Source organism: Bradyrhizobium sp. 76, from assembly GCF_023073025.1.
Taxonomy (GTDB): domain Bacteria; phylum Pseudomonadota; class Alphaproteobacteria; order Rhizobiales; family Xanthobacteraceae; genus Bradyrhizobium.
Map to the genome: position 1 here is coordinate 625,561 of NZ_JADPIS010000035.1, position 56,772 is coordinate 682,332.

The window sequence follows — 56,772 nt, forward strand, 5'->3', positions numbered from 1 at the left end:
CCGGTCGGCGGACACGACGCCGCTCGATCCGCTCAGCTCGCGGTCCTCACGGCCGTTTGCGGAAACGGGCCGAGGGCCTTCTCGGTCAGCACCGAGTCGCAATATTCCCGGATCTCCTTGATCTTGCCGTCCTCGAGCCGAAACACGAGACAGTAGTCGTTGTCGTAGCGTACGCCTTCGGGCGTGACGTTGTCGCCCTTGGCTTCGACGACGACGACATCGTCGTCGGCGGTGAAGCGGTGGGCGACCGTCCGCGTCCGGTCGACAAGACGGGTCCGCACATAGGCGTGCAGGTCGTTGAGGATCGCTTCTTTGCCCGAAAAGGTGCGCGACCAGGAGTACTGGCCGGTCACGATCCATTTGGCGTCGTCGGCAAGGCTTTCGGTGAACAAGGCGCGGTCGCGCGCAGCCGGATCGCGGCTGGCGGCGGCGGCAAAGATATCCTGCATCAGCTTCTTGTTGGCGCTCGCGCTCATGGCGGCATCTCCCTTTGTGAGAACATCGAGATCATCGCCGCCGCTTCTAAATTCTTCAAATCGATAGTGGATATGATATCTATTCGCCTCATGAATTTGAATTCGCTCGACCTCAATCTCCTGACCACGCTCGACGCGCTGCTGCGCGAGGCCAACGTCAGCCGCGCCGCCTTGCGGATCGGGCTGTCGCAGCCGGCGGCCAGTCATGCGCTCCAGCGTCTGCGCGACATCTTTCGCGATCCGCTCCTGGTCCGCACAGGCGCGCGCATGGAGCTGACGCCGCGGGCGCAAGCCTTGCGCGCGCCGCTGGCGCAGGCGCTCGACCAGGTGCGCGGGCTGTTCCTATCGGACGAATTCGACGCGGCGCGCAGCGAGCGGCAATTCCGACTGATGATGCCGGATCTCGCGGTAGAGCTGTTGATGCCGCCCTTGATGGAAAAGGTGACGCAGGCCGCCCCCAATGTCCGAATCGACGTGGTGCCGTGGCGGGGACCGGCGATTTTCCACGCCGAGTTCGCCCGCACCATCGATCTCGTGATCTCGATCGGCAACGCCTTCAAGGGCTTTCACCGCCAGCTGCTCTACACCGACAGCGACGCGCTGGCGGTGCGGCGCGGCCATCCCGTGGCTGCGAAGCTGAAACGGCGCGAGATGTTCCTGGCCGCGCGCCATGTCGGAGTAATTATCCGCGGCCAGCCGGAGGACCTGATCGACACCTGGCTGCGCACCAAGGGCATCGACCGGCACATTTCATTGGTCGTCCCGGGCTATCTCGAAGCGCTGCACGTCGCTGCCCGCACCGACCTCGTCGCCTTCGTGCCGCGCCGGCTGATCGGGGCGCTGTCCAAGAAGCTCGGCCTCGTCACGGTGACGCCGCCGCTCGACCCCGGCATCGACGAGCAGTTCATGTTCTACCCGACCCGCGCACAGATGGATCCCGGCTCGATCTGGCTCAGGCGGCTGATGTTGGAGACGGGACGCGAATTGGAGAAGAAAGGGCGCGCTGGGTAAGACGTAACTTCAAAGCAAATGGTGTCGTCCCGGGTCTGCGCTTACGCTGGCCCGGGACGACAAGGAAATATGTTCCCGCGCTGCTACGCCTTCTGCGCGTCCATCACCTTGCGCACGGCGGGGCGGTCGGACATGCGCTTGAAATGATCGGCGATCTTCGGCGTCGCGTTGATGTCGACGCTATCGCCTTCGAGCCAGGTCGACAGGGTGTAGAGATAAGGATCGCAGATCGTGAACTGCTCGCCCATCACCCAGGGCCCCTTGTACATCTTCTGCTCGATCAGGGCGAAGCAGGCGCCCATGGTCTTCGGAATCATCGCCTTCATATCGGCGAACGAGCTCTCTTCGCTCGCCCAGCGCGCGCCGCGCATCTTGTGGGCATGGTTGATGTGCACGGTCGAGCAGAGGTAGGAGTTGAACGACTGCACCTGCGCGAAGTCGAAGGGATCGTCGAGCGGCGCGAGCTTCGCCTTGGGGAAGGTCTGCGCGAGATAGGCCAGCATCGCCGGGGTCTCGGTCAGGACGCCGCGATCGGTCACCAGCGCGGGCACGCGGCCTTTCGGGTTGATCGCGAGATACTCCGCGCTGTTCTGCTGGTTGGTCTTGAAGCTCAGCCGCTCGGCCGCGTAGTCGGCGCCGGCTTCTTCCAGGGTGATGTAGGTGGCGAGCGCGCAGGTGCCGGTGGCGTAGTAGAGCTTGAGCATGTCGGACCTCATTGGAAAGCCGGAAGGTAACGGCTGCGGGCCCCGAGGTCCATAGCACGAACTTCTCTTCGCAGTTGCCCACCGGCGCCCGGCTGTGCCAAGACGCCCCGAGTTGGAGGGGCTTTCCCATGACCGTACTCATCGCCGGTGGCGGCATCGGCGGGTTGACGCTTGCGCTCAGCCTGCACGGAATCGGCATTCCCGTAAAAGTGTTCGAGAGCGTCGCCGAACTGCGGCCGCTCGGCGTCGGCATCAACGTGCTGCCGCATGCGGTGCGCGAGCTGATCGAGCTCGGCCTGATGGACAAGCTCGATGCCAGCGGCGTGCGCACCCGCGAGCTTGCCTATTTCTCCAAGCACGGCAAGCCGATCTGGAGCGAGCCGCGCGGGCTGGAGGCCGGCTATAAATGGCCGCAGTTTTCGATCCATCGCGGCACGCTCCAGCAATTGCTGCTCGACACCGCGATCGAGCGCCTCGGCCGCGACAACATCCTCACCAGCCATCATCTGACCGGCTGGAGCGAAACCGCCGACGGCGTGCGCGCCGATTTTATCGACAAGGCCACCGGCAAGGCCGCGGGGACTTACGACGGCACGATCCTGATCGCCGCCGACGGCATCCATTCCGCCGCGCGAGAAAAACTCTATCCCGACGAAGGCCCGCCGATCTGGAACGGCCGCATCCTCTGGCGCGGCGTCACACCTGCAAAGGCCTTCCTCAGCGGCCGCACCATGATCATGGCCGGCCACGAGATCCTGAAATTCGTCTGCTATCCGATCTCGAAGGAACCTGACGCCGCGGGCAACCATCTGATCAACTGGGTTGCCGAGCGCCACATGCCGCCGACCTATCAATGGCGGCGCGAGGACTATAACCGCACCGCGCGCCTGGAAGAGTTCTTGCCCTGGTTCGAGAGCTGGCAGTTCGACTGGCTCGACGTGCCGGGCCTGATCAAGAACTGCCCGCACGCCTATGAATATCCGCTGGTCGATCGCGATCCGGTGTCACAATGGACCTTCGGCCGCGTCACGCTGATGGGCGACGCCGCACATCCGATGTACCCGATCGGCTCCAACGGTGCCTCGCAGGCGATCCTCGATGCCCGCACCATCACCCGCGAGATCCTGGCGCACGGCCCGACGCAAGCGGCCCTGCTCGCCTATGAGGCGGAGCGGCGGCCTGCAACCACCAGTCTCGTCCTGCTCAACCGCAAGAATGGCCCGGAGCAGGTGATGCAGCTCGTCGAGGAGCGCGCGCCGGATGGCTACAAGGTCGTCACTGACGTGCTGTCGCAACAGGAGCTGGAGGATGTTGCCGCCAACTACAAGCGCGTCGCGGGCTTCCAGGTCGAAGCGCTGAATGCGAAGCCGCCGATCGTGAGCGCGGGTGCGCGCGCGACGAAATGAGTATTCGCACCAAGCGAGACGCACGTTGATGCGCCCTCGCCCCTTGCGGGAGAGGGCAGTGACGCCGGCAGACGCAAGCTCACTTGGGTGAGGGGTCTGTCTCCGCGAGTCTAACTCTCATTTGAACTCGCCGAGACAAACCCCTCATCCGGCGCTTCGCGCCACCTTCTCCCGTAAGGGGAGAAGGAAAAAAAGAGTGCGCGGCAGCTATTTGCTCACCACCCTCGCCGCCTCCAGCAACCGCTCGCTCGCGCTTGCCGTCGCCAGCAGCGTGCCGTCTTCCGCCGTCAGCTTTGCCTCGACGAACGCAATCGTCCTGCCGAGCTGCGTCACCTTGGCTTCACCGATGATCGGTCCGGGCTTTGCGGGCGCCAGGAAATTCACGGTCATGCTGATGGTGGTGGTGTAGAGCCGGCCCTCGCTCATCACCAGCACGGCGGGGCCCATCGTGTCGTCGAGCATGGCCGAGAGCATGCCGCCCTGGATGAAGCCGGCCGGATTACAGAACTCCGGCTTGCCGTCGAAGGCGAGCTTGATCCAGCCTTCCCCGGGACGGGCATCGAGCAGGCGCCACCCCAATAGCTCGGCACAGGGCGGCCTGGGAAAGTTGTCGAGCGCGGTCTTGATCATGCGAGCCTCCGTTGCCGACCACAGCTAACGCAGGCCTGCTGCCAGCATGTTGTCAGCAGGATGGGCTGCTAGGGGTCCAATCCATGCGCAATCACCTTACGCATGACGTTGGGCAATGCTTCGTCGGCGAGCGTGGCGATGGGCACCCAGCGCATGCCTGCCGGTGCCCGCGTGCGCATTACCACCTTCGCCGTGTAGACCACCAGTTCCAGCGGGAAATGCGTGAAGACGTGGGTGACCACGCCGATCTTGCGCTGCCAGCGCGAGAGCCCCTTCAGCTCGGGTGCCTGCTGTTTTGCCTTGGCATCTTCTTGCCCGGCCAGCCAATGCGATCCCGGTACCTCGGTCATGCCGCCGAGCAGACCCTTCTCGGGACGGCTGCGGACGAGAAGCTCGTCGCCGCGCGTGACAACGAAGGCGGCGCCGCGCCGTAGCGCGCCGCTCTTCTTCGGCGCCTTGCGCGGGAACGTGTCTTGCGTTCCGAGCGCGCGCGCCGTGCAGTCCTCGTTCAGCGGGCATAACGAGCAGGCCGGCTTTTTCGGCGTGCAGATCGAGGCCCCCAGATCCATCAGCGCCTGGGCGCTATCACCGGCGCGAGAATCGGCAAGCAGCGTCGCAGCCAACTCCTGAATCAGCGGCTTGGCCTGCGGGAGCTCTTCTTCAACTGCAAAGAGCCGCGAGACCACGCGTTCGATATTGCCGTCGACCGGCATGGTGCGGCGGTCGAACGCGATCGCCGCGATCGCTGCCGCCGTATAGGGCCCGATGCCCGGCAGCGCACGCAGGCCCACTTCGGTGTCGGGAAAGGCGCCGCCGTGCTCGCGCGTCACCGCGACCGCGCAGGCATGGAGATTACGGGCGCGAGAATAATAGCCGAGCCCGGCCCACATCCGCAGCACGTCGTCTTGCGAGGCCCGTCCGAGCGCGGTGACATCAGGCCAGCGCGCGACGAATTTTTCGAAATAGGGCCCGACCGCCTTCACCGTGGTCTGCTGCAGCATGATCTCGGACAGCCAGACGCGGTAAGGGTCGGATGCCTCGCCGGGCGCAGCGCGCCAGGGCAAGCGGCGGCGGTGGCGGTCGTACCATTGGAGCAGCGCGAGCGCGCGCGACGAGGTCTCCGGCGGAACTGGTTCCGATTTCGCCTTGAGGACGGATTTGGGGCTCATGTTCACACTGTAGCGGCAATGCACCGATCTCTCCACGTCGTGCCCACGCTTTTCGCGGGCATCCACGTTTTTCTTCGCGGCGAAGAGCCTGTGGCCGACGCGCCGGAGTGCTATAAGGTCCCATGTCCAAGCTTCGCCCCATGAAACCCGGTCCTATCAGCGCCAAGCCGTTGTCGCTCCTGCTCAACGACGTCTTCGCCGAGGCCTATGCCAAGCAGGGTTTTGCCGCGCGCGAGTTGGTGACGCGGTGGGCGCAGATTGCCGGACCGGAGATCGCGGCCCATGCTGAGCCGCTCAAGATGCAATGGCCGCGGCCGGTCGAGGGTCAGCCGCAGGAGCCGGCCACGCTGGTGCTGCGGGTCGAGGGGCCGATGGCGCTGGAGATCCAGCACTCCGCCGATGTGATCCTGCAGCGGGTCAACCGCTTCTTCGGCTGGAGCGCGGTCGGCAAGCTGGCCTTCCGCCAGGCTCCGCTGTCGCGCGCCCGCCGGCAGACCCGGCCCGCCCCGCCGGACGCCAAATCGGTGGCCGCGGTGGCTGAGCGCCTGGGCGACATCGAAGATGAACAATTGAAGTCGGCGCTGGCGCGCCTCGGGGCCGCCATCAAGCGAAATTGAGCCTTATTCTGCGGCCAAACTGGACCTCTCCTTGCCGCTCGCCATTGCCTCAAGCGACGTTTCAAGCTAGCGACAGGCCGTCTGAATGGGAATTTCGGGCGAGACCACGCCAATCCGGGAGCCGACCTTGATCATCACCCGCCGCGCCTTCACCTCGATGCTGTCGCTGACCGGGCTTGCCGCGCTCGCTGGGTTCTCGCCGCTGCGGTTCATCTCCGATGCCATGATCCCTGAAGCCATGGCGCAGGCGGCGGCCGGCGACGTCGCCAAGCCGGTGTCGCTGCCCGACATGGCGCTGGGCCCGAAGGACGCCGCCGTCACCATCACCGAATACGCCTCGATGACCTGTCCGCATTGCGCGGCCTTCAACGAGCAGGTGTTTCCCAAGATCAAGTCGGAATACATCGACACCGGCAAGGTGCGTTACGTCTTCCGCGAGTTCCCGCTCGACATCAAAGCCGCCGCTGGCTCGATGCTGTCACGCTGCATCGCCAATGGCGATGCGCCGAAATACTTTGCCGTCACCGACATGCTGTTCCGCCAGCAGAACGACTGGGTGGTGAAGAACACCACGGAGACCCTGACCCGGATCGGCAAGCAGGCCGGTCTGACCCAGCAGCAGGTCGAGGCCTGCCTGAAGGACCAGGCGCTGCTCGACAAGATCGCCGCCGACCAGAAATATGCCAGCGACGTTCTGAAGGTCGATTCGACGCCAACGTTCTTCGTCAACGGCGAGAAGATCAAGGGCGAGACCTCATTCGAGGAATTCGCCAAGAAGATCAATCCGCTGCTCAAGAGCTGATTCGCTCGTCAAGATTCTGATTCGCATCTCGATAGCCGTATCTTTCCCGGCATAAATCCCTTGGGAAAAGCGGCTTTCGCCGGTTGCCCTCGCGGCGGACCGCGGCCATTGTCCGACCGCATGAGGCGCCTCGCGCGACTCGCCCGGATAGCGACATTGCCTTCCATGGTATTGTCCCGGCAGGGGGATTCGCGCCTGCCAACAGAGATGCGTGCTTATGAAAATCACCCGCCTGCGCCTTCACGGCTTCAAGTCCTTCGTTGAGGCCACCGACTTCGTCATCGAGCCCGGCCTGACCGGCGTGGTCGGCCCGAACGGCTGCGGCAAGTCGAATCTCGTCGAGGCGCTGCGCTGGGCGATGGGCGAGACCTCCTACAAGTCGCTACGCGCCGCCGACATGGACGCGGTGATCTTCGCCGGCTCCGGCAATCGTCCGGCACGCAACCACGCCGAAGTGACGATGACGATCGACAATTCCGATCGCACCGCGCCGGCGGCGATGAACGACAGCCAGCTGCTGGAAATTTCCCGCCGCATCGAGCGCGAGGCCGGTTCGGTCTACCGCATCAACGGCCGCGACGTGCGCGCCCGCGACGTGCAGATTCTGTTCGCCGACGCCGCCACCGGCGCGCGCTCGCCGGCCCTGGTCCACCAGGGCAAGATCGGCGAGATCATTCAGGCCAAGCCCGAGCAGCGCCGCCGCGTGCTGGAAGACGCCGCCGGCGTCGCCGGCCTGCACGCCCGCCGCCACGAAGCCGAGCTGCGGCTCAAGGCGGCCGAAACCAATCTCACCCGCGTCGAGGACGTGATCGGCCAGCTCGCCGGGCAAATGGAAGGCCTCAAGAAGCAGGCCCGCCAGGCCGTGCGCTATCGCGAGGTCGCGGCCAAGGTCCGCAAGGCGGAAGCCACCCTGTTCCACCTGCGCTGGATCGGCGCCCATGCCGACGTCGACGAGTCCGGCCACACCCACGATCTCGCGGTCCGCGAGATGGCCGAGCGGACCCAGCACCAGGCCGAGGCCGCCCGCATCCAGGCGATTCGCGCTGCCGAAATGCCGGCGCTGCGCGATGCCGAAGCCCGCGCCGCAGCGGGGCTGCAGCGCCTCACCAACGCCCGCGAGCTGCTCGATCGCGAGGAAGAGCGCGCCAAGGAGCGCGTCGCTGAGCTCGAGCGGCGCCTCGCACAGTTCGAAGGCGACATCTCGCGTGCCCAGCAGCAGACCATGGACGCCGATGTCGCGCTGCAGCGCCTCGACGCCGAAGATGCCGAGCTGAAGGAAGAGATCAAGTCGCGCGTCGAGAAGCGCTCCGGCGTCGATGAGCGTGTTGCCGAAGCCGAGGCGGTGCTGACCGAGACCGAGCAGCAGTTCGCCGAGCTCACCACCGCGCTCGCCGATCTCACAGCCAAGCGCAATCAACTCGAAGCCAACGTTCGAACCCACCGCGACAAGCTCGCCCGGCTCGACCAGGAGATTTCGAACGTCGCGGCGGAAGAGCAGAAGCTCACCGAGGCGACCGGCGGCTTCGGCGATCTCGACGAGCTGACCGCGACGGTCGAGAACGCCGAGCAGACACTGGCGGCCTCGGAAGCCGCGGCTCAAGCCAGCGAAGCCGCGCACGTCGCGGCGCGGCAGACGCTGGAATCCTCGCGCTCGCCGCTGGTCGAAGCCGACAAGCGCGTGCAACGGCTCGATACCGAGGCGCGCACGATCTCCAAGATCCTCAACGGCGAGACCAAGAATCTGTGGCCGCCGATCATCGACGGCATCACCGTCGACAAGGGATTTGAAAAGGCGATCGGCGCGGCGCTTGGCGACGATCTCGACGCGCCGGTCGATCCGTCCGCGCCGATGCGCTGGACCAATGCCGGCGTCACCGGCGGCGATCCGGCACTGCCCGACGGCGTGGTGCCGCTCGCCAGCCACGTGCAGGCCCCGGCCGAGCTGACCCGCCGCCTGGCGCAGATCGGCGTGGTGCCGCGCGAGCGCGGCGCCGAGCTGGTCTCGCAGCTCAAGACCGGCCAGCGGCTGGTGTCGCCCGAAGGTGACGTCTGGCGCTGGGACGGTTTTGTCGCAGCCGCCCACGCGCCGACCGGCGCAGCACGGCGGCTTGCCGAGCGCGCCCGCCTGATCGACATCGAGAACGAGCTGGAGCAGGCCCGCATCGACGCGCAGATCAAGCGTCAGGCGCTGGAGAACGCCGAGGCCGAGCTGCAGATGGCCGCCAGCACCGAAGGTGCGAGTCGCGAAGCCTGGCGCGCCGCGCAGCGCGAGCTCAACGTCGCGCGCGAGCGCCATGCCACGGTCGAGCGCGAAATCAGCCGCCACGCCGCGCGCAAGGCGACGCTGTCGGAAGCGCACAGCCGCCTGGCCGCCGACCGCGCCGAGGCCGAAGCCGCCTACGAATACGCCGAAGCCGGGATCTCCGAGCTGCCGTCGAGCGAGGACACCGAAACCCGTCTCGCCGCGGTCCGCAGCGACATCGAAGGTCATCGCCGCATGGCCGCTCAGGTCCGCGCCGAGGCACAGGCGCTGGCGCGCGAAGCCGAGCTGGCCGACCGCCGCGTGCAGGCGATCCTCGCCGAACGCACCGAGTGGCAGAACCGCAAGGAGAGCGCCGCCTCCCACATCGACACTATCCAAGCGCGCATCGCCGAAGTCTCGATCGAGCGAAGCGACCTGGAGAACGCGCCGGCCGTGTTCGCGGAGAAGCGCAGCGCGCTAATCACCGAGATCGAATACGCCGAAAACGACCGCCGCAGGGCTGCCGATGCGCTCGCCAGCGCGGAAACCGCGATGGCCGAAACCGATCGCGTCGCCAAGCTGACGCTGGAGGCGCTGTCGAGCTCGCGCGAGGCCACCGCCCGCGCCGAGGAGCGCATGGAAGGCGCACGGCGCCGGCTCGAGGACATCGAGCGCGAGATCCGCGACATGCTGGAAGTCGAGCCGCAGGCCGTTGCCGGCCTCGCCGAGATCGAACCCGGCGCCGAGCTGCCGCCGCTGCACGACATCGAGGAAGACCTCGAAAAAATGCGCCGCGACCGCGAGCGCCTGGGGGCGGTCAATTTGCGCGCCGAGGAAGAGCTGCGCGAGGTCGAGACCCAGCACAACGGTCTGGTCACCGAGCGCGACGACCTCGTCGAGGCCATCAAGCGGTTGCGCCAGGGCATCCAGAGCCTCAACAAGGAGGCGCGCGAGCGGCTCCTGACCTCGTTCGAGGTCGTCAACAACCACTTCAAGCGCCTGTTCGTCGAGCTGTTCGGCGGCGGCGAAGCCGCGCTGCATTTGATCGAGAGCGATGACCCTCTTGAAGCCGGTCTCGAAATCATCGCCAAGCCGCCGGGCAAGAAGCCGCAGACGCTGTCGCTGCTCTCCGGCGGTGAGCAGGCGTTGACCGCGATGGCGCTGATCTTCGCGGTGTTCCTCACCAATCCTTCGCCGATCTGCGTGCTGGACGAAGTCGACGCGCCGCTCGACGACCACAACGTCGAGCGCTATTGCAACCTGTTGCACGAGATGACCGCCTCGACCGACACGCGCTTCATCATCATCACCCACAACCCGATCACGATGGCGCGGATGAACCGCCTGTTCGGCGTCACCATGGCCGAACGCGGGGTCTCGCAGCTGGTGTCGGTGAACCTGCAAGAGGCGGTGGATATTCTCGACCAGAACGTGGCGTGAGCTTCCGGTCGTTCCACACCCATTGACGTCGTCATCCGCGAAAGCGGATGATCAAACATGATCTCTCCGACTCTCCCCGCCGAACTGAAAGCGGCGCTCGACGGCAAGCTGCAGGGCTTTTCCCGCACCGACGCTGCGCAGCGATCGCAGAAGATCTCCACCACCTACCGCGCAGGCGGTGGCTCCGGCACGATCAAGTCGGAGGCCGATGCGCTCGCCTATGCGCTCGCGCGCATGCCGGCGACTTACGCGGCGGTGGCGGCCAGTCTGAATGCGCTGACCGAGATCGTACCGGACCTCGCTCCGGAAACACTGCTCGACGTCGGCGCAGGTCCGGGCACCGCGAGCTGGGCCGCGGCGGAGGCTTTCTCCTCGCTGCAGGATTTCACCCTGCTCGACGCCAACGCCACGCTCAGCCGTCTCGCGCTCGAACTGGCGCGCGACAGCACGCGTTTGGCGGATTGCCGCTATCTGCCGGGCGATGCCGGCGCGAACCTCGCCGAGATCTCGCAAGCCGATCTCGTCGTCGCGAGTTATGTCATCGGCGAGCTCAGCGAGAGCGATCAACGCAAGCTCGCGGAAGCGATGTGGGCGAAAGCGCGCCACGCGCTGGTCGTGATCGAGCCCGGCACGCCCGCCGGCTACGCGCGCATCCTCGCTTTGCGCCAGCAACTGATCGCGGCGGGCGCCTACGTCGCCGCACCCTGTCCACATGAAAAGCCGTGTCCGCTGGCGGCGCCGGACTGGTGCCATTTCTCCCAGCGCTTGCCGCGCTCGCAGGCTCACCGCCAGATCAAGGGCGCCGAGGTGCCGTTCGAGGACGAGCGATTCATCTACGTGGCGCTGACCCGCACGCCGCCCGCAACCCGCGCCGCACGCGTGCTGGCGCCGCCGGATATCGGCAAGGCCGAGATCACGGCAAAGCTCTGCACCGGGAAAGGCCTCGCGATCACGAAAGCGCCGCGCCGTGACAAGGCCGCCTATGCGAGCGCTCGGCGCTGGCGCTGGGGCGATGGCGACCTGTCCGAAAGTTAACCTCCTCCGGCTCTTTCACCTTGAACTCGGATAGCCTCTCATCCGACCAAATCCTACCTTCCCTCTGCGCCGGGCTCTCGCTCCGCGCCAATTTGGTCTACCCTAGCGCCCGCCTTCTTCCCCCTTCAGGAGTTCTCCATGTCGACCGGCTGGATCGTCCTCGGCGTTATCGTCGTCCTCGTGTTCTTTGCCTTCGCCGCCTACAACCGGCTGGTGGCGCTGGGCCAACGCGTCGGCCAGGCCTTTGCCGACGTCGACGTGCAGCTCAAGCAGCGTCACGATCTGATCCCGAACCTGGTCGAGACGGTGAAGGGGTATGCCTCGCATGAGCGCGGCACGCTCGACGACGTCATCAAGGCGCGCAATTCGGCGATGTCGGCGCAGGGACCGGCGCAGGTGTCCGCGGCCGAGACCCAGCTCTCCGGCGCGCTCGGCCGGCTGATCGCGCTGTCGGAGGCCTATCCCGACCTCAAGGCCAATGCCAATTTCCAGCAGCTCGCCAGCGAGCTGTCCGACCTCGAGAACAAGATCGCGGCCAGCCGCCGCTTCTTCAACAACGCGGTCCAGGAATACAACACCGGCATCCAGCAGATGCCCGCCGCTCTGTTCGCCGGCATGTTCGGCTTCACCAAAAAGGACTTCTTCGATCTCGGCGCCAGCCGCACCGAGGTCGAGGCCACGCCGCAGGTGAAGTTCTGAGTTGAGCCGATAGGCCGGCAGGGCATCGCGTCATGGCCGCGTATGGTCTCTACACGCACATCGCCTCGAACAAGTTTCGTTCGATGCTGCTGCTCGCCGGCCTGTTCGCGCTGGTCTATGTGCTGGTCTATGCCGGCGCGCTGATCGCCGAAGTCGCCATCAACGGCGACGAGACCGTCGTCCATTATCTGAGACGCGCCTTCTATGATCTGAAAGTCGCCGCACCGGTTGCGACCGTCGTGGCAGCGGCCTGGATCGTGATCGCCTATTTTTTCCACCAGTCGATGATCGATGCGGTGACCGGCGGCCACGACGTCACTCGGCAGCAAGAGCCTCGGCTCTATAATCTGCTCGAAAATCTCTGCATCTCGCGCGGCATCACGATGCCGAAGCTGAAGATCATGGAGAGCCCGGCGCTTAACGCGTTCGCGACCGGCCTCAATCCACGGCAATATTCGGTCACCGTCACCACCGGTCTTCTCAATGCGCTTGATGACAAGGAGATCGAGGCGGTGCTGGGCCATGAGCTGACCCACATCAAGAACGGCGACGTGCAGCTCATGGTGGTCGCCGTCATCATCGCGGGTGTGGTCGGGTTCTTCGGCGAACTGTTCTTCCGCCTGTTCACGAATTTCAGCTGGGGCTCCGGCGGCTCGTGGTCGTCGGGCTCCTCCTCGTCGTCACGATCGTCCTCGTCGTCGAGCGACAGCAAGAGTTCGGGGGGCGGCGCGGTGATCGTCATCATCATCGCGGTCGTGCTGATCGTGGTGGCCTGGCTGTTGTCGCAGGTGGTGAAGCTCGCGCTGTCGCGCTCGCGGGAATATCTCGCGGACGCGGGCTCAGTCGAGCTGACGAAAAACCCGGACGCCATGATCTCGGCACTGCGCAAGATCGAGAACCGCGGCGAACTACCGGGCGCAACCTCGGCAGTGATGGAGCTCTGCGTCGACAATCCGCGCGAGGGTTTTGCCGATTTGTTCGCGACCCACCCTTCAGTGCAGTCCCGGGTCGATGCGCTGGTCAAGTTCGCCGGCGGCCATGATCCCGGCCCGCTGCCGCCTCCCGCCGACGAGGCCGAGGAGCCAGACGCGCAAGCCGACCGGCAGGACGCCCCACCGCCGCTGCGGCAGGGTCCCTGGAATGACGCTGGCGGCGCGGCCAATCCGCCGCCGGTGCCCGCACCCAGCTCAGCCGGAACCGCCAGCAGCAACCCAAGAGGCAATCCCGTGGGCAATTCCTTGGGCAATCCCTTGGGTCCTTGGGGCCGCCATTGAGCGTGATTTGACGCCATGCGCGGCGGGTTTCGTCGCGATTGGGAAAAACCTCGGGAATTGCCGTAACCGGGGCCTGCGGAATTGAATTCTCCCTTGTTTCTGCCATGTTCGCGCCCAACAGCAGACTTGGGACATCTTTGCGACATCGATTTGGGGCCCGGCCGATTGCGACTTCGCGATCGGGGGGCGCGTTAGGGGACAGCAATGGCAAAGCCGGCAGTGGTTGTGGTGGGCGCAGACAAGGGCGGGGTCGGCAAGACCACCGTGTCGCGCACCCTGCTCGATTATTTTTCCGCCAACAACGTGCCGACGCGCGCCTTCGACACCGAGTCGCCGCGCGGAACCCTGAAGCGCTTCCACCCTGACATCACCGAGATCGTCGACATGACGACGACGTCGGACCAGATGAAGATCTTCGATACGCTCAACGCGACGAGCCCGTCGGTTACCGTGATCGACGTCCGCGCCGGCCTGCTCTCGCCGGCGCTCGCCTCCTTGCGCGACATCGGTTTCCTCGACGCCGCCAAGGCCGGCCAGATCACCTTTGCCGTGTTCCACATCCTCGGACCCTCGATCGCCTCTCTGGACGAAATCGCCGAGACCGCAGGCTTCATGGGGGGCGCGAAATATTTCCTAGTCAAGAACTTCATCAACGATACCCAGTTCTTCCAGTGGGACCAGGCGACTTACCAGTCGTATTTCAACCGCATCAAGGACGCGACCGAGCTGACCATCCCCAAGCTCAACGAAATGGCCTATGAGCAGGTCGAGGTGTCCTCCGTCCCGTTCCTGAAATTCGTCGCCAACAAGGGCATCAACGACGAGGCAGCGAACTATTCGTTCGTGCTGCGCGGCTATGTCCGGCATTGGCTTGCGAACGTCTGGAGCGAATTCGACCGGATCCGGCTGACCGATATCGTCGGCTCGACGAAATCCGGGAGCCGCAACAGCGAAAAATAGTTGCGCAAGCCGGGCGGATACGGCTGGATTGGTCGCCAAGTTCGACTGATATAGCTATCGATGCCCGCGACGCCCCTCTACATCATTTGTTCGCCCCGCCCGCAGGTCGGCAAGACCCTGCTGGCGCGGCTTTTGAGCGAATTTTTGCTGCTCAAGAACGGCAACGTCGTGGCCTTCGACGTCAACCTGAAGGAGCCGTCGCTGCTCGACTATCTGCCGAAGATCACGGAGACCGCCGACGTGATCGACACCTATGGCAAGATGCAGCTGATGGATCGCGTCATCGTCGATGACGGGGTTGCCAAGGTGATCGACCTCGGCTTCCACGCCTTTGACGAGTTCTTCAAGATGACGGAGGAGATCGGCCTGTTGAAAGAGGCGGCGCGCCGCCACGTCGCGCCGATGATCCTGTTCGTCGCCGACACCGACCGCGTCTCGGCCCGCGCCCACGAGATGCTGCGCGAACAGATTCCGCGGATCAATCTGATCACGGTGGACAACGAGCACATCGTGCGCGGCGAGCTGCCGGAAGCGATGGCCGGCGGCCGGCTGCTGCGCCTGCCGGCGTTGCCCGGCTTCCTGAAGACCTATATCGGCCGCCTGAACTTCTCCTTCACCGGCTACCTGCGCCAGGAGAAGGATGCTTCGACCGAGCTGCACCAGTGGACCAGGCGCAATTATCTCGCCTTCCGCGAGCTCGAGCTCAGCCTGATTCTGCAACGATCCTGAATATTTTACCCGGATAATATTGACGCGAGCGGCCCTTCGGTTACTGGAGTTTACGCACCAGCGCTCCTCAGCAAGGCCTCTTCACGTGACCATCGACCGGAAAGCAGCGATCGCCGCCTACAAGGACCGGAAGACCGTCGCGGGCATCTACGTCGTCCGCTGCGCGGCCTCGGGCGAGGCTTGGGTCGGTCAGGCCCCGAACCTCGAGACCATCCAGAACCGCATCTGGTTCTCGCTGCGCCAGGGTAGCCACACCTGTCGTCGCCTCCAGGCTGCGTGGAACGCCCATGGCGAGACAGGCCTGACGTTTGGTGAATGTGAGCGTCTGGAGGATGAGGAGACTGCCTATGTCAGGAATGCGCTGCTCAAAGAGCGCATGCTGCATTGGCTGTCGGAGCTAAAGGCCGAGCCGATCTGAACGTCACCAGCGGCGCGGTTGCCGCTCAGTGCCCCTCGAACGTCATCAGCGTGCGCACCGGCACGTCCATCGCTCGGAGCTTGGCGGCGCCGCCGAGATCCGGCAGGTCGATGATGAAGCAGGCGGCGACCACATTGGCGCCGATCTGGCGCAGCAATTTCACCGCGCCTTCCGCGGTGCCGCCGGTGGCGATGAGGTCGTCGACCAGGATCACGCGCTCGCCGGGCTGGATGGCGTCGACATGCATCTCCATCTCGTCGATGCCGTATTCGAGAGAGTAAGCGATCCGCACGGTGGTGTGCGGCAGCTTGCCCTTTTTCCGGATCGGCACGAAGCCGGCCGAAACCTGGTGCGCCACCGCGCCGCCGATGATGAAGCCGCGCGCTTCCATGCCGGCGACCTTGTCGATCTTGTTGCCGGCCCAGGGATTGACGAGTTCGTCGACCGCGCGGCGGAACGCACGCGCATCCGCGAGCAGCGTGGTGATGTCGCGGAACAAGATCCCGGGTTTCGGGTAGTCCGGGATGGTGCGGACGCTCGCCTTCAGATCGTGGTCAAAAGTCATGATGCCTCTCAATCAGCGCGCGCATCCAAACGGAACGCGTTCTCGACAATTCGTAAGCCCACCTCGCCGCTGAGCGACATCAGCGATTCCGGATGGAATTGCACACCGGCGACCGGCAGGGTCTTGTGCTCGAGCGCCATCGCGACGCCGTCCTCGGTGCTGGCGGTGACGGATAGCACCTCCGGCATGCTGTCGCGCTCGACATAGAGCGAGTGATAGCGGCCGATCACGATCTCGTTCGGCAGATTGCGCATCAGCCGCCCGCCGCGCACCTGCACCCGCGAGGGCCGGCCGTGGGCGGGATGCGTGAGCTGCCCGAGCTCGCCGCCGAAATACTCGCCGATCGCCTGGACGCCGAGGCAGACGCCGAACACCGGCAGCTTGTTCTCCAGTGCCGCGTCGATGGTCTTCTTGATGCCGAAATCCTCAGGCCTGCCGGGCCCGGGCGACAGCACCAGCAAATCCCACCGCTTCTGCTTGAGCATGTCGAGCGCATGCACATGGCGAACTACGGTGACATCGGCGCCGACCTGGCGAAAATAATCGGCCAGCATATGCACGAAGCTGTCGTCATGGTCGATCAGCAGTACCCGCTTGCCGCTTCCGGTGGCATCGGGCGCGAAGGCCGACAGCGGCTTTGGCGGATCGCCGCGCAGCGCCTGGAACAGGGCCGCGGCCTTGACCTGGCACTCGCGGTCCTCGGCGGCGGGATCGGAGTCGAACAAACAGGTGGCGCCGACGCGCACTTCCGCGAGGCCCTCCTTCATCCGGATGGTGCGGATGGTGAGGCCGGTGTTGATGCTGCCGTCGAAATTCACCGCTCCGATCGCGCCGGCATACCAGCGGCGCGGCGAGCGCTCGTGATCCTCGACGAACTGCATCGCCCAGAGTTTTGGTGCGCCGGTGACGGTGACGGCCCAGGCATGGGTGAGGAACGCATCAAGCGCATCGAACCCTGGACGCAGCATGCCTTCGACATGGTCGACGGTGTGGAAGAGTTTTGAATAGGTCTCGATCTGCCGGCGCGCCAGCACCTTGATGGTGCCGGGGACGCAGACGCGTGCCTTGTCGTTGCGGTCGACGTCGGTGCACATGTTGAGCTCGAACTCGTCCTTCTCGGAGTTCAGGAGCTGGCGGATCTGCTCGGCATCGCCGATCGCATCGGTACCGCGCGCGATCGTCCCCGAGATCGGGCAGGTCTCGACCCGGCGTCCGTCCGAGCGCACGAACATTTCCGGAGAGGCCGAAACGAGAAATTCGCCCTCGCCAAGATTCATCAACGCGCCGTAGGGCGACGGATTGATGACGCAGAGCCGCTGGAACACTTCGGCCGGCGAGCGGTCGCTGGGCTCGGCGAACAGCTGCCCCGGCACCGCCTCGAACAGATCGCCACGCGCAAAGGCGGCGCGCGCGGTCTCGACCGTGGTCTGATATTCGCCGGGGGCGTGATCGGCAAAGCCCTGGCGCGGTGTGTTGAGGTAGGGGCTTTCGGCGGTCTCATGCGGCAAGCCCGCGGTGGACTTGCCCTTCCAGACGAAATCGTAAGTGAGCACGACGCCGCGGCCGGTGGCGCGGTCATAGGCGAGCAGGCGGTCGGGCACGTAGAGCACGATGTCGCGCTGGTCGCTCTCGCGCGCGCGCTTCTGCACGAGATCCTCGATCTGGAACACGAGGTCGTAGGCGAAGGCGCCGAACAGGCCGAGCACCCCGTCGTCATTGGCGGAGAACGCGGCGACGAGATCGCGCACCAGCGACATCACGCTGGCGCGCCGCGTGCGCTGGTCTTCGTCGATCGGGGCTTCGCCGCGAATGATATGACCAGCAAGGCGCGTGGGCGTCGTCTCTGAGATCACGACGCAGGGTTCGCGCAAGACGTCAGCGAGGAAGGCGATCAGCACCTCCCCGCGCGCGTTCAGTGCTTCCAGCTTGAAATTGACGCCGGTGGTCTCGAGCTTGAGCGGCGGGTCGGAGAAGCCGAGGTCAAAACTCTCGTAGCGGCCGGGCACGGTCGTGCCCGACGACAGCACCACGCCGCGGCGGCGGTCGAGCAGGCTGACGAGATCGTCGAGCCGGTTGGCGCCGCCGTAAAACTGTTCCGCCACGCGCGTGATCGCAAGCCCTGCGCGGGTCACGTAGTCGCTTCGAGCCGGAAGGGCAAAGACGGTCCTGTTCATGGGGTCCTCTTACGAAACTTGTCGAGGGAACGCCACACAGGACAAACGATCAGGCCGCCGCACTGCGTGGGCGACCTCAGACGATTTTGGGAGAATAAATCGCACCGGCCACCTCTTAGGAGGTGCGCCACCAAAGACGGGATGGGCGGACGGCGGTGCTCATAGGGCGGATACTCACCATGGCGCGGGGACGGCGTCAAGGGTGGCTGGGGTCGGCTCGACCGCAAAATGGCGCAAATCGCAACGAGGGTTATGGCCGGTCTTGCAGGCTGTTGCGCCCCACGGCCGCGTCTGCGGCATGACGCTCGATTTCGTCTCGCATGACCCTGAGCACGAGCTCGCCACCAGATCCGATGACCTGGGCGCGGTCGCCCAAGGTTTCGATCAAAACGCTGGTCTCTCCTGTGACCGCCAAATGGCTCGATCGTCGCTCACGCTCAAGGCCGTGATCGCCGCGGTGGGACCCAGACTTAACTTCCGCAACAGCAGGTCGATCGCTTCGGCCGCAAAGTTTTGCTCGGCAATTCTCAAGAAATTCTGGATCGTGTCAGTCCCCACAGTCGACAGCCGCGCGCCCACTATCGTAGGGGGCGTCGCAAGTTGATAAAGTCGTCCACCCGCCTCATCAAAGACGCATAGCCGCGAGCCCTTGTTGGTCCTTACGCCGAACGCCGTGCATTGCTGCCCCTCCACATCGGTGTCGAATCCTGGAAGCACCATAACCTTGAGCTCTGGGTCAGGCCTTACCGCCCCGCAGGCCGCCGCGACCGTGATCTGCAAATCGTCAGTCATCTGGAAGCTGATGTGGCGAACGCTTTGCCAGATCCGGCGGTGGGACCGATGTGGGTTAAGCTGCGCAAGCCGCTCGATTTCAGAAGAATACTGCTCCTGCGCGATGGCGCGCAATTCGGGCCAGCTTGCGATCCATCGGGCCGCGAGTGGTGTCATTGGTTGCTCTCGTTCTACCGCATAGAAGCGCTTATCAAGCGCGCTGAGCGCCGCGGCGCGGTTTTCGAATCCGGTCTGCAGCGCAGCCTCGCCGGGATGTGCCTCTACCCAGGCGATCATCTCCTGCAAGATCTGGTGTTGCGAGCTCGCTCCCATCGCCTCCAATCCAGCGAGTGCATCGCCGGACGTCGTTGGGAGCATCGCGAGCCCTGTGTTGCCGATGAACTGGCTGTGACCGCCGTTGCAGACCTGAGCGAGATAGTAGTCGGCATGATAGGCCTGTATGGCCACGGCCGGGAGCTCACCTCTCGTGTAGACGCCGACGTGCTGAATTTGGCTGACATAGTCGACCACAGCGCCGGTTAGATAACCGGCCTTCTCGGGGTCCCGAGCCGCTTCCAGCGCTTTGCTCGGCACCACAATCTTGGTCAAGCGGCCATCCACAATCACCGTGCTCTCCAGCAGTCGCATGGTGGAAACCCCTGCGACTGCACTCTGTGATTGCGGTGATTGATTTTCAATCGCGGCGCGGCAGTAGTGCTGATCGCGCTCCGTCGGCGACCAGCCTACCCCAGATGCTTCCTAAAAAACTCCGTTGCCCTGCCCCAGGCGAGCTCGGCGGCTTCGCGGTCGTGGACGGCTTGGCGTTGCTCGTTGACGAAGGCGTGCTCGGCGTCATAGCGGAACAGCTCCAGCGACTTGCCGGCGGCCTTCATAGCGTTTTCGAAGCCGTTGACCAGCTCCGGCGTGCACCAATCGTCCTTGTTCGCGAAATGGGCCTGGAGCGGGATCTTGACGTCGGCGGGCTTGGCGGCCTGCTCCGGTGGAATGCCGTAGAACACGACGCCGGCCGCGAGCTCCGGCACGTGCACCGCGCCAATGATGGTGACGGCACCGCCGAGGCAGAAGCCTGTCAGCCCGACCTTGGCGCCGTTGCGCGACAGATATTGCGTGGCGCCGCGCACGGTCTGCGTGGTGGCGTCCATGAAATCGAGCGAGTTCATTTCTTTGCCGGCGGCGTCCGTGTCGTGATACGGCACCACCTTGCCCTTGTAGAGATCGGGCGCCAGCGCATCGAAACCGGCCAGCGCGAAGCGATCGCACAGGCCCTTGATCTGGTCCGACAGCCCCCACCATTCCTGGATGACCACCACGCCCGGCGCGTTGCCGCGCGCGGCATTGGCGAGATAGCCCGATGCGTCCTTGCCGTCCGGGCGCTTGAAGGTGATGGCGGTTCCCATGGTGTCCTCCGACGAGTTTCTGGGGAAGCGATTGCTGGTATTTTGGCGGCTGCGCGGGCGATAGGCAATCGCGCCTGACAACACACTCTCGTGCCCAACAAAAAAGCCCCCTTGCGGGGGCCTCTTCATTCTCGCCTCGGGCCGCTCAGTGCGAGTCGGCCCAGACCTTCTTCTTGGTGAAGTACATCAGGCCGGCGAAGATGATCAGGAAGATGAACACCTGGAAACCGAGGCGCTTGCGCGCTTCCATGTGCGGTTCGGCGGTCCACATCAGGAACGTGGTGACGTCCTTGGAATATTGCGCGATCGTGGTCGGCGAGCCGTCGTCGTAGGTGACCTGGCCATCGCTGAGCGGCTTCGGCATCTTGATGGCGTGGCCCGGGAAATACTTGTTGTAGTAGGACCCCTCCGGGATGGTCACGCCTTCGGGCGCCTTGTCCTCAAAGCCCTGGAGCAGCGCCGAGACGTAGTCCGGGCCCTGCTCCTGATACTGGGTGAAGAAGTCGACGATGAACATCGGGAAGCCACGGCCGTAGGAGCGCGCCTTGGTGATCAGCGACAGATCCGGCGGCGCCGCGCCGCCGTTCGCCGCACGCGCGGCCTGCTCGTTCGGGAATGGCGAGGGGAAATAATCCGCCGGCCGGCCCGCGCGCTCGAACATGTCACCCGCGTCGTTCGGGCCGTCCTTGACCTTGTAGTCGGAGGCGAAGGCTGCAGCCTGCGCGACCGAATAGCCGGGACCACCGGCTTCCGCGAGGTTGCGGAAGGCGACGTAGGACAGGCCGTGGCAGTTGGCGCAGACTTCCTTGTAGACCTTCAGGCCGCGCTGGAGCGCACCGCGGTCGTACTTGCCGAACGGACCGGCGAACGACCATTTGTTGCCCGGCGGTTTGTCGCTGCCTTCGGAGGCACGCGCGCTGTCGGCTGAGCCCGCAAACAACGCGCCCGCCAGCGCAAGCACGATCGCGCTCGACACCATCGGCGTCGACCTGCTCCCGGTTTTGGCCAGGACGGCATCCGAGATCGAGTTCGGCACCGGCCGCGGCTTCTCGATGCGCGAGAGCAGCGGCAGCACGATCAGGAAGTAGGCGAAGTAGCAGAACGTCAGGACCCGGCCGGCGATCACGTAGATACCTTCCGGCGGCTGCGCGCCGAGATAGCCGAGCAGGATGCAGACCGCGACGAAGATCCAGAAGAACTGCTTGGCCAGCGGACGGTACTTCGACGATTTGGTCTTGGCAGCATCAAGCCAGGGCAGGAAGCACAGGATGATGATCGCCGAGAACATCCCGATCACGCCCGCGAGCTTGTTCGGGATCGAACGCAGGATTGCGTAGAACGGCAAATAATACCATTCCGGCACGATGTGCGGCGGCGTCACGCCCGGATTCGCCGGAATGTAATTGTCGGCGTCACCGAGGTAGTTCGGCATGTAGAAGATGAACCAGGCGTAGAGCAGCATGAAGCAAGACACGCCAAACATGTCCTTGATGGTCGCATGCGGCGTGAACGGAACCGTGTCCTTCTCCGTCTTGGGCTCGACGCCATCAGGGTTGTTCTGGCCGGAGACATGCAGCGCCCAGACGTGGAGCACGACGACGCCCGCGATCAGGAACGGCAGCAGATAGTGCAGCGAGAAGAAGCGGTTCAGCGTCGGGTTGCCGACCGAATAGCCGCCCCACAAGAGCGTCACGATGCTCTCGCCGACATAGGGAATGGCGGAGAACAGATTGGTGATGACGGTGGCGCCCCAGAAGCTCATCTGGCCCCAGGGGAGCACGTAGCCCATGAAGCCCGTCGCCATCATCAGCAGGTAGATGATGACGCCGAGGATCCATAGCACCTCGCGCGGCTCCTTGTAGGAGCCGTAATAGAGGCCGCGCAGCATGTGGACATAGACGGCGACGAAGAACATCGAGGCGCCGACGGCATGCATGTTGCGCAGCAGCCAGCCGTAATTGACGTCACGGACGAGCAGCTCGACCGATTTGAAGGCGAGGTCGGCATGGGGCGTGTAGTGCATCGCCAGGATCACGCCGGTCAGGATCTGGATCCCCAGCATGAACGAGAGGATGGCGCCGAAGGTCCACCAATAGTTCAGGTTGCGCGGGGTGGGATAGACCACGAAGGAGGAGTGCATGAGGCCGAGGATCGGCAGACGTCGCTCGATCCATTGCAGGGCCGGATTGCTCGGCTGGTAGTCGGATGGTCCGCTCATGATGCGATCCTGAGGAAATAGTACGACGAGACGGCGCGAAGCTTCGGACGAGGGCCCGAGGCTCAGCCGATCTGGATTTTGGTGTCGGAAACGAACTGGTACGGCGGCACCGGCAGGTTCGCGGGCGCGGGCCCCTGGCGGATGCGGCCGGACGAATCGTACTGCGAACCATGGCAGGGGCAGAAGAACCCGTCGTAATTGCCTTCATGGGCGATCGGGATGCAGCCGAGATGGGTGCAGATGCCGATCACGACCAGCCACTGCTCGTGGCCGGACTTGACCCGGGCCTCGTCGGACTGCGGATCGGGCAGGCTCGCCACGTTGACGGCGCGCGCCTCGTCGATCTGCTTCTTGGTGCGGTGGCTGATATAGATCGGCTTGCCGCGCCAGAACACCTTGATGTCCTGCCCCTCGGCGACCGGGCTGAGATCGACCTCGATCGGCGCACCGGCGGCGATGGTCGACGCATCAGGATTCATTTGGGAAATGAAGGGCCAGAGCGCGGCTGCGCCCCCTACTGCTGCAGCTGCCCCCGTTGCAACGAATAAGAAATCACGGCGTGTCGGATGGTCCGCCGAAGACGCTGTCGTCACGATTCCAACCCTTTCTTCTTATGCAGCCGGCGGAACCGCTCCAGGAGCCCCCAAGGTCCCCAGAACAGCCTGCCGGCGCCCGCGGCCCCCCGCGGCGGCAGAACTTCACGTGCCCCCACCAAAACAAGGCGAAAACAGCAGTCCAGAATCGTTCTATTGGCACCCTTGCCGGGCGAGCGCAAGCCCGCTATCGGCGCGGGAGCGTGCAATGCACGAATTCCGCGGCCAGCGATGTTTTATTGAGACATTTCCGGCCCGCACCGAACCCGGCACAGCCCATGCAGATAGCGCTTTTCCAACCCGACATCCCCCAGAACACCGGCACGATTCTCAGGCTCTGCGCCTGTCTGGGCGTGGCCGCCCATATCATTGAACCGGCGGGCTTCCCGGTCTCCGACCGGCATTTCCGCCGGGCGGGAATGGACTACCTCGATCAGGTCAGCATCGTCAGGCACGACTCCTGGTCGAAATTCGAGCAATGGCGCGCGGCGCAGGGCGCCCGCCTGCTGCTGTTCACCACCAAGGGGGCGACCGACTACCGCGATTTCCGTTACCAGACGGCGGACATCCTGCTATTCGGGCGCGAGAGCGCCGGCGTCACCGAGGCGGTGGTCGAGGCGGCGGACGCCCGGCTGGTGATCCCGATCGCTCCGGGGCTGCGGTCGCTCAATGTCGCCATGACCGCGGCGATGGCCGCAGGCGAAGCGCTGCGGCAGCTCCGGAACCCGCAAGTTTGATATGTTGAGGAGAGACGGTTGAGTTACGCGGTCAAGGAAATCTTCCTGACACTGCAAGGCGAAGGCGCCCACGCCGGGCGCGCGTCCGTGTTTTGCCGTTTTGCCGGCTGCAATCTCTGGAGCGGGCGCGAGGCGGACCGCAGCGAGGCCACCTGCAAATTCTGCGACACCGATTTCGTCGGCACCGACGGCACGCTCGGCGGGCGCTATGCTTCGGCTGCGGAACTCGCCGGCACCATCGCGGCGCAATGGACGGCCTCCACCGACAACCGTTACGTGGTGCTCACCGGCGGCGAGCCGCTGCTTCAGGTCGATGCCGCGCTGGTCGACGCGCTCCATGCCCGCGGCTTCGAGATCGGGGTCGAGACCAACGGCACGATCGCCCCGCCCGAGGGTCTCGACTGGATCTGCGTCAGCCCGAAGGGCGGCAGCGATCTTGTGATCCGGCGCGGCCACGAGCTGAAGCTGGTCTATCCGCAGCCGCTCGCCATGCCGGAGGCCTTCGCGGATCTCGCCTTCGAGCGCTTCTCGCTGCAGCCGATGGACGGGCCCGAGGTCGCCCAAAACACCGCGGGCGCCATCGACTATTGCCTCAATCATCCGCAATGGCGGCTCAGCGTGCAGACGCATAAGTCGCTCGGTATCAGATAGGATTGGTTTTCGAACAGATGTGGGAATTGACGAAATCGTTTCGCTTCGAGGCGGCGCACTCATTGTCGGGAACGACGTTCGGCGCGGATAGCGAAGAGATCCACGGCCACTCCTTTCGCGCCGAGGTGACGCTGCGCGGCACGCCCGATCCCAAAACCGGCATGGTGGTCGATCTCGGCCTGGTCCAGCGCGCCATCGAGGACGTGCGCATGACGCTGGACCACAAGTACCTCAACAAGATCGAAGCGCTGGGCACGCCGACGCTGGAAAACCTCTCGCGCTTCGTCTGGGAGCGGCTAGCCCCTATCGGCAAGCTCACCCGCGTCAGCATCCACCGCGACAGTTGCAACGAGAGCTGCACCTATTACGGTCCGCAAGGGTTGAGAGAATGACATCCACATTGGACCCGAGCTTGATCGAAGACCGCAAGACGCGCGCACGCGCCTGGTTCGAAGCCCTGCGCGATGACATCTGCGCGAGCTTCGAGCGGCTGGAGGACGATGCCCCGCAAAGCCTTTATTCGGGCGAGCCGGGCCGCTTCAAACGCACGCCGTGGCAGCGCACCGATCATACCGGCGCGGCCGGCGGCGGCGGCGTGATGTCGATGATGTCCGGCCGCCTGTTCGAGAAGGTCGGCGTGCACTGCTCCACCGTGCACGGCGAATTCGCGCCCGAGTTTCGCGCGCAGATTCCCGGTGCGGCGGACGACCCGAAATTCTGGGCCTCCGGCATCTCGCTGATCGCGCATCTGCGCAACCCGCACGTGCCGGCGGTGCACATGAACACGCGCTTCGTCGTCACCACGAAAGCCTGGTTCGGCGGCGGCGCCGATCTCACGCCGGTGCTCGACCGCCGGCGCACGCAGGACGATGCCGACAGCATCGCCTTCCACGCCGCAATGAAACAGGCCTGCACGCAGCCGAACGGCATCGCCGATTACGACAAGTACAAGAAGTGGTGCGACGAGTATTTCCACCTGCCGCATCGCAAAGAGGCGCGCGGCATCGGCGGCATCTTCTACGACTGGCATGACAGCGGCGACTGGGACGCCGACCTCGCCTTCACGCAAAATGTCGGCCGCGCCTTCCTGAAGATCTATCCCGACATCGTGCGGCGCAATTTCGCGACAAGCTGGACCGCGGAGGATCGCGAGGAGCAATTGATCCGGCGCGGCCGCTATGTCGAGTTCAACCTGCTCTACGACCGCGGCACCATCTTCGGTCTCAAGACCGGCGGCAATGTGGATTCGATCCTGTCGTCGCTGCCGCCGGAGGTGAAATGGCCATGACGACGATGAATCCCGCAATGAGGCCGCTGCCGCGCGCCATGCTGATCGACATGGACGACACCATCCTGTCGGCCTATGCGCGGCCCGAGATCGCCTGGAACGCGATCACAGCGGAGTTCGCGGAGGAACTCGCGCCGCTGCCGCCGCAACTGGTCGCAAGCACCGTCCTGGCGTTCGCGAAAAACTTCTGGGCCAATGCGGACGCCTCCTGGCGGATGAAGCTCGCCGAGGCCCGGCATCTCACCGTCAAGGGCGGCTTCGCCGCGCTCGCGGCCGCCGGTCATCGCGCCCTGCCCGACGACCTCGCCATTCGTCTCGCCGACCGTTTCACCGCCTATCGCGAGGAGGAGATGTTCGTCTTCCCCGGCGCGCATGACGCCATCGACAGGCTCAAGGCGCTCGGCATCAAGCTCGCGCTGGTGACCAACGGCGCCGCCGACACCCAGCGCGCCAAGGTCGAGCGCTTCGAGCTGGCGCATCGCTTTCACCACATCCAGATCGAGGGCGAGCACGGCTTCGGCAAGCCCGAGGAGCGCGCCTATCTGCACGCGATGGACGCGCTCGGCGTCACCGCAAGAGACACATGGATGATCGGCGACAATCTGGAATGGGAAGTCGTGACGCCGCAGCGTCTCGGCATCTACGCGATCTGGATCGACGTGCATGGCGACGGCCTGCCCGAAGGCTCGGCGGTGAAGCCCGACCGCATCATCCGCTCGCTGACAGAACTGCTGCCGGGCTGACTGCAATCAGGGTGCGCAAACAAAAACATTGAAAACAACCCCATGCACAGTAGACGGCCGCAGCAGAATCAAGGACTTGCGGTAAACGCAAACTGCGGATCTGACAAAATCATTTGCTCCGTCGGGCAAAACAGGCGCATGGTGTCATGGTCGCGACGCACGGGACGGAAGAGCCCTTGCGCCACCCATCGAACAGGCGCCATTGCCTCTCGTGATGGGATCGCTCCGGCCTAAAGCTCTCTGATCGATTTCAGCAGCCCGGCCGGCGCATGCGCGCTACCGCAACACATCCACTGACCAAGTAGCCCGTGATCGGCATGTCATGCCGGTTTGCTAGCTTCTCCGTCAATCAACCGAAAGGACCATCCATGGAACTAAAAGCCGGCGATATCGTCATGCTGAAATCAGGCGGGCAGCCGCTCACCGTCGCTGACGTGAAGGGCGACGACGTGATCTGTCTCTGGATGGGCGCAGAAGGCGATCTGTTTCGCGAGACGCTGCCGCTCGCGGTGCTCGATCGACTGGAAGAGCTCGACGACGAAGACGAGGATGATGACGAAGACGAGGAGTAAGCGCGGCTGAGGCCGCGTCCTAGTTTGATCGGAGCGCACAGCTCCGGCGCGCGTGATGTCCGCTTCTCCGCCAAAAAGGCGCGATAGCGGACATCGCTGCATGGCGCAGAACGGCCGACGAGGCGCTGTCCGGATTCATCTTCTTGTCAGAACCGAAAAGGCGGAGGCGACAATGGAGCAGGACATTCCGAAAGACGCAGCGCGCTCGCAACCGACGGCTCGCAGGCGTCTGGCAGGGAATTCAATCATGGGACAGCCGCCTGTCGGTCACCAAGGGACTGACGGCCGTTACACTTTGCTGGCCGAGTCCCTCGGGGATACTTTCAGCATCTGAATTCCTGGAAGCAGAAGGCCATCCTCGGAACGCCCTGCCTGTAATTATCGTATCTCGCTTAAGTGGTGCAGCCAGCACTGTCACGGCAACTCCCATTTGTCCCGTCGGCCGTAGGCCGAGATCAGCTTGTGTAAGCGTGAAGGCCCGCGCCAATATTCAACGATCGGCTACACGGTTCGATGGCTTCTTCGTATTGGCGGAGCTGCAGGTGCGCAACACAGAGGAGCCGCACCGTGATATTCTTCTGCAAGATGGCTAGATTTGTCCGATCGCCGTCGAACCGGTCGGACCATACGTCGTGCGCAGTCTGAAGATCAGTCAGCGATACGCTGATCCGCACCAGATCTCCGCTGCGCTTCACCGCGCCGCGCACCGCCCAGCGGCTGCCGATATCCGTTCCAAGCTGCTTCAGATCGATCGACTTATTCTTGTAGGTGCGGGCGGCCTCGCGTCCGATGACGAAAGTGGCGGGCGCTCGCGCAAGATCGGTCGTCAAATCTGTCGTGATGGCATCGGCAAGGTGATCCTGCTCTGGATCGTTGTTGAGGTTGGCGAAGGGCAACACGATGAGAGAGAGACGATGCGCGATCTCGGGCCTGACTATCGGCTGTCCGTGAAGCTCTCGAGCTTCCTGAACCGCGTCGGTACGGAGCGTCTTCCAGACATTCCAATAACCGACAAGGCCGCCGGCAATTGCACCGATGGCAGCAACCGACGCCAGCGTACCGCCGACGAACTTCAGAGGGCCTCTGATGCGACGCACCCAGTTCTTGGACCGCCATTTGAAAGCTACTTTTTCGGAGAACTCCGGGACCAAAACCGCTGCCTCCGCGGCTGCGCGCGCAAGATTCGCCGGTTCTGCGAGGGCGCCTGATGTCACCGCAGTTTCGGGACATCGCTCGTCATCGTGGACAGCGCCCACGAAACGAAAGCCCTTTCGTGGAAATGTCTTGATAAGACGTTGTTGCACGCCTGAGTCGCCGATCGCGCGTCGGACCGCGTTCAATCGGGTCGTCAGCGCCGCGTCGGACACGATCCGACCATTCCAAATCGCGTTTATGAGATCATCCTTGCTGACGACCCGATCCCTGCTGCGGATCAAATAGCCGAGCAGATCAAGTACCTGTGGCGTCGTAGGCACGGCATCGGCCCCGCGCCGCAACTCGCGCCGGTCGGTATCCAGCACACAGTCCTCGAAGAAATAGCGCATGGCACCATTCCCCAGGCTTGCCCTCTACTTCCGAGAGCGCCGCAGCGATTGTCCGGCGAGGATAGGCCTTCGAACGGAAAAATGTAAGCCGAATATCGAGTGTGCCTTGCCCAGCGTCGCGGGATCGGCCGACGTCAGCCTCACGGAAACGCCCCCGCACCGGCTGGACACAAAGAATAAGCCGCCGGTAAGAAAAATGTAAGCCCCTCGTCAAGCGTGCCGGACCGAGCATTGGCACCTTAGCCCTCGGTGAGAAGCAAGCCAAAGGAGATTGCGATGAGCGCGATCTATGACGCCGCATGGATGCGACGGCCCTTCGGATCAACGCAGCGCGTTGTCAGCCTCGTCCAGCAATTCTTGAGCACATGGCGGGAGCGCCGTAGACGCCGGCGTGCACAAGCGACCCTGCGCGGCCTCAGCGACAGGGAGCTCATGGACATCGGCACGACGCGCGGCGAGATCGATTACATCGCCTCGCACCGAGACATCGCGAGGCCGAATCGTTCGACAGAACGCGACGTCGGCGTTATTGCCCTGCTGCTCTGTGGCGCGCTTATCCTCGCTTTCGCTAGCGAGGCCAAAGCTCAATGCACCGCGCAGGACGTTCTGCGCAATCACCTGGACCTCAAGACTGCTCCTCCGGTGCAGCGATCGCAGACTCCCGTCAGTTCGGCCGCCGATGTTCGGCTGTGGAAGACGATTGCGATAGGGACATTCAGGGACATGCGCGCCCTTCGCAAGGCGATGAGTGCAATGGGCTGCGACGTCGGAAGCGCCGCTGCTGAAGTCCTTGCGCGGCCGGCTTTTACTCTGAGTGGCAAGAAAACGGACGTGCAGCTCGTCCCTGTCTCGGCCGCGGAGCTCGGCTTCAAGGGCGAGACAGCGTCGTTGACCGAAATCTATGCGCGCGCGCAACGGCTGGGTTTCGGACTTGCGCCCGCAGAAATCGCTCCGCAGCTGAGACTTCAGTACTTGGACCAGCCAATCGGTGAGTTTCTCATCATCGGGATGGAGCCGATCAGGACATGGGCGGGTGAACCGGTCATCCTGACGGTGGCCAATGGTGGAGCAGGCCTCATTCTCATCGGTCAGGGCACCCGCGAGAACGCGGAAATTCCAGTGAACTCCACCATTGTATTCGTGCGGCCAAGTACACCCGCCCCGGCGGAGACCGCGGCATTCAAGTAGCTCGGGTGATGCGTAAGTCCGCTTTACGCCGAGAAGCGGCATTTATGATTACTCGCCCTGGTCGCGTCGAGCCACGTTGAGAGTTTCAGCTTGGCGCTGTCGAAGGGATTGTCCGGCCTGCTCCTGCGGCTAGAGCTTGCGAGGCCAAGTTGGGTCTGGGCTTCCGGTTCAAACCATCCGGAACGTCAATCCAACGGGACGTTCAAACTGGTACCTTTGGTGATGATGCCGCCGCGGTTGCCAATCTCAATCGAGCCATAGCGCTGTTTGAAACAATCGGGCAGCGGCCGGTCGCCTTCCATGCTGAGCCAAAGGCGCAACAGATGACGCTTCTGGCCTGCATCGGGCCAATCGCGGAATCCGGTCCGGTCATGCAACAAGGCATGATTGTAAACGAACTGCATGTCACCCGGCTGAAGCCGCATGCCGAAATGCAGCCCGGGATCATTTGCGAGCGTGTCGAAGAGATCGAGCGCCTCGACGTGAGCCGGAGTCAGTCTCGGCGCATCGGGGAAGCGCTGCGCACTATCGATATACTGGCGCTGATAGAACCCGGTCAGGAACCCCGCATGCCAATTCAGCACCGGGATTTCAAGATATGGCTTTTCGTTCTCCGGCACCTCGCCTCGCCGGTCTGTCGCGATCGGATCAAACAAGAGGGTGGCAAGGTCGGGACGCCTGTCAAACATCTCGTTGTAGATTGTCGTCGTACTGACAAGGAGAGAATCCCCTCCCTCCATCGCCTCGCGAATGCATAACAATCCAACCACGTCGGACGAATCCGTGTGGAATGTCTGCCGTTCCGAGGTTTGATAAATGCGGGTATTCGGATCCTTCGCATCGGCGCCGGTGTCACGGACGTGACCGAGAATGTGACCCGCTGCATTCTGAGACCGCGCCGATCCAAGATGCGCGCCCACCCCACAAAATATCGTCGCGGCGAGCTCCTGGTTATATTTTGCCACCGGCAGGCCGCGGATCACTTCGAAGCCAAGGCCAGCCAGGAGCGTTGTCTTAAGCTCTTCCAGATGCGCGCCGAAGCGGGGAAGCGGAAAGCTTTCCTTCGTGATCTCGGCAATTCTTTTGTTTTTGCCCAGATACGTTTCAGCCGCGCCCTCAAGTTCCGCGATCTCGCCGGCTGCAAGCGATATCAACCATCGATTGGGATTGGCTTTCATCTCAGCGCCCCGCCAGGCAGACGGGATATCGACCTTCCCTGGAGGGCGATGGATCCCGCCGGGCACTGAGACCACATTCATAGTGTTGGCTCCTGAAAGATCGGACGTCAGACATGCGGGCGGACGATCGACGATATTGTGCCGACCGCTTGTTTGCAACTTGACTGAGGCGCAGCCCTGAGCCGAGTGCATTGTCGCCGCGAGGAGGTCCGTTCCAGGCAGTCGCGTGTTAGGTGAGCCGCTTCCGCCAAAATGATTACAACACGGCCGCTCGATCGACCGATCCAAGCTCGGGAAAAAATGGAAACAGCCGGAACGTTCGAGAAGCTGATTGAGTTGAAAGTCATGCGCCTTGCGCTTCGGTCAAGGCCGCACCAAGCGGCCCGATCAAGCTCCTGGAAGAGGCGAAAACTGCTCTCCGGCGTGCCTTCTGCAGCACGGCCGCGCGAGGATCGCGATGTACACGACGGCGATATACGATGAGCTGAGCCAGATCGAACGCGAGGTCGTCGAAGGAGAACGGCGGCTCGCCGAGCAAGAGGCGCTGATCATTGAAATGAAGCGCCAGAACGAGGACACAGCCAAAGCCGAAGGCGAGCTCGAACGGATGCGCATGGAGCAGCGACGTCGCGATCAGGATCGGCAACGTCTGCTCTCACGGCTGCAACCCTGAACAATTCAGCAAAGAGGCTGATCCGCCGAAGCGTTACGTTTCTGAGACGCGAGACCAGGCAGATGCGCTCGCCGATACGTTCGGTCGCGGGAAGTCTCTCACCAAAGTCGGAGCCCGCCAGTCATCGCCCCGTCGCGATCACAGTTCAAATCAGCAAATCATGATGCACAGGCACAATGGCTTGATGCGCACCGCTATTGCCGTGATCGTCCGCGTGTCCGTTCAGTGCATGAGGGACGATGTTGACGTTAAACCCGAGGCCTTCTTCCTGACTGGACGGAACGTGCGAACCCAGCGGATCATCGAGTTTTTTAAGCTCACCCACCGCGACAGGAGTAGCAGGGGTTGCGCCTTTATCGAAGCGGAACACCGGTCCTTGGTCCAGGCCGCCGGTTTCGAACGCAGCTTTGGTCGGGTGTGCCTCTTCTGATGCGATTGCAGCAGATTGCAGAGCGTGCTGCGAGTTACCGCGTCCGGCGTTACCGCCTGCTGCGACGCTCGGCTCTGTGATGTCGGCTGCTTGCGACGCGTTCGCAGAGGCCGAGTGTAACTCGTTGTCCGGGTTGCCGTGGTCCACGGTGGCTGGTTCTGCCGTCTTCGCTGGTCCCTGCCCCGCATCAAAAGCCGAAGCCTGATGCTCGGCGCCATGGCCGACGCTGTTGCCCGGCTTGGAGCCAGCTTCAGTCGATTCCGCGGCTGCTCCCTTTGCAGATCCCGGCTCCGAAACGTGCTGCGAGTTGCCGTGGCCTGCGCTGGCGGCCGTTGCGACGCCCGGATCGGTCTCAGCTGCGTCCGATGCGTTTGCAGCGGATGAGTGCCCGGATTTGCCGTGTTCCGCGCCGCCTGTTTCTGCCGTCGTTGCTGATGCTTGCGCGGCTTCAGAAGCCGAAGCGTGATGATCATCGGCGCCATGGCCGCCATCATTGCCCGGTTTGGAGCCAGCTTCACTTGCTTCGCTGGCTGCCGCCTTCGTAGAGTCTGGCTTCGAAGCGTGTTGCGAGTTGCCGTGGCCAGCGTTGGCGGCCGCTGCGGCGCCCGGATCGATATCGGCCGCGTCCGATGCGTTTGCAGCGGATGAGTGCCCGGATTTGCCGTGTTCCGCAGCCCCTGGTTCTGCCGTCTTCGCTGGTCCGTGCGCCGCATCAGAAGCCGAAGCGTGGTGCTCGCCGCCGTTGCCCGGTTTGGAGCCGGCTTCAGTCGGTTCGCCGGCTGCCGCCTTTGCAGACTCTGGTTTCGAAGCGTGCTGCGAGTTGCCGTGGACTGCGCCGGCAGCCGTTGCAGCGCCTGGATCGATCTCGGCTGCGTCCGGTGCGGTTGAGTGCCCGGATTTACCATGATCCTCGCCCGCTGGTTCTGCCTTCTTCGTTAACCCTCCCGGAGCCTCAGAGGCCTTATCGTGATGCTCGGCGCCATTGCCGACGCCATGGCCCGGTTTGGAGCCAGCTTCAGTCGATTCGTCGGCTGCCGCTTTTGCAGACCCCGGCTCCGAAGCGTGCTTTGAGTTGCCGTGACCCGCGTTGGCGTCCGTTGCGACGTCCGGATCGGTCTTAGCTGCGTCCGGTGCTTTTGCAGCGTTTGAGTGCCCGGCTTTGCCGTGTTCCGCGCCGTCTGGTTCTGCCTTCTTCGCTGATCCTCCCGGTGCCTCCGGGCCCTTATCGTGATGCTCGGCGCCATTGCCGACGCCGTTGCCCGGTTTGGAGCCAGCTTCAGTCGATGGGTCTGAAGCGTGCTGCGAGTTGCCGTGCTCCGCGTTGTCGGCGGTTACGATATTGGGTTGGCCGATCTCGTTGGGTGCAGTCGACGAAACGCCGTTGCCCGTATTGGCCGGACCACTGTTCGATGCGACATTTGCGGCTACCGGGGCCGTCCCGCTATGCGCAAGCTCGATGGATGATCCGTGAGCCGACGCGGCAGACGCACCATCGCTCTCTTCCGTTGCATCCGCCGATGCGCCGGTGGAGCTTCCGAGCCTCGTCGACGTTCCCAAGCGAGCCTGCCCAAACTGGAACCCCGAGCCGCCGTTGGCCAGAATCGCCCAGGCTCCAGACGTCCCGAGCGAGCTCTCGCTCCCCTCGATAGTGGTTTGGACATGATCCTTGCTCGAAACAGTCGCATCGGTTTCGGTCGCCGATATCAGCACTGCTTCGAGCTGCTCCAAGGTGGTCGCAACAGCCGCACCATCTGGCTCGGAGCCGACATCCGCCTCCGCAACGGCCACAATCCCCTCGAGATGGATTTCCAGCAGGCCGCGATCGCCGACATCAAGGACACGATCGGTCGCATTCACATAGACGATCGTTTCATTGCTTGCGGAGTCGTAGACCCAGGCGAGTGTATGTGGCGGTATAGACTTGGTTGCCGCCGTCATATGCAGCCAGGCAAGCGCTCCGAAAGCCGCAAGATTGATCCTGCCCGGCCCCGACGCGAAATCGAACACAGTGTCGGGTGAGGTCGAGTTGAAATGGTCAGACTCGGAGTCGATCGGGGAGCGATAAACAATTTTTTCAACGTTGCCGCCTACGCCGCTACCGGCATCGTGACCAGGGTCCGCGCCAACAGGTGTATGGAGATTGTCACCCGCATCGCCTGCGCCTTTTTGAACCAGAGCGCCTTCTTGAGCGGCATTGTCGTGTCCAGTGGTCACAACGGCGGAAGACAGGCGGACATCCTGCGAAAGAAAACTTGGGGCTGAATGGTCGTCAGGATTGGCGGCAGCATGGGTGATCGCGGCCAGCTTTGTGGTCGCACTCTCTTCGGTGGCGGCCAGGATGCTGTCGATCGAGGCGTCACGGAGGTCATGCGCGTGCGCGGCGAGATGAGGGTCCTGCAGTGCGTAGATCAACGCACCGGTGAGAATAGCAAAGTTGCCATACCCTCCGTGCATCGAGGTCGCATTGAAAAGAAGCCGCGGGAATTGATGTTCCGGGGCCGGGTCGTCACCGGTCTGTATGTCGATTGCTTCTCGCAGCAAGCGCGGAAGATCGGGCGCGCTCGATCCTGCTGGACCGTGCTGTGTCCACGCTTTCGAGCCTCCAGACTGCTCGGCCGTGCGCTGCGCTTCCATTGCGGCTGCCGGGTTGGTGATTTGGGCGGCCTTGGCGAACAGATCTCTCTGGGCTTGCGTGGGCGTCTCGCCGGATTCCCAGACGACGAGGTGCCGGAGAATCCCTTTTTTCCATGGCTCGTAGGCCGCGTGCTCGTATCCCGCGTGCTCGTCCGCGTGGCCGACGCCGTTCTCATCCGGCAAGATATCGTTCGCTTCCGACGCCTTGAGTTCGTCCGCAATAGCGAACGCCAGAAAGGCCAGCGAGAGCGCGGCCAGGCCGGAGGGGCGTTGCAGCAACGCGATGGTCGCGAGCACAGTCCTGTTGGTGATCTCAAGCTTCTGGAAAATATTGTACAGGTGGACTTTGACCGTCCCGTCGGAAACGTTGAGCTGGCGCGCGATCTCCTTGTTCGATAGTCCTTCCGCCACGAGTCGTGCAATTTGACGTTCCCGTTGCGTCAACAGCTCCAGCATCTTTTCGACTTTGCCGTCGCCGTCCGCTTCCTTGCCGGTCGCCGAGAGATCGGACTTCTCCAGTGCCACGCCGCTTTTCGTCATCAGACGCAGTGATCGCAGCATCGTAGCGGGAGAGGCATATTTCGAAATTGCGCTGCAGGCGCCGGCTGCGATGGCTGCAGTCATATCGTGGTCGGTGTCGGACTCGGTGAAGAACACCAGGCGCGTGGAGAGCTTCTCAGCCTTCACGATCGCGAGGATCTCGGCGACCGTGAGATCCGGCACCTTGTCGGCAAGAAGCGCGACGTCAGGCGTCAGCTTCCGAATTGCTTGGAGGCAGCTTGTCCGATCGCTGGACGCTGCGACAACGTCGAAATCCGGCTGCGTGCCGAGGACCGACCTCAGTCCCTGCAAAACGATCGGCTGTGGATCGACGAGCAAAAGCCGGATGGGCTTGAGTATCCCCTGCCTGGCGGACGCATCCAACATCGATCTTGCCCTCGGCCCGGTCCTCTATGTCCTTCGGCATATGGCCGTGGCCGGGTGGGATATTAAAATCATAGGAGGCTTGGTGGTTCCCCGGCCTGAACCAGATTTGGACGCATGTGAGTGAAAAATATGTCCTTTGATCCCATGGCCGTTGCGGTCGACTGGCTTGATGCGTATCGCGCGGGCGACATCGAAGCGATTTTGGAACTCTATGCCGAGGACGCCGTGGTCCACTGCGGCTGCGCCGGTGGCCAAACCATCACCGGCCGCGAGGCACTTCGTGCCTATTGGGTCGATCGCCTCCGAAAATATCCGGCGGGCACGTTGGACGACCTCAATCCCTGGCGCAACGACGGCACCATCATCTCGTACATCACCAGTGCCGGCGTGATGAGTGCACTCCTGGCGTTTGATGCCGCCGGCAGGATCAAGGAACTGGACTGTAGTCCCTCACACTAGACCTGCGGCCTGATCCAAACCCCGCAGCGGGACACCTGTCGGCGTTAGATCAGCTGCCTCGCCGCAGCAGAGATCATCACCAACCCGCCCGTGATCACCGCGACGTCGAGGATCGCGGTGTGGATGTGTACCGGCATCCGCTCGACGAAGGCTTTGGCCAGGAACGCGCCGGGAATCGCGATGGCACCGATCAGAAGTGCAAAGGCGAGCACCTGCGCAGTGACGGCACCGGCCAGTCCAAACACCGAGATCTTGATGAGGCCGGTGCCGAGCGAGATCATTGCATCGGTCGCGATGACGGCGGCGCCCTCAAGGCCCGCGGCCATCAGCAGCGATAGCAGGATCACGCCGGAGCCAGAGGTGCCGCCGACCAGCACGCCATAGCCGACCGAGCCTGCCGCGAGACCGGTGTCGCCGATCTTGACCTGGCGGCGGCGGAGCACACGGCGCAGCGGCACGCTCAGGATCAGCATGGAGCCGATCACGAGCGCCGCCCCCGCATTGGTGAGGCGCGTATAGCCGTAGGCGCCGAGCGCGGTCGTCAGTGCCGCACAGGCCAGCACGATCAGCGCGCGGCGGCGATCGGCATAGCGGAGATAGGCGACCGCGCGGCTGGAATTGGTGAAGATCGCGGAGATCGCGATGATCGGCACCACGGGCTCGGCGCCAACGAGAGGGACCAGCACCAGCGGCATCAAGGCGCCGGTGCCGTAGCCGGCGAGACCACCGATGATCGAAGCAAACAACGCCATCAACGCGACCAGCAGGAGCTGAAAGATCGAGATGTCGGCGAAGCCTGAGACGATGGTCACGTTCTCTCGTCGCGGCTGATTCGCGCCGCAGCTTGATCGGCGATGGAAGCGAGTGCGGCTTCCCCTAGGGGAAAATCCGCCGCAAGCCAAGCGTCCTCGGCGAGCGTCAAGACATGTCCGAGCGCGGGTCCTTCCGCCATGCCGCGCGCGATGAAGTCGGCGGCGCGGAGCGGAAATTTCGGCGCAATCCAGCGCTGCGGCAGCTCGGCGAGCGCACGCCATCGCGATGAGCCGACGTCACCGCCGGCTCGCGCCCAGCCCAGCAACACGCGATCGTGATAGCGCTCCGCGCCGAGCCGGTAGAGCAATCGCCGCGCATCGGCTTCGCCCTTGGTGGCCAAGCGCCACCAGCGGTGCCCCATCGAATCGAGCGCCTTGGTTTCCGCATTGGAGAGCCTCAAACGCGTGGCGACGCGCTTGGCGTCTTCGGTCACAGCGACCGTCAGCGCGGCGAGCCGCCGCGTGCTGCTCGCGGCGAGGCCAAGCTCGCGCTCGATCGCGATCATCGCCGAGAGCGGCCCGGTATAAACGACGCCGCCGGTCAGCGCCTGCAGCAATCCGCCATCGGCCATGGCGAGCGCGGCGGCGGACGCGCCGCCAGCCGCCAGCAGCTTCAGCATCTCCATGCGCAGCCGCTCCGCCGACAGGCTCGCAAGGCCGGCGCGTCCCCGGATGCAGGCGAGATAGCCGTCGCGGTCGGGATCGCCGGCGCCGAAGGCGGCGTGGATGCGGAAGAAGCGCAGGATGCGCAGGAAATCCTCGGCGATGCGCTGGTCGGGATCACCGATGAAGCGCACGCGCCGCGCCGCCGCATCCGCGACGCCTCCGACGTAATCGTGGACGACGCCGTCAGCATCGACCGAGAGCCCGTTCATCGTGAAGTCGCGGCGCTCGGCGTCCTTCACCCAGTCGCGGCCGAACGCGACCTTGGCCTTGCGGCCGAAGGTCTCGGTATCCTCGCGCAGCGTCGTGACTTCGTACGGCTGGCTGTCGATGACGAGGGTGACGGTGCCGTGGTCGATGCCGGTCGGCACGGCCTTGATGCCGGCGCTCTTGGCGCGCTGTATCACCTCGTGCGGGAGCGCCGTGGTCGCGATGTCGATGTCACCGGGGACAAGGCCGAGCAGCGCGTTGCGCACGGCGCCGCCGACGACCCGCGCCTCCTCGCCATCCGCGTTGAGCAATTGCAGGACGCGCGCGGTCCCGCCCGACATCAGCCAGGGCGCATCGGCGAGCATGGGCACCGCGCTCATCGGCCGGTCCTATCTTTCCACGCCCGGCACGAGCTTGCCGTTCTCGACATGGGCGGGGACATAGGTCGAATCCGGCGCGGCGCCGGAGAAATGCGCAAAGCCGATCAGCCCCGCGATCACCAGCACGAGCGCCGCCAGCATGAGGCGCGCGACGATGGTGATCGGCCAGGACGATTGCACGAACAGGCCGGAACGCGTGGCGGCCAGGAACAGCGCATAGACGGCAAAGGGAACGAGGAAGATTCCGATCTCGGTCAGGATCGGGCGGATCATGAGGAATAGATCCGCTCGTAGAGTACGCGCAGCATGCCGGCCGTCGCGCCCCAGATGTAGCGTTCGGCAAACGGCATCGCGTAGTAGGACCGCTCCATGCCGCGGAATTCCTTGCTGTGCACCTGGTGGTTGGCCGGGTTCATCAGGAAGGATAGCGGCACTTCGAATGCGTCATCAACCTCGGAATGGTTGATCGTCAGCTCAAAACCCGGGCGCACCCTGGCAACCGTGGGCAGGATGCGGAAGCCGAAGCCGGTGCCGTAGAGATCGAGATAGCCGATCGGCTCGACGAAGTCTCTGGACAGCCCGACCTCCTCCTCGGCCTCGCGCAGCGCCGCATCGAGCGGCGAGCGGTCGGTCGCGTCGATCTTGCCGCCAGGAAACGCGATCTGGCCGGCATGGTCGTTCAGATGCGCCGAACGCTGCGTCAGGAGGATGGTCGGCTCGGGATGATCGACCACCGCGATCAAGACCGCCGCCGGCCGCACCGGCTGCTCGCGCGCGATGATCTCGAGCATCTTGTCGGTGCCGGGATCGCCCGAGGCCGGAATGATGTTGGGATCGTAGAGACCGGGCGGAACGTCGAAGCCGAGCCGCGCGGCGGAGCGGGCGAAGAAATCGGCCGCACCGATTACGGCGGGATCGTTCCTGGAGATAGGCTTGTTCAAAGCGCGGCCCTCACCTGCTCCGCATCGGCCATGGCGAAGAACTCGCCGGCCGATTCGACACCGAACATCGGCTGGCCATCGACCATCCGCTCCTCTCCCATGTCAACCAGATCGTAATAGAGCGCGCGGGTGACCTTGGCCCATAGCTCGGCGCGGACATGCAGATAGGGCGTCAGCCCGCCGTCTTTGGCCTGTTCGAAGCGCAGCCGGTGCGCCGCATCGCAGGTGACCCAGTCGTCGACATTGGTGCGGAAGCGGAGCACGCGGTGGTTGTCCTCGCCGTCCGTCTGCATCTCGACCGCCATGAACGGCGCGTCGTCGACGCGAATGCCGACCTTCTCCACCGGCGTGACGAGGAAATGCTTGTCGCCTTCACGCTTGAGGATGGTCGAGAACAGGCGAACCAAAGCATGACGGCCGATTGGCGTCCCCAAATAGAACCAAGTACCATCGGACGCGATTCGCATGTCGAGATCGCCGCAGAACGGCGGATTCCACAAATGCACCGGAGGCAGGCCCTTTTTGGCGCCTTCGGCATCGGCAGCAGTTTTGGCAGCGGCAGTCAGCCCCTCAAGACCGCGATCGGCGCTCTGCCCTTGGTTCGCCATGGTTTGCCCTGACTTTGTCATTTGGCACGATCGGTCATTTGGCACGATTGGTGCAGGTTTACGTTGTATCCGGGTGCTCGGTTCCACCCCGCATTCGTCCGGTGTGGAGGTCGCCACTTCGTGATGCCCTACATATCCCTAAGCCGATAAGGTGGGGATAGGTTAATTCAACGAATACATGGCCTTCCTGCAAGTCTAGCATAGGGCCAACGTCTTGAGTTGAGGACGTGATGACATGACGACGCAAGCGAGCCGCATGGCAGGCTGAAGGAGCTAACGGATGGCTGAGAGTGTCGAGAAGCTCGAAGACGGAGTAGTCCGTTCAGCCGAGCAGGTGTCGAGCCAGATTCGTGCGGCAAAGGATGCGATCGCGTCCGTCATCTTCGGTCAGGATCGCGTGATCGAGAACACGCTGGTCACCATCCTCTCCGGCGGCCATGCGTTGTTGATCGGCGTCCCCGGTCTCGCCAAGACCAAGCTGGTCGAGACGCTCGGCATCACGCTGGGCCTCGATGCCAAGCGCATCCAGTTCACGCCCGACCTGATGCCGTCGGACATTCTCGGCGCCGAAGTGCTCGACGAGAGCACCTCCGGCAAGCGTGCCTTCCGCTTCATCTCCGGCCCCGTGTTCGCGCAACTGCTGATGGCCGACGAGATCAACCGCGCCAGCCCGCGCACGCAGTCGGCGCTGCTGCAGGCGATGCAGGAGCAGCACATCACCGTTGCCGGCGCGCGTCACGATCTGCCGAAGCCGTTCCACGTGCTCGCCACGCAAAACCCGCTGGAGCAGGAAGGCACCTATCCGCTCCCTGAAGCCCAGCTCGACCGTTTCCTGATGGAGATCGACGTCGACTATCCCGATCGTGACGCCGAGCGCCGCATCCTGTTCGAGACCACCGGCGCCGACGAGACGCTGGCAAAGGGCGCGATGACCCCTGATGCACTCATCACCGCGCAGCGACTGATCCGGCGGCTGCCGGTCGGCGATTCCGTGGTCGAGGCGATCCTGTCGCTGGTGCGCTCGGCCCGTCCGGGTCCGGATGGCGGCGACACCAGCAAATTCATCGCCTGGGGACCGGGCCCGCGCGCCAGCCAATCGCTGATGCTCGCGGTGCGCGCACGCGCGCTGATCGACGGACGCCTTGCGCCCTCGATCGACGACGTGCTCGACCTCGCCGAGCCCGTGCTGAAGCACCGCATGGCGCTGACATTCCAGGCGCGCGCCGAAGGCCGCACGATTCCGGACGTGATCCGGCAATTGAAAACACGGATCGGTTGATGGCGGCGGAGAACGGGCACGCAGCGAAGGAGGTCATCGCGATCCGACGTGCCGATGGCGAAAGCCGCACGCTCGCAGCTTCCTTGCCGCGCCTGGTGCTCGAGGCCCGCCGCATCGCCGCCAACGTCATCCACGGCCTGCACGGCCGTCGCCGCGCCGGCTCCGGCGAAAATTTCTGGCAATACCGCCGCTTCGTCTCCGGCGAGCCGTCGCAGAATGTCGACTGGCGGCGCTCGGCGCGCGACGATCTGCTCTATGTCCGCGAGCTCGAATGGGAAGCCTCGCACACGGTCTGGATCTGGCCCGACCGCTCGCCCTCGATGGCGTTCGCTTCAAAGCAGGCGCGTGAATCCAAGCTCGAGCGGACGCTGATCGTCGCCTTCGCGCTGGCCGAGCTGCTCGTCTCCGGCGGCGAACGCGTCGGCATTCCCGGGCTGATGGCACCGACCGCGAGCCGCAGCGTCATCGACAAGATGGCGCAGGCGATGCTGCATGACGATGCCGACCGCTTGAGCCTGCCGCCGTCCTTCGTGCCCGCGGCGCTGGCCGAGACGATCGTGCTGTCGGACTTCTGGTCGCCGATCTCCGAGATCAGGACCACGCTCGCCGGCCTGTCCGGCTCCGGTGCGCATGGCACGCTGGTCCAGGTCGTCGATCCCGCCGAGGAATCATTCCCGTATTCCGGCCGCGTCGAGTTCGTCGAGCCCGAAGGGTTCGGCGTGATCACCGCCGGCCGCGCCGAGAGCTGGGCGCAGGATTACACCGCGCGGCTCGCGCTGCACCGCGACCAGATCCGCGCCGAGACCAACAAGCTCGACTGGCTGTTCACGACGCACGCCACCGACCGCTCGGCCGCTGAGCTCTTGCTGTTCCTGCATGCCGGCATGCAGGTGAGCAAGTCGGGCGCCCGCACCACCACGATCAAGGCGGGGCCGGCAGCATGATGGGACTGCCGCTCGCCTTCACCGAACCGCTGCTCCTGATCGGCCTCGTCAGCCTGCCGGTGCTGTGGTGGCTGTTGCGCGTGATGCCGCCGCGGCCGCGCCGCGTCGAGTTTCCGCCGACGCGCCTGCTGTTCGACATCGCGCCTCGTGAAGAGACCCCATCGCGGACGCCGTGGTGGCTGACCGCATTACGGCTGCTGGCTGCCGCGCTGGTCATTTTCGCCGCCGCCGGCCCGATCTGGAATCCACAAACAGGCGCGGCCGCCAGCAAGGCGCCGCTGATGATCATGTTCGACGACGGCTGGAGCGCGGCCTCGAACTGGGACATCCGGATCAGGGCCGCCGACGAATTGATCGCCAGTGCCGAGAACGACCGCCGTGCGATTGCGCTGGTGCCGCTGTCCGAGCCGAACCGCGATATCACATTGATGCCGGCGGGCGCTGCGCGCGTCGCGCTGCGGCAGCTCACGCCGAAGCCGTATTCGATCGAGCGCGTCGAGACCCTGACCACAATCGATCGCTTCCTGAAGGCGACCGGCGACTGCGAGATCGCCTGGCTCTCCGACAGCGTCGACACCGGTCGCGGCGAGGAATTCGTGGCTGGCCTCGGCAAGACCGTCGGCGATCGCAGCCTGACCGTGTTCGAAGGCGGCACCTCCTCAGCCCTGGCGCTGGTCGCGGCAGAGAATGCCGCAGCCAGGATGACGGTGAAGGTGCTGCGCACCGACAGCGGCATCGCCATCGGCACCGTGCGCGCGCTGGACCAGAAGGCCTCGCCGATCGGCGAAGCGCGTTACTCGTTCGGCCCGCAGGACAAGGAAACCGAAGCTTCGTTCGACCTGCCGGTCGAGCTGCGCAACGACATCACGCGCCTTGAAATTGCCGGTGAGCGCTCCGCAGGCGCAGTGCAGCTGCTCGACAAGCGCTGGCGCCGCCGCGCCATCGGCATCGTCTCGGGCTCGACCAGCGAGACCGCGCAGCCGCTGCTGGCGCCGACCTTCTATCTCACCCGCGCGCTGGCGCCGTTCGCCGACGTGCGGCTCGCCGACAAGGGCTCGCCGCAGCAGGGCATCACGCAGTTCCTCGACCAGAAGCTGCCGATGATCATCCTCGCCGATGTCGGCACCATCGCCCCGGAAATCCGCGAACGCCTCAATGCCTGGATCGATCAGGGCGGCGTGCTGGTGCGGTTCGCCGGTCCGCGGCTGGCGCAGGCCGAGGACGATCTCGTTCCCGTCAAGCTGCGCAAGGGCGGCCGGACGCTCGGCGGCAGCCTGACCTGGGAAAAGCCGCAACATCTGGCCTCCTTTGCCGCTGACGGTCCGTTTGCCGGCGTCGTGGTCCCCAAGGACGTCACCATCAGCCGCCAGGTGCTGGCCGAGCCCGACGCCGTGCTCGCCACCAAGAGCTGGGCCTCGCTGGAAGACGGCACGCCGCTGGTGACGGGCGAGCATCGCGGCAAGGGCGTCGTCAGCCTGTTCCACGTCAGCGCCGACATGCGCTGGTCGGATCTGCCCATGTCGGGCACCTTCGTCGAAATCCTGCGGCGCGTCGTCGACATGTCCGGCTATACCGCCAAGCCGGGCGCAGGCGTTGCCACTGAAGGGACCGCCGAGACGGTGGCGCCGTTGCACATCCTCGACGGCTTCGGCGCTTTCGGTCCGCCGCCGGCCGCCGCAAAGCCGCTGCCCGCGGATTATCGCGACCGCGCCACACCCGATCATCCGCCGGGCTTCTATGGTCCGGCAGAAGGACCGCTCGCCGTGAACACGCTTGCCAGCGCCGACCGTATCGCAGCCCTGAACACCGCGAGCCTGCGCGCCCGGCACGCCACCTACACCAATGCCGAGCCGCAGGACTTGCGCGGTTGGCTGCTGTCGACGGCGCTCGCGCTGTTCCTGATCGACGCCGTTATCGTCGCGGTGCTCGGCGGCGGCCTTGCCGCGCTGCTGCGCCGCCGCGCCGCGCCCGCGATGATCGTCGTCGGACTGGTGCTCGCAGGCCTCGCCTCGTTCGCGCCGACGCCGTCGCACGCGGACAGCGCGTCTGACGAGTTCGCGATGAAGGCGGTGTCGCAGACCCGCCTCGCCTATGTCGTGACCGGCAATGCCGACGTCGATTCCATCGTCAGGGCCGGGCTATCGGGACTGACGCTGTTCCTGGCGCAGCGCACCGCGCTCGAGGCCGGCGATCCCGTCGGCATCGATCCGGCGCGCGACGAACTCGCCTTCTTCCCGCTGATCTACTGGCCGATCGTGCCGGGCGCGCCCAAGCCGTCGCGGGACGCCATCAACAAGATCGACGCCTATATGAAGCAGGGCGGCACCGTGCTGTTCGACACCCGCGACGCGGTCGAAGCGCCGCCCGGCGCGAACGGCGCCGCGCAGACCCCCGCGATGCAGACGCTCCGCGAGATCCTGTCCTCGCTCGACGTGCCCGAGCTGGAGCCGGTGCCGCGCGAGCACGTGCTGACCAAGACCTTCTTTCTCCTGCGCGACTTCCCCGGCCGCTTCACAACCGGCCAGACCTGGGTCGAGACCTTGCCGCGCGAAGACGACGAGGACAGCGCGCAGCGGCCGGCACGCGGCGGCGACGGCGTCTCGCCGATCATCATCACCTCGAACGACCTTGCCGGCGCCTGGGCCGTGCGGCCCGACGGCCAGGCCATGCTGCCGGTGACCGGCGGCGACCCCCGCCAGCGCGAATTCGCCTACCGCGCCGGCGCCAACATCGTGATGTACACGCTGACCGGCAACTACAAGGCCGACCAGGTGCACGCACCGGCCCTGATCGAACGGCTGGGGCAATAGGATCGATATGAATTACGGCATCGCATTCACGCCGCTGGTTCCCACGATCGTGCTGTGGCTCGCGCTGGCCGCGATCGTCGTCATCGCGCTGGTGCTGCTGCTGGCGCGTGCGCGCGGCGCCGCCGTGCGCGTGGCCGCGCTGGCGCTGTTCCTGCTGGCGCTCGCCAATCCCTCCTTCACCCGCGAGGACCGCGATCCCCTCACCTCTGTCGCCGCAATCGTCGTCGACAAGAGCCCGAGCCAGAATTTCGGCAATCGCAATCGCGAGGCCGCTCAGGCGCAGGAAGCGCTGGTCGACAGCCTGAAGAAGATCAAGGGGCTCGAGGTCCGCGTCGTCGATGCCGGACAGGCCGACGGCGAGACCGACGGCACCAAGCTGTTCGGGGCGCTGGCCTCAGCCTTGTCGGACGTGCCGGTCGACCGCGTCGCCGGTGCGTTCCTGATCACCGACGGCCGCGTCCACGACATTCCGGCCAACGCCGCCGGGCTCGGCTTCCAGGCGCCGGTGCACGCGCTGATCACCGGGCAGAAGGACGAGCGCGACCGCCGTATCGCGGTCATCGCCGCGCCGCGCTTCGGCATTGTCGGGCAGCCCCAGACCATCACCTACCGCCTCGACGACCAGGGCGTCAGCGGCGAGCGCGCCAAGGTCACGGTCCGCAGAGACGGCGAGGTCATCAACGAGCGCACGCTTTCGAGCGGCCAGGCGGCAAGCGTCGAGGTCGACATCAAGCATTCCGGGCCGAACATCGTCGAGATCGAGGCCTCGCCGCTCGAGCGGGAATTGACGCCGGTGAACAACCGCGCCGTCGTCGCCATCGACGGTGTGCGCGACAAGCTGCGCGTGCTGCTGGTCTCGGGCGAGCCGCATTCCGGCGAGCGCACCTGGCGCAATCTGCTCAAGTCCGATGCCAGCGTCGATCTCGTCCACTTCACCATTCTGCGGCCGCCGGAGAAGCAGGACGGCACGCCGATCAACGAATTGTCGCTGATCGCGTTTCCGACCCGCGAGCTGTTCCAACAGAAGATCAACGAATTCCAGCTGATCATCTTCGACCGCTATGCCCGCCAGGGCGTGCTGCCGATCGCTTATTTCGACAACATCGCACGCTACGTGCGTTCCGGCGGCGCGGTGCTGGTCTCGGCCGGCCCGGACTACGCCTCCAACACCAGCATCTGGCGCACACCGCTGGATTCGGTGCTGCCGGCCGAACCGGTCGGGGTGACGGAAAAGCCGTTCTACGCGCATCTGTCCGACGTCGGCAAACGCCATCCCGTCACGCGTGGCCTCGAGGGCTCGGCCTCCGAGCCGCCGCGCTGGAGCCGGTTCTTCCGCACCGTCGAGACCCGCAATGCGGTCAACCCGCCCGTCATGACGGGCGTCGACGGCAAGCCGCTGCTGTTCCTGTCGCGTTTCGGCGAGGGCCGCGTCGCGCTGCTGCTCTCCGACCACATCTGGCTGTGGGCGCGCGGCTATGAAGGCGGCGGCCCGCATCTCGATCTGTTGCGGCGGATGTCGCACTGGCTGATGAAGCAGCCGGATCTGGACGAGGAAGCGTTGCGCCTGCAGGTGCAGGGCAAGAATCTCGTGGTGGTGCGCCAGACCATGGCGGACAGCGTTCAGCCGGTGAGCGTGACCTCGCCGTCCGGCGTGTCGCGCGACCTGACGCTTGCAGCCGGCGATCCCGGCGAATGGCGCGCCAGCCTGCCGGCGAGCGAGCTCGGCCTGTGGCAAGCCACCGACGGCACGCTGAAGGCGCTGATCAATGTCGGCCCGACCAATCCGAAGGAGTTTTCGGAAGTCACCTCCACCACCGAGACGTTGAAGCCGCTGACGCAGGCGACCGGCGGTGACGCCGTGCGCGTGGTCGACGGCGCCAGCGTCGAGCTGCCGCGCATCCTGCCGGTCCGGTCGGCGAGCGTCTTCCATGGTGACGGCTGGATGGGCGTGCGGATGCGCGACGCCAGCGTCGTGAAGGGCGTCGGCGTGCTGCCGATCTTTGCCGGCCTGATCGGGCTGTTGCTGCTGCTCGGCGCGTTTGCTGCAACCTGGGTCCGTGAAGGGCGCTAGGCGGCTTACGGGCCAGCATGGCCGAGCTTACCCGCCTCCCTTCGCTTCCGTTAGTTGGATAAACCCCATCGTCCCTTCTTCGCCGGAAGCTCCAGAGCGCCTTCGCCCCCGAACCCGGTCGAATGTAGGCGTTGGGAAATCTGGAGGCGGTTCTTCCTCGACCATGGGCAGGCGTGTCCCTGTCCGGGCATCGCCCGCAGCGGACAAGAGCAGTTCTGAACGCAGCCTTCGCAGCACCCAAACAGCGCGGGCGTTCGATGAGAAGCGGAGTTACTCGATCATGACAGACCCACTTCACCAGCGCACGTTCAGCTCGCGTCGTCAGACAACGCGCTACATCGAGTGCGGGCCGGCCGACGGACCGTTGATGATCTTCGTCCATGGCTGGCCGAGCATCAGTTTGATGTGGCGCGCGCAGATGGACGCGTTTGCCGCCGACGGTTGGCGCTGCGTCGCTCCCGATCTGCGGGGCTACGGCGGCTCTTCCACGCCCGCAGCCAACGACGCCTATACCATCGAGGAAATCGTGACGGACATGGCCGAACTCCATAATCACCTGGGCAGCAAGCCTGCGATCTGGGTTGGCCACGACTGGGGCTGTGTTGTGGTCGGTGAGTTGGTCGCGCATCAGCCAAAGCGCAGCCGCGGAGTCGTGCTGACCTCGCTGGCATATCAACCCGACGGGCACGCCCTGCGCACAGTCGTCCCGCTGGTCGACCGAACAATCTATCCGGCTGACCAATATCCGGATGGCCAATGGGATTACTACCGTTACTACACCACGCACTTCGAGGCGGCAGTCGCCGACCTCGATGCAGACTTGGCAGCATCGCTGGCGTCGATCTTTCGGCCAGGCGACCCCGCCGGCATCGGCAAGGTTTCGCCGAATGCGATGGTCACGCGCAATGGAGGGCGCTTTGGCGCCGCGCACCGCCGACTGAGCCCGATCCCGCTCTCTGGCCGCCGGCGGATTTCGACGTGCTGGTGCAGACGGTCAAGACTCATGGCTTCCGCCCATCCTGCGCGTGGTACCTGAACGACGACGCCAACATCGCCTATGCGCGCAAAGCACCCAGTGGCGGCCGCCTGTCGCAGCCGGTGCTGTTCGTTAACGGCGACTTTGATCAGATCTGCAGCATCATCGGAAATCGCCAAGGTGACCCGATGCGCGCGGCCTGCCCGGACCTGACCGTGACGAGCATGCCAGCAGGGCACTGGCTGCCGCTGGAGCGCAAGGCAGAACACATCGAGGCCATCCGCACCTGGCTCCAGAGCAAAAACCTCTGATGCCGCCTCCTCGCGCTGGCACTGAGTCAATCAATCGCGTCCCCGTAGCCATTCGTTAGGTCCTCAGCCTAGATCTTTCAGTTGCCCGCACGACACGGCGAGGAGCCGGCCCGCTCGGTTCGGCTCGACAGCGGTTGACATCCGCTGACTGATCGGGCGATGTTACATTATAACATCGCGGAACGCCGAGGGGATTGGCACCTGGCGATGTGGGGTGACGTTTCCAGATGAAGTGGTTCCGGTCGAATATCAGGCACGGCGCCCGGCTCGCGATCTTCGCGATGCTGGTGCAGTTCGCGCTGACGTTCGGCCACAGCCATTGGTTCGCCCAGGCGGCTCCCCTCACTCAGTCCTCGCTTCAGCAGACCGACAGCCCCCAAAGCCTTGCCTCGATTGACCGCGCGGCGGTCGAGAGGCAATCGCCGTTGGCTCCCGACCGGGAGCACCCGGGCGAGGACAATTGCGCGATCTGCGCATTGGTCGCAATGGCCGGCACCGTCATGTTCGCGGCGCCGCCTGTGTTGTTGTTGCCGCAGGCGATCGACCTGCTCTACCGCACCACCGACGCCGAATTCGTCCACCTGAAATCGGCCGGCACGGCATTCCAGCCCCGCGCCCCTCCCGCGTCCTGACTTCCAACAACGCTTGATCACGCCTGGACTCGCCGCAAATCGGCGCGTGCCCGGGAGCAGTTGAAGTCGAATTCCGTCGCCCAGCGACGGCAGGCCGCCTCCGATCAGCAGACGAACATTGCGGACGGCGCCTGACTGGAATCAGGACCATGTCATTCAAATTGCGGCGCGCGCAGCGTCTTGGTGGAGCAAGCCTGCTCCTGCTCGGCGCCGCCACCTCGGCGCTGGCCGAGGATAAATCATCGACCGAGATCCCCGCCGTCACCGTGACGGCCCCGAGTCCCATCGTGCGCAGGGCGGTGGTGCCGACCCGCAACCCGGGCCGACCCACGCGAACCGCGCGGGCACGCAGCCACGAACGCGCGGCGGACGCCACGCCGGCAGCCGCGGCGCCGGCCGCACCTCAGCAGGGCGTGCTGCCCATCGTGACCAACCAGTTCGCGACCGTCACGGTGGTGCCGAACGAAGAGATCCGCCGCGAGGGCGGCGGCCAGCTCGGCGATCTCCTGTTCTCCAAGCCCGGCATCACCGGCTCGAGCTTCGCGCCCGGTGCCTCCAGCCGGCCGATCATCCGGGGGCTCGACGTCAACCGCGTCGGCATCGTCGAGAACGGCACCAATGCCGGCGGCGCCTCCGATCTCGGCGAGGACCACTTCGTCCCGATCGATCCGCTCGCGACCAACCAGGTCGAGGTGGTGCGCGGACCGGCCGCGCTGCGCTACGGCTCGACCTCGATCGGCGGCGTCGTCAGCGCCACCAACAACCGGATTCCGGATGCGCTGCCGAACTGCGGTGCCCAGCCGTTCCAGAGTTTCGGCCTGCCGGTCAAGGCGCCGCTCGCGAGCGCCGCGACGTCGCCTTGCATCACCGCCGAGACGCGCAGCGCGTTCAGTTCGGTCGACCGCGGCGTCGAAAGCGGCGTGCTGCTCGACACCGGCGGCGGCAATTTTGCCTTCCATGCCGACGTCTACGGGCGCAACACCACCGACTACAGCATCCCGAGCTACCCATACCTCGCCGACCAGACCCGGCCCGTCGCCAACGGACGCCAGCCCAACTCGGCGACGCGCTCGGACGGCGCCTCGATCGGCGGCTCCTACTTTTTCCAAGGCGGCTATATCGGCGCGGCGATCACGCAGAACGACGCGCTCTACCACATCCCCGGGATCGACGGCGCCGACCACAACACGCGGATCGACGGCCATCAGACCAAGATCAACGTCAAGGGCGAGTACCATCCCGACGTTACGGCGATCGACGTCGTTCGCTTCTGGGCCGGTGCGACCGACTACCGACACAACGAGATCGGGCTTGCCGATCCTGCCAATCCCAACACCGACGGCGTGCGGCAGACTTTTACCAACAAGGAGCAGGAGATCCGCACCGAGGTGCAGCTGATGCCGTTCAACGCGCGCTTCGCCGAGGTGACGACGGCGCTGGGCTTCCAGGTCGGCCATCAGGAATTGAGCGCGCCGAGCCCGGACAATCCGGGCACGCTGTTCAACGGCCTGTGGGACCCGAACAACAGCACGCGCGTTGCTGGCTATGCTTTCAACGAGTTCAAGTTCACGGACGCGACGCGGGCGCAGATCGCCGGCCGCATCGAGCATGTCGAGCTGCACGGCACGACGCCGGATTTTCCCGCCGACTTCCTGCCGGACGGCACGCCGCAGGCGGGTATCGGCCGCAATCCGTCCTTCACGCCGAAGAGCGGCAGCATCGGCCTGTTGCAGGACCTGCCGGGCGGCCTGGTCGGCAGCATCACCGCGCAATATGTCGAGCGCGCGCCGAAGGCGGCGGAGCTGTTCTCGCGCGGTGCGCATGATGCGACCGCGACCTTCGACATCGGCAACCCCAACCTCGGCATCGAGACCGCGAAGTCCGTCGAGGTCGGCCTGCGCAGGGCGACGGGGCCGTTCCGGTTCGAGGCGACCGTCTACTACACGCACTTCAACAACTTCATCTATCGCCGTCTCACCGGCGTGATGTGCGACGAAGATTTTGCCTCGTGCGGCACGCCCGGCGCCGAGGTGAACCAGGCGGTCTATTCGCAGCGCGACGCGAACTTCCGCGGCGGCGAATTCCAGTCGCAGCTCGACGTCGGTGCGTTCCAGGGCGGCATCTGGGGCCTCGAGAACCAGTTCGATGTGGTCCGCGCCACCTTCACCGACGGCACCAACGTGCCGCGCATTCCGCCGCTGAGACTGGGCGGCGGCGTGTTCTGGCGCGACGACAACTGGCTGATGCGGGTCAATCTGTTGCACGCCTTCGCTCAGAACAACGTCGCCGTCATCGCGGAGACGCCGACGGCGGGCTACAATTTGCTGAAGGCCGAGGTCAGCTACAAGACCAGGCTCGACCGCAACTGGTTCGGTGCGCGCGAGGTGACGACGGGTATCGTCGGCAACAATCTGCTCAACGAGAACATCCGCAACTCGGTGTCCTACACCAAGGACCAGGTGTTGATGCCCGGCATCGGCGTGCGGGCGTTCGCGAACTTCAAGTTCTAGGCTTGCTCGTGTCGGGGACCTCAGGGCCCCGACACATACCGTCATTGCGAGCGCAGCGAAGCAATCCAGGCTGCCTCTGCGGAAAGATTCTGGATTGCTTCGCTGCGCTCGCAATGACGGAATGTGCGGCGCCGTTGCGCTTCTAGTTCGCACCGTTGTAGTCCGGATGGAGCGAAGCGTAATCCGGGGCAGTTCATCTGTAGCGGCAGTTTCCCGGATTGCGCTGCGCTCCATCCCGAAACCACTTACCCTCGTGCCTTGCTCCAGTCCGGACCGACCGCGCCCGACACACCCTCGAAGGCGCCGTCGACGAGCTCGAACACCAGTATGCGGGCGGCGTCAACTGGGCCCGGCATGGTGACGCGGCCCTTGGCGACCTGCTTGAAGCCGACGCGGCTGTAATAGGGCTCGTCCCCGACCAGCAGCACCAGTCGGTGACCTTTCCCCTTCGCCTCCTTCAGCGCACGTTCCATCAACAGACGGCCGACCCCGCGGCTACGGAACGGCGGCTCGACGGTCAGCGGTCCGAGCATCAGCGCCGGCGTCTCGCGGATCAGGATCGGCAACTGCCGGACCGAGCCGACCAGCAGCGTGCCGATGCGGGCGGTGAAGGAGAGCTGGAGCAGATGGTCGACATGCTCGCGGATACGATAGGCGCTGAGCACGAAGCGGCCGGGGCCGAAGGTGCGCTCGTGCAGCCGTTCGATCGCCCGGGCATCGCCAGCAACTTCGGGAAGAATGGAAAGTGAGAGATCGGTCATGTTACCGGGCGGGATAACATCTCGGACGCCCGCGGTCCATCCGCCTCGCGGGCGATGAAACCGCGTGCCGGGTTGCGGGTGAGGACGGCCACAAACAGCAGTGTCCAGAGCGACAGCATCAAGATCGGGATGATGTAATACTGCGTGAAGACCGGGTGCGTGGCAAAGAACGCAATGTTCAGCGCGAGATTGCCGGCGACCAGCAGCGCGAGTTTCCTGACGCCGGAATGATTCGCGAAGCGCCACAGCAGCGCGGTTCCGACGCAGGCGATCACGACCAACGGGAACTGGGTGTCGCGGAGATAGGCGCGCAGGACGGCAGGATCCAGACTTGGCGCAGCGGTATCCTGGCCGCCATAGGCCGAAACCAGTGGATTGCTAGAGTTGACCAGGTTCGCCGCGAACACCGGCAACAGGCCGACGAGAAACGCGAGGCCCAGCGTAAGGCCGGCAGCAAAGGTCTCGCGGGTGCGCCAGATCAGGAAGGACAGGCCGAAGAACAGGAAGTAGCCGGCCGACAGAACCACGTTCGCGATCCGAAAGCTTGCGGACAGACCAAGCAGAACGCCGACAGCCGCGACTATCAGCAGGCGGCGCCGACCTTCATCGACGAACAGTCTTGCGGTGAGCAGCCCCGCCAGCGCGCAGACAACCATGGTCGGCGCCATCGAATAGCTCGCCTTGGTCGGGTTGATCATGAAGTAGATCGAGAGCGCGCCGAATAACGCGGCGAACGTCAAGGCGCCCTTCTCACGCGCTCGCCAGAGCCCGTACAGTGTAAAGCCTGCAATGATCACATTGGCCGCCACATAGAGCGGAACGACCTGGAACCCTTCCGGGAATAGCGCCAGCACGAAGCCCGTGCCCGGCGGGGGCGTCATCACCTGCTTGCTGCCGTCGGCAGTTTGGGTGTGGCAGGGCGCCCGCGTCCGATCATTCCAGTCCGGATAATCGATGCTGCGCAGCTTGGCGGCGAGATAACCGTCGGTCTCACGGGCAAGGCTGGTGTCGAGCCCCTGCCAGCCGAAGCGCTGGAACAGATGCGCCTGCCTGAGATAGCAGATGTCGTCATAGACGCCGCGGCTCTCGCTCCACTGCGAGATCAGCCGAACGTTGCTGGCCAGAATTGCCAGAAACACAATTGAAAAAAAGACTTTAACAGCTTTCATCGGCGTTCACCGGGCGGCCCCGCGCAGCTTAAAATGGCCCTCGCCTGTACAGGAAAAGCACTGGCAAGTATAGCAGGGTGGGGATTCTGGAGGTGAAGCCGACGTGACCGACATGAGCTTGGGTTCAACCGACACGCGCCATACCGGCGGCGCCGCGCCGCAACACGGCGCGTCGCGAATTCTGCTCATCATTCCCTGCTTCAACGAGGAGGCTTCGATCGGCGGTCTCCTGAGCGAGATCGCGGCGACCGGCCGCGGCTACCACACTTTGGTGATCGACGATGGCTCGTCTGATGCGACATCCGCGGTGGCAAGCGGCCGTTCGCCCGTCGCCCGCCTCGTGCAGAACCTCGGCATCGGCGGCGCCGTCCAGACCGGCATCAAATACGCGGCGCGACAGGATTTCGATTTTTGCATCCAGATCGACGGCGACGGGCAGCACGATCCGCGGACTATCGAGACGCTGCTGAACGCCTATCGCAAGGACCCGGCCAACATTACCATCGGAAGCCGCTTCATCGACAATGCTGGCTTCTGCTCCACACGCATGCGCCGCATCGGCATCAGGCTGATCGGGTTTGCACTCAACGGTCTCTTCACGGGCGGCCGCATCACCGATCCGACCAGCGGCATGCGGCTGCTCGACCGCTCCGCCATCACCTTCTTCGCCAACGCGTATCCTGCGGATTTTCCCGAGCCGATCTCGTTGGCCTGGGCGATGCGCGCTGGCCTGACGGTCAGCGAGGTCCCCGTCGAGATGCGGGCGCGGGAGACCGGGGTCAGCTCGATCGACGGACTGAAGTCGGCGAGCTACATGATTCGCGTCCTCGGCTACATCCTGCTCGCGCGTCTGGTGAGGTCGCCATGACACCTGCGCTCCTCCATGTCGATCTGCGACTTCATCACGCGTTGAACATCTTGAGGGGGCGCCAGTGACAACCATCCTTCCGAGCGTAGAGACCGTCGTCGTCATCTCCGCCTTTGCATTGATCTACATGCTCGTGCTGCTGCGCAAGACGCTGCAAGGCAAGTTCGATCTCTATGATTTCCTGCTGCTGTCCATGGTGGCGATCCTCCCCGCGGGCTTTGCGTTGTTTCCAAGGCTCGCTTATCTCGTCAGCCATTTGACCGGCGTCGTGTTTCCCTTCGTCGTGATGTTCGGCGTCCTGTTCGTGGTGGTCTTCGCTTTCATGCACAACATGACGGCACGGCTGCACAGGCTTGAGCGGCAGAACTGCGCGTTGATCCAGGAGCAGAGCCTGCTGGCGTTGGAGCTACAGGCAAAGGAGCGGAGCAGCCGGTCCGTCGGTTGAGCTATTCCGGTCATCGCCACGTCGCAATCCGCGGCCTGTCGTGCAGGACTTCCGCGATCCGCAGCCGCGTGCCTGGCGTGGTCCCCTCGGGCAGCGCGGTGACCGCGAAGAATCCGCACTCGGCGATCTCGCGATTGGGCGCGGGCAGGCGATCCTGCTTGAACTGCCTGACGACGTAGACCGCGACGTGGTCGCGGCGGGAGACGTGGCTGTTGAGGAAGATCCCGTGCAGCACGGCATCGCCGGTGAGATCGATATCCCCCTCCTCCTTGAGCTCGCGGCGCATTGCCTGCTCCATGGTCTCGCCGAGATCGACGCCGCCGCCGGGCAGATACCAGCCGGTGACGTAGCTGTGCCTGACCAGGAACACCCTGGTGTCGGCATCCAGCACCACGGCGCGGACACCGAGCGTCATGCCGCGGATCAGCAGAAAATAGGCGTGGAAGATTCGCCGCAGCAGCGGCTCGAATCTCCGTCGGACGCCGTTCAGACCTTCTCCCATCGGGCTCCCTTGATGCCCCGCTTGCACGTAGCCTGCGACCTTGCCATTACAGCGGGCGAATAGCGAGGCAATCGCCCCCCATGGCCCCCTTCACGCTCGCCCATCTGTCCGACCCGCATCTGCCGCCGCTGCCGAAGCCGCGATTGATCGAGCTCGCCGGCAAGCGCGCGCTCGGCTATGTCAACTGGACGCGCAACCGTCACAAGTACCAGCGCCGCGAGGTGCTCGACGCACTTGTCGCCGATTTGAAGGCGCAAGGTCCCGATCACATCGCGGTCACAGGCGATCTCGTCAATCTGGCGCTGGAGGCGGAGTTCGCGCCTGCGCGCGCCTGGCTCGACGGCGTCGGTCCGCCCGACCGCGTCACCACGATTCCCGGCAATCACGACGCCTATGTCCGCGCCACCTTTCATCGGTTCGGCGAAACCTTCGCGCCCTATCTTGCGGGTGACGATGGCCGTATCGGCTTTCCGAGCCTGCGCCGGCGCGGGCCGCTCGCGCTGATCAGCCTGTCCACGGCGGTGCCCACCTTGCCGTTGATGGCGACAGGCACGCTCGGACGCGATCAGCTCGCGTCCCTCGAAGAGGTGCTCGAACGGCTCGCGACTGAAGACGTCTTTCGCGTGCTGCTGGTGCATCATCCACTGAAGTCCGGCGCGCGCCACAAGCGGATGACCGACTCCACCGGGCTGCTGACGCTTTTGAAAGGCCGCGGCGTCGAGCTGATCCTGCACGGGCACGACCACATTCATTCGACGATGTGGTTCGAGGGACCCAACGGCAACATTCCCGCAATCGGCGTGCCCTCGGCCTCCGCGCTCGCGCACGGGCGCACCCCGGCTGCGGCCTACAATCTGTTCGCGATCGAGAAGGACAACACCGGCTGGCGTTGCGAGCAGACGGTGCGGAGCCTGGGGGCTGGATTTCAGATCGGGCAGATCAAGCATGTCAGATTGATCTAGTCCCACGCCGTCATTGCGAGCGAAGCGAAGCAATCCAGAGTCCCTCCGCAGAGGCAGCCTGGATTGCTTCGTCGCCAGCGCAAAATTGCTTCGCAATTTTGTCGCGGGCTCCTCGCAATGACGACGCCTCACCAGCTCCGCAGGGCCGCGAGCACGGCAACCCCGAACAGCGCGGCGGCGCCGAGCACGAACCCCAGCACGAATGGCCAGAGGCGCGAGCGGCGCCGCGGCTGCGCGGCCTCGGGCTTCGGCTCGGGCGGGACCACCATCGCATGCTCGCGCTCGATCATGCGGCGGGCGACATAGTCCGTGACGGCCTCGACGATCACAGCGGTGTCGTGCGATTCGGCGAGCACGATGCGGCCGAAGCGAGTGTCCTGCACGAAGCGGTACATCCGCTTGTCGCGTCCCATCGAGATGTGCGCGACGACGTCGATCCAGAGCCTGGGCGTATCGCCCTGGCTGATGCCGCGGTCGAACAGGTCGATCTTGTCAGGCACCTGCGCGAACAGGGGATCGAGCGAATCGTCGAGGATCTCGAGC

At 64.6% G+C, this 56,772-nt stretch carries 53 protein-coding genes (1 of these 53 only partly in view); 31 read left to right on the plus strand and 22 right to left on the minus strand.

The annotated features are described in order from the left end of the window. Positions 1 to 32: 32 nt before the first annotated feature. Positions 33 to 476 (minus strand): nuclear transport factor 2 family protein, encoded by a 444-nt coding sequence (locus tag IVB48_RS10730; RefSeq protein WP_247399864.1) that lies wholly within the window; start codon positions 474 to 476, stop codon positions 33 to 35. 90 nt (positions 477 to 566) lie between these two features. On the opposite strand from IVB48_RS10730, the gene IVB48_RS10735 reads away from it, so the two are divergent. Beyond that, positions 567 to 1,487 (plus strand): LysR family transcriptional regulator, encoded by a 921-nt coding sequence (locus tag IVB48_RS10735; RefSeq protein WP_247399866.1) that lies wholly within the window; start codon positions 567 to 569, stop codon positions 1,485 to 1,487. A gap of 83 nt (positions 1,488 to 1,570) precedes the next feature. On the opposite strand, the gene IVB48_RS10740 is transcribed toward IVB48_RS10735, so the two are convergent. Next, positions 1,571 to 2,191, minus strand: coding sequence for a glutathione S-transferase family protein (locus IVB48_RS10740; protein WP_027568589.1), 621 nt, complete (start codon positions 2,189 to 2,191; stop codon positions 1,571 to 1,573). Between the two features lie 128 nt (positions 2,192 to 2,319). Here IVB48_RS10740 and IVB48_RS10745 point away from each other — a divergent pair, with 128 nt between their 5' ends. Further along, positions 2,320 to 3,597, plus strand: a complete 1,278-nt coding sequence (locus IVB48_RS10745) for a flavin-dependent oxidoreductase (protein ID WP_247399868.1) — start codon at positions 2,320 to 2,322, stop codon at positions 3,595 to 3,597. Between the two features lie 207 nt (positions 3,598 to 3,804). On the opposite strand, the gene IVB48_RS10750 is transcribed toward IVB48_RS10745, so the two are convergent. Both IVB48_RS10750 and mutY read right to left on the minus strand, forming a co-directional pair. Then, positions 3,805 to 4,227: a PaaI family thioesterase gene (locus IVB48_RS10750; RefSeq protein WP_247291238.1), complete on the minus strand. Its 423-nt coding sequence runs from the start codon at positions 4,225 to 4,227 to the stop codon at positions 3,805 to 3,807. 68 nt (positions 4,228 to 4,295) lie between these two features. Next, a complete protein-coding gene (gene mutY / locus IVB48_RS10755; RefSeq protein WP_247399869.1) occupies positions 4,296 to 5,396 on the minus strand; it encodes an A/G-specific adenine glycosylase in 1,101 nt (366 codons plus the stop codon). Positions 5,397 to 5,518: 122 nt separating this feature from the next. Between mutY and IVB48_RS10760 the strand changes: the two genes are divergently transcribed. The 9 genes from IVB48_RS10760 to IVB48_RS10800 all read left to right on the plus strand — a co-directional run bounded on the left by IVB48_RS10760 (position 5,519) and on the right by IVB48_RS10800 (position 15,612). Further along, positions 5,519 to 6,013 (plus strand): DciA family protein, encoded by a 495-nt coding sequence (locus IVB48_RS10760; RefSeq protein WP_247399870.1) that lies wholly within the window; start codon positions 5,519 to 5,521, stop codon positions 6,011 to 6,013. A 127-nt stretch (positions 6,014 to 6,140) separates the two neighbouring features. Further along, positions 6,141 to 6,815, plus strand: coding sequence for a DsbA family protein (locus IVB48_RS10765; RefSeq protein ID WP_018454930.1), 675 nt, complete (start codon positions 6,141 to 6,143; stop codon positions 6,813 to 6,815). A gap of 217 nt (positions 6,816 to 7,032) precedes the next feature. Next, entirely contained in the window at positions 7,033 to 10,497 is a 3,465-nt protein-coding gene (locus tag IVB48_RS10770; protein WP_247399871.1) for an AAA family ATPase, read from the plus strand. A 57-nt stretch (positions 10,498 to 10,554) separates the two neighbouring features. Then, on the plus strand, positions 10,555 to 11,532 hold the full coding sequence (locus IVB48_RS10775) for a small ribosomal subunit Rsm22 family protein (RefSeq protein ID WP_247399873.1): 978 nt from the start codon (positions 10,555 to 10,557) through the stop codon (positions 11,530 to 11,532). Positions 11,533 to 11,670: 138 nt separating this feature from the next. Then, positions 11,671 to 12,231: a LemA family protein gene (locus tag IVB48_RS10780; RefSeq protein WP_027516414.1), complete on the plus strand. Its 561-nt coding sequence runs from the start codon at positions 11,671 to 11,673 to the stop codon at positions 12,229 to 12,231. 32 nt (positions 12,232 to 12,263) lie between these two features. Then, positions 12,264 to 13,505 (plus strand): M48 family metallopeptidase, encoded by a 1,242-nt coding sequence (locus IVB48_RS10785; RefSeq protein WP_247399874.1) that lies wholly within the window; start codon positions 12,264 to 12,266, stop codon positions 13,503 to 13,505. A gap of 204 nt (positions 13,506 to 13,709) precedes the next feature. After that, the gene (locus tag IVB48_RS10790) at positions 13,710 to 14,465 is read left to right on the plus strand and encodes a hypothetical protein (protein WP_027516412.1); all 756 of its coding nucleotides are present in this window, start codon (positions 13,710 to 13,712) and stop codon (positions 14,463 to 14,465) included. Positions 14,466 to 14,525: 60 nt separating this feature from the next. Next, positions 14,526 to 15,194, plus strand: a complete 669-nt coding sequence (locus IVB48_RS10795; RefSeq protein WP_247399875.1) for a hypothetical protein — start codon at positions 14,526 to 14,528, stop codon at positions 15,192 to 15,194. Between the two features lie 85 nt (positions 15,195 to 15,279). Continuing rightward, positions 15,280 to 15,612 (plus strand): GIY-YIG nuclease family protein, encoded by a 333-nt coding sequence (locus IVB48_RS10800; RefSeq protein ID WP_247399876.1) that lies wholly within the window; start codon positions 15,280 to 15,282, stop codon positions 15,610 to 15,612. A gap of 25 nt (positions 15,613 to 15,637) precedes the next feature. Here the strand turns inward: IVB48_RS10800 and IVB48_RS10805 are convergent, their stop codons facing one another. The 6 genes from IVB48_RS10805 to petA form a co-directional block, all read right to left on the minus strand. After that, on the minus strand, positions 15,638 to 16,177 hold the full coding sequence (locus tag IVB48_RS10805; RefSeq protein WP_007595035.1) for an adenine phosphoribosyltransferase: 540 nt from the start codon (positions 16,175 to 16,177) through the stop codon (positions 15,638 to 15,640). Positions 16,178 to 16,185: 8 nt separating this feature from the next. After that, entirely contained in the window at positions 16,186 to 18,351 is a 2,166-nt protein-coding gene (locus IVB48_RS10810) for an anthranilate synthase component I (RefSeq protein WP_247399878.1), read from the minus strand. A 384-nt stretch (positions 18,352 to 18,735) separates the two neighbouring features. After that, positions 18,736 to 19,770, minus strand: coding sequence for a DUF4375 domain-containing protein (locus IVB48_RS10815; protein WP_247399880.1), 1,035 nt, complete (start codon positions 19,768 to 19,770; stop codon positions 18,736 to 18,738). A gap of 95 nt (positions 19,771 to 19,865) precedes the next feature. Continuing rightward, positions 19,866 to 20,540, minus strand: coding sequence for a dienelactone hydrolase family protein (locus IVB48_RS10820; protein ID WP_027568578.1), 675 nt, complete (start codon positions 20,538 to 20,540; stop codon positions 19,866 to 19,868). Between the two features lie 145 nt (positions 20,541 to 20,685). After that, positions 20,686 to 22,758, minus strand: a complete 2,073-nt coding sequence (gene fbcH, locus IVB48_RS10825) for a cytochrome b/c1 (RefSeq protein WP_027568577.1) — start codon at positions 22,756 to 22,758, stop codon at positions 20,686 to 20,688. A gap of 62 nt (positions 22,759 to 22,820) precedes the next feature. Then, on the minus strand, positions 22,821 to 23,351 hold the full coding sequence (gene petA, locus IVB48_RS10830; RefSeq protein ID WP_026232845.1) for a ubiquinol-cytochrome c reductase iron-sulfur subunit: 531 nt from the start codon (positions 23,349 to 23,351) through the stop codon (positions 22,821 to 22,823). Positions 23,352 to 23,629: 278 nt separating this feature from the next. On the opposite strand from petA, the gene IVB48_RS10835 reads away from it, so the two are divergent. From IVB48_RS10835 to IVB48_RS10860, 6 genes are all read left to right on the plus strand, one after another. Beyond that, positions 23,630 to 24,088 (plus strand): tRNA (cytidine(34)-2'-O)-methyltransferase, encoded by a 459-nt coding sequence (locus IVB48_RS10835; protein ID WP_007595044.1) that lies wholly within the window; start codon positions 23,630 to 23,632, stop codon positions 24,086 to 24,088. 18 nt (positions 24,089 to 24,106) lie between these two features. After that, a complete protein-coding gene (gene queE, locus IVB48_RS10840) occupies positions 24,107 to 24,739 on the plus strand; it encodes a 7-carboxy-7-deazaguanine synthase (RefSeq protein WP_247399882.1) in 633 nt (210 codons plus the stop codon). A 17-nt stretch (positions 24,740 to 24,756) separates the two neighbouring features. Then, complete coding sequence (locus IVB48_RS10845; RefSeq protein WP_027568574.1) at positions 24,757 to 25,131, plus strand: 6-carboxytetrahydropterin synthase; 375 nt, start codon at positions 24,757 to 24,759, stop codon at positions 25,129 to 25,131. Beyond that, positions 25,128 to 26,027, plus strand: a complete 900-nt coding sequence (gene hemF / locus IVB48_RS10850) for an oxygen-dependent coproporphyrinogen oxidase (protein ID WP_247399885.1) — start codon at positions 25,128 to 25,130, stop codon at positions 26,025 to 26,027. The genes IVB48_RS10845 and hemF overlap by 4 nt, the downstream gene beginning before the upstream one ends. Continuing rightward, complete coding sequence (locus IVB48_RS10855; protein ID WP_247399887.1) at positions 26,018 to 26,770, plus strand: HAD family hydrolase; 753 nt, start codon at positions 26,018 to 26,020, stop codon at positions 26,768 to 26,770. The genes hemF and IVB48_RS10855 overlap by 10 nt, the downstream gene beginning before the upstream one ends. 368 nt (positions 26,771 to 27,138) lie before the next feature. Next, positions 27,139 to 27,342, plus strand: coding sequence for a DUF2158 domain-containing protein (locus tag IVB48_RS10860; RefSeq protein WP_027516401.1), 204 nt, complete (start codon positions 27,139 to 27,141; stop codon positions 27,340 to 27,342). Positions 27,343 to 27,797: 455 nt separating this feature from the next. Here the strand turns inward: IVB48_RS10860 and IVB48_RS10865 are convergent, their stop codons facing one another. After that, a complete protein-coding gene (locus IVB48_RS10865) occupies positions 27,798 to 28,886 on the minus strand; it encodes a winged helix-turn-helix domain-containing protein (protein ID WP_247399889.1) in 1,089 nt (362 codons plus the stop codon). A gap of 276 nt (positions 28,887 to 29,162) precedes the next feature. Between IVB48_RS10865 and IVB48_RS10870 the strand changes: the two genes are divergently transcribed. Beyond that, a complete protein-coding gene (locus IVB48_RS10870; RefSeq protein WP_247399892.1) occupies positions 29,163 to 30,074 on the plus strand; it encodes a DUF1127 domain-containing protein in 912 nt (303 codons plus the stop codon). A 185-nt stretch (positions 30,075 to 30,259) separates the two neighbouring features. Here the strand turns inward: IVB48_RS10870 and IVB48_RS10875 are convergent, their stop codons facing one another. Continuing rightward, a complete protein-coding gene (locus tag IVB48_RS10875; RefSeq protein WP_346283267.1) occupies positions 30,260 to 31,333 on the minus strand; it encodes a TauD/TfdA family dioxygenase in 1,074 nt (357 codons plus the stop codon). Positions 31,334 to 31,709: 376 nt separating this feature from the next. Here IVB48_RS10875 and IVB48_RS10880 point away from each other — a divergent pair, with 376 nt between their 5' ends. After that, the gene (locus IVB48_RS10880) at positions 31,710 to 31,925 is read left to right on the plus strand and encodes a hypothetical protein (RefSeq protein ID WP_247291265.1); all 216 of its coding nucleotides are present in this window, start codon (positions 31,710 to 31,712) and stop codon (positions 31,923 to 31,925) included. 145 nt (positions 31,926 to 32,070) lie between these two features. Here the strand turns inward: IVB48_RS10880 and IVB48_RS10885 are convergent, their stop codons facing one another. After that, a complete protein-coding gene (locus IVB48_RS10885; RefSeq protein ID WP_247399896.1) occupies positions 32,071 to 35,916 on the minus strand; it encodes a LuxR C-terminal-related transcriptional regulator in 3,846 nt (1,281 codons plus the stop codon). A 129-nt stretch (positions 35,917 to 36,045) separates the two neighbouring features. Here IVB48_RS10885 and IVB48_RS10890 point away from each other — a divergent pair, with 129 nt between their 5' ends. Then, positions 36,046 to 36,375: a nuclear transport factor 2 family protein gene (locus IVB48_RS10890; protein ID WP_247399897.1), complete on the plus strand. Its 330-nt coding sequence runs from the start codon at positions 36,046 to 36,048 to the stop codon at positions 36,373 to 36,375. A 44-nt stretch (positions 36,376 to 36,419) separates the two neighbouring features. Here the strand turns inward: IVB48_RS10890 and IVB48_RS10895 are convergent, their stop codons facing one another. From IVB48_RS10895 to IVB48_RS10915, 5 genes are read right to left on the minus strand one after another with little or no spacing between them, the layout of a single operon-like run. Further along, positions 36,420 to 37,187, minus strand: coding sequence for a sulfite exporter TauE/SafE family protein (locus tag IVB48_RS10895; RefSeq protein ID WP_027568567.1), 768 nt, complete (start codon positions 37,185 to 37,187; stop codon positions 36,420 to 36,422). Then, on the minus strand, positions 37,184 to 38,440 hold the full coding sequence (locus IVB48_RS10900) for a CCA tRNA nucleotidyltransferase (protein ID WP_247399900.1): 1,257 nt from the start codon (positions 38,438 to 38,440) through the stop codon (positions 37,184 to 37,186). Before IVB48_RS10900 ends, IVB48_RS10895 begins: the two co-directional genes overlap by 4 nt. Before the next feature lie 9 nt (positions 38,441 to 38,449). Beyond that, positions 38,450 to 38,713 (minus strand): DUF6111 family protein, encoded by a 264-nt coding sequence (locus IVB48_RS10905; RefSeq protein ID WP_018454951.1) that lies wholly within the window; start codon positions 38,711 to 38,713, stop codon positions 38,450 to 38,452. Continuing rightward, a complete protein-coding gene (locus tag IVB48_RS10910; protein ID WP_027568565.1) occupies positions 38,710 to 39,381 on the minus strand; it encodes a CoA pyrophosphatase in 672 nt (223 codons plus the stop codon). The genes IVB48_RS10905 and IVB48_RS10910 overlap by 4 nt, the downstream gene beginning before the upstream one ends. Then, a complete protein-coding gene (locus tag IVB48_RS10915; RefSeq protein ID WP_027568564.1) occupies positions 39,378 to 39,989 on the minus strand; it encodes a DUF1285 domain-containing protein in 612 nt (203 codons plus the stop codon). The genes IVB48_RS10910 and IVB48_RS10915 overlap by 4 nt, the downstream gene beginning before the upstream one ends. Before the next feature lie 280 nt (positions 39,990 to 40,269). On the opposite strand from IVB48_RS10915, the gene IVB48_RS10920 reads away from it, so the two are divergent. The 8 genes from IVB48_RS10920 to IVB48_RS10955 all read left to right on the plus strand — a co-directional run bounded on the left by IVB48_RS10920 (position 40,270) and on the right by IVB48_RS10955 (position 51,522). After that, positions 40,270 to 41,268: a MoxR family ATPase gene (locus IVB48_RS10920; protein WP_027516392.1), complete on the plus strand. Its 999-nt coding sequence runs from the start codon at positions 40,270 to 40,272 to the stop codon at positions 41,266 to 41,268. Further along, a complete protein-coding gene (locus tag IVB48_RS10925) occupies positions 41,268 to 42,212 on the plus strand; it encodes a DUF58 domain-containing protein (RefSeq protein WP_027516391.1) in 945 nt (314 codons plus the stop codon). Before IVB48_RS10920 ends, IVB48_RS10925 begins: the two co-directional genes overlap by 1 nt. Beyond that, a complete protein-coding gene (locus IVB48_RS10930) occupies positions 42,209 to 45,022 on the plus strand; it encodes a DUF4159 domain-containing protein (protein ID WP_247399902.1) in 2,814 nt (937 codons plus the stop codon). Before IVB48_RS10925 ends, IVB48_RS10930 begins: the two co-directional genes overlap by 4 nt. Positions 45,023 to 45,029: 7 nt before the next feature. Beyond that, entirely contained in the window at positions 45,030 to 47,093 is a 2,064-nt protein-coding gene (locus IVB48_RS10935; protein WP_247399904.1) for a hypothetical protein, read from the plus strand. 280 nt (positions 47,094 to 47,373) lie between these two features. Next, positions 47,374 to 48,129, plus strand: a complete 756-nt coding sequence (locus IVB48_RS10940; RefSeq protein ID WP_247399906.1) for an alpha/beta hydrolase — start codon at positions 47,374 to 47,376, stop codon at positions 48,127 to 48,129. Continuing rightward, positions 48,072 to 48,380, plus strand: a complete 309-nt coding sequence (locus IVB48_RS10945; RefSeq protein WP_247399908.1) for an alpha/beta hydrolase — start codon at positions 48,072 to 48,074, stop codon at positions 48,378 to 48,380. Before IVB48_RS10940 ends, IVB48_RS10945 begins: the two co-directional genes overlap by 58 nt. A 227-nt stretch (positions 48,381 to 48,607) precedes the next feature. Beyond that, on the plus strand, positions 48,608 to 49,012 hold the full coding sequence (locus IVB48_RS10950; RefSeq protein WP_247399910.1) for a DUF2946 domain-containing protein: 405 nt from the start codon (positions 48,608 to 48,610) through the stop codon (positions 49,010 to 49,012). A gap of 149 nt (positions 49,013 to 49,161) precedes the next feature. After that, complete coding sequence (locus IVB48_RS10955) at positions 49,162 to 51,522, plus strand: TonB-dependent receptor (RefSeq protein WP_247399912.1); 2,361 nt, start codon at positions 49,162 to 49,164, stop codon at positions 51,520 to 51,522. A 245-nt stretch (positions 51,523 to 51,767) separates the two neighbouring features. On the opposite strand, the gene IVB48_RS10960 is transcribed toward IVB48_RS10955, so the two are convergent. Further along, complete coding sequence (locus tag IVB48_RS10960; RefSeq protein ID WP_247399914.1) at positions 51,768 to 52,283, minus strand: N-acetyltransferase; 516 nt, start codon at positions 52,281 to 52,283, stop codon at positions 51,768 to 51,770. Further along, positions 52,280 to 53,452 carry a hypothetical protein gene (locus IVB48_RS10965; protein ID WP_247399916.1) on the minus strand — a complete coding sequence of 391 codons (1,173 nt, stop codon included), beginning with the start codon at positions 53,450 to 53,452 and terminating at the stop codon, positions 52,280 to 52,282. The genes IVB48_RS10960 and IVB48_RS10965 overlap by 4 nt, the downstream gene beginning before the upstream one ends. 112 nt (positions 53,453 to 53,564) lie before the next feature. Between IVB48_RS10965 and IVB48_RS10970 the strand changes: the two genes are divergently transcribed. Together IVB48_RS10970 and IVB48_RS10975 are read left to right on the plus strand one after the other, a co-directional pair. Beyond that, positions 53,565 to 54,320, plus strand: coding sequence for a glycosyltransferase family 2 protein (locus IVB48_RS10970; RefSeq protein WP_247399918.1), 756 nt, complete (start codon positions 53,565 to 53,567; stop codon positions 54,318 to 54,320). A 64-nt stretch (positions 54,321 to 54,384) separates the two neighbouring features. Next, complete coding sequence (locus tag IVB48_RS10975; protein ID WP_247399920.1) at positions 54,385 to 54,765, plus strand: DUF2304 domain-containing protein; 381 nt, start codon at positions 54,385 to 54,387, stop codon at positions 54,763 to 54,765. Positions 54,766 to 54,775: 10 nt separating this feature from the next. On the opposite strand, the gene IVB48_RS10980 is transcribed toward IVB48_RS10975, so the two are convergent. Then, positions 54,776 to 55,267 (minus strand): NUDIX domain-containing protein, encoded by a 492-nt coding sequence (locus IVB48_RS10980; protein ID WP_247399921.1) that lies wholly within the window; start codon positions 55,265 to 55,267, stop codon positions 54,776 to 54,778. An 80-nt stretch (positions 55,268 to 55,347) separates the two neighbouring features. Between IVB48_RS10980 and IVB48_RS10985 the strand changes: the two genes are divergently transcribed. Further along, on the plus strand, positions 55,348 to 56,229 hold the full coding sequence (locus tag IVB48_RS10985) for a metallophosphoesterase (protein WP_247399923.1): 882 nt from the start codon (positions 55,348 to 55,350) through the stop codon (positions 56,227 to 56,229). Positions 56,230 to 56,357: 128 nt separating this feature from the next. Here IVB48_RS10985 and IVB48_RS10990 read toward each other — a convergent pair whose 3' ends face one another. Beyond that, positions 56,358 to 56,772, minus strand: partial view of a hypothetical protein gene (locus IVB48_RS10990; protein WP_247399925.1) — the 3' portion only. 140 nt of this gene lie beyond the right edge of the window; only the last 415 of its 555 coding nucleotides appear in the window; its start codon lies off the right edge, out of view — the gene reads right to left on this strand; the stop codon is at positions 56,358 to 56,360.

Bases quoted from the DNA above. Each gene is read 5' to 3' on its own strand.
- IVB48_RS10860 (WP_027516401.1), top strand. From the start codon at position 27,139: ATGGAACTAAAAGCCGGCGATATCGTCATGCTGAAATCAGGCGGGCAG.
- fbcH (WP_027568577.1), bottom strand. From the start codon at position 22,758: ATGAGCGGACCATCCGACTACCAGCCGAGCAATCCGGCCCTGCAATGG.
- IVB48_RS10750 (WP_247291238.1), bottom strand. From the start codon at position 4,227: ATGATCAAGACCGCGCTCGACAACTTTCCCAGGCCGCCCTGTGCCGAG.
- IVB48_RS10965 (WP_247399916.1), bottom strand. From the start codon at position 53,452: ATGAAAGCTGTTAAAGTCTTTTTTTCAATTGTGTTTCTGGCAATTCTG.
- IVB48_RS10775 (WP_247399873.1), top strand. From the start codon at position 10,555: ATGATCTCTCCGACTCTCCCCGCCGAACTGAAAGCGGCGCTCGACGGC.
- IVB48_RS10820 (WP_027568578.1), bottom strand. From the start codon at position 20,540: ATGGGAACCGCCATCACCTTCAAGCGCCCGGACGGCAAGGACGCATCG.
- IVB48_RS10835 (WP_007595044.1), top strand. From the start codon at position 23,630: ATGCAGATAGCGCTTTTCCAACCCGACATCCCCCAGAACACCGGCACG.
- IVB48_RS10980 (WP_247399921.1), bottom strand. From the start codon at position 55,267: ATGGGAGAAGGTCTGAACGGCGTCCGACGGAGATTCGAGCCGCTGCTG.
- IVB48_RS10900 (WP_247399900.1), bottom strand. From the start codon at position 38,440: ATGAGCGCGGTGCCCATGCTCGCCGATGCGCCCTGGCTGATGTCGGGC.
- IVB48_RS10915 (WP_027568564.1), bottom strand. From the start codon at position 39,989: ATGGCGAACCAAGGGCAGAGCGCCGATCGCGGTCTTGAGGGGCTGACT.
- IVB48_RS10890 (WP_247399897.1), top strand. From the start codon at position 36,046: ATGTCCTTTGATCCCATGGCCGTTGCGGTCGACTGGCTTGATGCGTAT.
- IVB48_RS10730 (WP_247399864.1), bottom strand. From the start codon at position 476: ATGAGCGCGAGCGCCAACAAGAAGCTGATGCAGGATATCTTTGCCGCC.
- mutY (WP_247399869.1), bottom strand. From the start codon at position 5,396: ATGAGCCCCAAATCCGTCCTCAAGGCGAAATCGGAACCAGTTCCGCCG.
- IVB48_RS10785 (WP_247399874.1), top strand. From the start codon at position 12,264: ATGGCCGCGTATGGTCTCTACACGCACATCGCCTCGAACAAGTTTCGT.
- IVB48_RS10865 (WP_247399889.1), bottom strand. From the start codon at position 28,886: ATGCGCTATTTCTTCGAGGACTGTGTGCTGGATACCGACCGGCGCGAG.
- IVB48_RS10925 (WP_027516391.1), top strand. From the start codon at position 41,268: ATGGCGGCGGAGAACGGGCACGCAGCGAAGGAGGTCATCGCGATCCGA.
- IVB48_RS10845 (WP_027568574.1), top strand. From the start codon at position 24,757: ATGTGGGAATTGACGAAATCGTTTCGCTTCGAGGCGGCGCACTCATTG.
- IVB48_RS10940 (WP_247399906.1), top strand. From the start codon at position 47,374: ATGACAGACCCACTTCACCAGCGCACGTTCAGCTCGCGTCGTCAGACA.
- IVB48_RS10870 (WP_247399892.1), top strand. From the start codon at position 29,163: ATGAGCGCGATCTATGACGCCGCATGGATGCGACGGCCCTTCGGATCA.
- IVB48_RS10805 (WP_007595035.1), bottom strand. From the start codon at position 16,177: ATGACTTTTGACCACGATCTGAAGGCGAGCGTCCGCACCATCCCGGAC.
- IVB48_RS10780 (WP_027516414.1), top strand. From the start codon at position 11,671: ATGTCGACCGGCTGGATCGTCCTCGGCGTTATCGTCGTCCTCGTGTTC.
- IVB48_RS10740 (WP_027568589.1), bottom strand. From the start codon at position 2,191: ATGCTCAAGCTCTACTACGCCACCGGCACCTGCGCGCTCGCCACCTAC.
- IVB48_RS10885 (WP_247399896.1), bottom strand. From the start codon at position 35,916: ATGTTGGATGCGTCCGCCAGGCAGGGGATACTCAAGCCCATCCGGCTT.
- IVB48_RS10880 (WP_247291265.1), top strand. From the start codon at position 31,710: ATGTACACGACGGCGATATACGATGAGCTGAGCCAGATCGAACGCGAG.
- IVB48_RS10935 (WP_247399904.1), top strand. From the start codon at position 45,030: ATGAATTACGGCATCGCATTCACGCCGCTGGTTCCCACGATCGTGCTG.
- IVB48_RS10770 (WP_247399871.1), top strand. From the start codon at position 7,033: ATGAAAATCACCCGCCTGCGCCTTCACGGCTTCAAGTCCTTCGTTGAG.
- IVB48_RS10930 (WP_247399902.1), top strand. From the start codon at position 42,209: ATGATGGGACTGCCGCTCGCCTTCACCGAACCGCTGCTCCTGATCGGC.
- IVB48_RS10985 (WP_247399923.1), top strand. From the start codon at position 55,348: ATGGCCCCCTTCACGCTCGCCCATCTGTCCGACCCGCATCTGCCGCCG.
- IVB48_RS10745 (WP_247399868.1), top strand. From the start codon at position 2,320: ATGACCGTACTCATCGCCGGTGGCGGCATCGGCGGGTTGACGCTTGCG.
- IVB48_RS10855 (WP_247399887.1), top strand. From the start codon at position 26,018: ATGGCCATGACGACGATGAATCCCGCAATGAGGCCGCTGCCGCGCGCC.
- IVB48_RS10970 (WP_247399918.1), top strand. From the start codon at position 53,565: ATGAGCTTGGGTTCAACCGACACGCGCCATACCGGCGGCGCCGCGCCG.
- IVB48_RS10960 (WP_247399914.1), bottom strand. From the start codon at position 52,283: ATGACCGATCTCTCACTTTCCATTCTTCCCGAAGTTGCTGGCGATGCC.
- IVB48_RS10735 (WP_247399866.1), top strand. From the start codon at position 567: ATGAATTTGAATTCGCTCGACCTCAATCTCCTGACCACGCTCGACGCG.
- IVB48_RS10815 (WP_247399880.1), bottom strand. From the start codon at position 19,770: ATGCGACTGCTGGAGAGCACGGTGATTGTGGATGGCCGCTTGACCAAG.
- IVB48_RS10920 (WP_027516392.1), top strand. From the start codon at position 40,270: ATGGCTGAGAGTGTCGAGAAGCTCGAAGACGGAGTAGTCCGTTCAGCC.
- IVB48_RS10760 (WP_247399870.1), top strand. From the start codon at position 5,519: ATGTCCAAGCTTCGCCCCATGAAACCCGGTCCTATCAGCGCCAAGCCG.
- IVB48_RS10905 (WP_018454951.1), bottom strand. From the start codon at position 38,713: ATGATCCGCCCGATCCTGACCGAGATCGGAATCTTCCTCGTTCCCTTT.
- IVB48_RS10790 (WP_027516412.1), top strand. From the start codon at position 13,710: ATGGCAAAGCCGGCAGTGGTTGTGGTGGGCGCAGACAAGGGCGGGGTC.
- IVB48_RS10955 (WP_247399912.1), top strand. From the start codon at position 49,162: ATGTCATTCAAATTGCGGCGCGCGCAGCGTCTTGGTGGAGCAAGCCTG.
- IVB48_RS10950 (WP_247399910.1), top strand. From the start codon at position 48,608: ATGAAGTGGTTCCGGTCGAATATCAGGCACGGCGCCCGGCTCGCGATC.
- IVB48_RS10810 (WP_247399878.1), bottom strand. From the start codon at position 18,351: ATGAACAGGACCGTCTTTGCCCTTCCGGCTCGAAGCGACTACGTGACC.
- IVB48_RS10795 (WP_247399875.1), top strand. From the start codon at position 14,526: ATGCCCGCGACGCCCCTCTACATCATTTGTTCGCCCCGCCCGCAGGTC.
- hemF (WP_247399885.1), top strand. From the start codon at position 25,128: ATGACATCCACATTGGACCCGAGCTTGATCGAAGACCGCAAGACGCGC.
- IVB48_RS10875 (WP_346283267.1), bottom strand. From the start codon at position 31,333: ATGAATGTGGTCTCAGTGCCCGGCGGGATCCATCGCCCTCCAGGGAAG.